The organism is Mesorhizobium sp. M0140 (genome assembly GCF_040322475.1).
GTDB lineage: Bacteria > Pseudomonadota > Alphaproteobacteria > Rhizobiales > Rhizobiaceae > Mesorhizobium.
Genome location: NZ_JAMYTM010000002.1, coordinates 170,389 through 225,073, shown reverse-complemented (window position 1 = coordinate 225,073; position 54,685 = coordinate 170,389). Strand labels below are relative to the sequence as shown.

58 protein-coding genes (2 of these 58 running past the window's edge) are annotated in these 54,685 nt (G+C 63.4%); 17 read left to right on the top strand and 41 right to left on the bottom strand.

Going from position 1 to position 54,685, the window contains the following annotated elements:
• From NKJ37_RS03070 to NKJ37_RS03045, 6 genes are all read right to left on the bottom strand, one after another.
• Positions 1-159, bottom strand: partial view of a YceH family protein gene (locus NKJ37_RS03070; RefSeq protein ID WP_352772625.1) — the beginning only. It extends 471 nt beyond the left edge of the window; 159 of the gene's 630 nt are visible here — the first part of the coding sequence; it begins with the start codon at positions 157-159; its stop codon lies off the left edge, out of view.
• A 33-nt stretch (positions 160-192) separates the two neighbouring features.
• Positions 193-972, bottom strand: coding sequence for a succinate dehydrogenase iron-sulfur subunit (locus NKJ37_RS03065; RefSeq protein ID WP_352772622.1), 780 nt, complete (start codon positions 970-972; stop codon positions 193-195).
• Positions 973-981: 9 nt separating this feature from the next.
• Entirely contained in the window at positions 982-2,817 is a 1,836-nt protein-coding gene (gene sdhA, locus NKJ37_RS03060; RefSeq protein ID WP_352772619.1) for a succinate dehydrogenase flavoprotein subunit, read from the bottom strand.
• Between the two features lies 1 nt (position 2,818).
• Entirely contained in the window at positions 2,819-3,214 is a 396-nt protein-coding gene (sdhD, locus tag NKJ37_RS03055) for a succinate dehydrogenase, hydrophobic membrane anchor protein (protein ID WP_352613007.1), read from the bottom strand.
• A 2-nt stretch (positions 3,215-3,216) separates the two neighbouring features.
• Positions 3,217-3,636 (bottom strand): succinate dehydrogenase, cytochrome b556 subunit, encoded by a 420-nt coding sequence (gene sdhC, locus NKJ37_RS03050; RefSeq protein WP_352772616.1) that lies wholly within the window; start codon positions 3,634-3,636, stop codon positions 3,217-3,219.
• A gap of 260 nt (positions 3,637-3,896) precedes the next feature.
• On the bottom strand, positions 3,897-4,325 hold the full coding sequence (locus NKJ37_RS03045; protein ID WP_352772613.1) for a hypothetical protein: 429 nt from the start codon (positions 4,323-4,325) through the stop codon (positions 3,897-3,899).
• 263 nt (positions 4,326-4,588) lie between these two features.
• Here NKJ37_RS03045 and NKJ37_RS03040 point away from each other — a divergent pair, with 263 nt between their 5' ends.
• A complete protein-coding gene (locus NKJ37_RS03040; RefSeq protein WP_127297677.1) occupies positions 4,589-4,951 on the top strand; it encodes a hypothetical protein in 363 nt (120 codons plus the stop codon).
• A 62-nt stretch (positions 4,952-5,013) separates the two neighbouring features.
• On the opposite strand, the gene NKJ37_RS03035 is transcribed toward NKJ37_RS03040, so the two are convergent.
• Positions 5,014-6,231, bottom strand: a complete 1,218-nt coding sequence (locus NKJ37_RS03035) for a GGDEF domain-containing protein (RefSeq protein ID WP_352772609.1) — start codon at positions 6,229-6,231, stop codon at positions 5,014-5,016.
• A gap of 75 nt (positions 6,232-6,306) precedes the next feature.
• Entirely contained in the window at positions 6,307-7,503 is a 1,197-nt protein-coding gene (locus NKJ37_RS03030; RefSeq protein WP_352772606.1) for a GGDEF domain-containing protein, read from the bottom strand.
• Positions 7,504-7,662: 159 nt separating this feature from the next.
• On the opposite strand from NKJ37_RS03030, the gene NKJ37_RS03025 reads away from it, so the two are divergent.
• The gene (locus tag NKJ37_RS03025) at positions 7,663-7,980 is read left to right on the top strand and encodes a hypothetical protein (protein WP_352442073.1); all 318 of its coding nucleotides are present in this window, start codon (positions 7,663-7,665) and stop codon (positions 7,978-7,980) included.
• Positions 7,981-8,019: 39 nt separating this feature from the next.
• Here the strand turns inward: NKJ37_RS03025 and leuC are convergent, their stop codons facing one another.
• The 7 genes from leuC to rplS form a co-directional block, all read right to left on the bottom strand.
• The gene (leuC, locus tag NKJ37_RS03020) at positions 8,020-9,429 is read right to left on the bottom strand and encodes a 3-isopropylmalate dehydratase large subunit (RefSeq protein ID WP_127297674.1); all 1,410 of its coding nucleotides are present in this window, start codon (positions 9,427-9,429) and stop codon (positions 8,020-8,022) included.
• A gap of 271 nt (positions 9,430-9,700) precedes the next feature.
• Positions 9,701-10,336, bottom strand: a complete 636-nt coding sequence (locus NKJ37_RS03015) for a class I SAM-dependent DNA methyltransferase (RefSeq protein WP_352442072.1) — start codon at positions 10,334-10,336, stop codon at positions 9,701-9,703.
• Between the two features lie 54 nt (positions 10,337-10,390).
• Entirely contained in the window at positions 10,391-11,203 is an 813-nt protein-coding gene (locus NKJ37_RS03010) for an amino acid ABC transporter permease (RefSeq protein WP_352772602.1), read from the bottom strand.
• Between the two features lie 210 nt (positions 11,204-11,413).
• Positions 11,414-12,211 (bottom strand): transporter substrate-binding domain-containing protein, encoded by a 798-nt coding sequence (locus NKJ37_RS03005; RefSeq protein ID WP_352442070.1) that lies wholly within the window; start codon positions 12,209-12,211, stop codon positions 11,414-11,416.
• 176 nt (positions 12,212-12,387) lie between these two features.
• On the bottom strand, positions 12,388-12,891 hold the full coding sequence (locus NKJ37_RS03000) for a MarR family winged helix-turn-helix transcriptional regulator (protein ID WP_352442069.1): 504 nt from the start codon (positions 12,889-12,891) through the stop codon (positions 12,388-12,390).
• Complete coding sequence (locus NKJ37_RS02995; RefSeq protein WP_023811268.1) at positions 12,888-13,322, bottom strand: organic hydroperoxide resistance protein; 435 nt, start codon at positions 13,320-13,322, stop codon at positions 12,888-12,890. Before NKJ37_RS02995 ends, NKJ37_RS03000 begins: the two co-directional genes overlap by 4 nt.
• 140 nt (positions 13,323-13,462) lie before the next feature.
• The gene (rplS, locus tag NKJ37_RS02990) at positions 13,463-14,011 is read right to left on the bottom strand and encodes a 50S ribosomal protein L19 (RefSeq protein WP_023811269.1); all 549 of its coding nucleotides are present in this window, start codon (positions 14,009-14,011) and stop codon (positions 13,463-13,465) included.
• Positions 14,012-14,339: 328 nt separating this feature from the next.
• On the opposite strand from rplS, the gene NKJ37_RS02985 reads away from it, so the two are divergent.
• The gene (locus tag NKJ37_RS02985; protein WP_128304257.1) at positions 14,340-15,092 is read left to right on the top strand and encodes a sulfite exporter TauE/SafE family protein; all 753 of its coding nucleotides are present in this window, start codon (positions 14,340-14,342) and stop codon (positions 15,090-15,092) included.
• On the opposite strand, the gene trmD is transcribed toward NKJ37_RS02985, so the two are convergent.
• Both trmD and rimM read right to left on the bottom strand, forming a co-directional pair.
• The gene (gene trmD / locus NKJ37_RS02980; RefSeq protein WP_128304258.1) at positions 15,074-15,778 is read right to left on the bottom strand and encodes a tRNA (guanosine(37)-N1)-methyltransferase TrmD; all 705 of its coding nucleotides are present in this window, start codon (positions 15,776-15,778) and stop codon (positions 15,074-15,076) included. The two genes, NKJ37_RS02985 and trmD, sit on opposite strands and share 19 nt — an antisense overlap.
• A complete protein-coding gene (gene rimM, locus NKJ37_RS02975; RefSeq protein ID WP_128304259.1) occupies positions 15,775-16,374 on the bottom strand; it encodes a ribosome maturation factor RimM in 600 nt (199 codons plus the stop codon). The genes trmD and rimM overlap by 4 nt, the downstream gene beginning before the upstream one ends.
• Positions 16,375-16,773: 399 nt before the next feature.
• Here rimM and NKJ37_RS02970 point away from each other — a divergent pair, with 399 nt between their 5' ends.
• Positions 16,774-17,712 carry a tyrosine recombinase XerC gene (locus tag NKJ37_RS02970; protein WP_128304260.1) on the top strand — a complete coding sequence of 313 codons (939 nt, stop codon included), beginning with the start codon at positions 16,774-16,776 and terminating at the stop codon, positions 17,710-17,712.
• Positions 17,713-17,834: 122 nt separating this feature from the next.
• Positions 17,835-18,905, top strand: a complete 1,071-nt coding sequence (locus NKJ37_RS02965; RefSeq protein ID WP_352772753.1) for a TraB/GumN family protein — start codon at positions 17,835-17,837, stop codon at positions 18,903-18,905.
• Between the two features lie 2 nt (positions 18,906-18,907).
• Here NKJ37_RS02965 and NKJ37_RS02960 read toward each other — a convergent pair whose 3' ends face one another.
• The 14 genes from NKJ37_RS02960 to NKJ37_RS02895 form a co-directional block, all read right to left on the bottom strand.
• Positions 18,908-19,630, bottom strand: a complete 723-nt coding sequence (locus NKJ37_RS02960) for a DUF2867 domain-containing protein (RefSeq protein ID WP_352759304.1) — start codon at positions 19,628-19,630, stop codon at positions 18,908-18,910.
• 400 nt (positions 19,631-20,030) lie between these two features.
• Positions 20,031-21,437: a dihydrolipoyl dehydrogenase gene (lpdA, locus tag NKJ37_RS02955; protein ID WP_352772598.1), complete on the bottom strand. Its 1,407-nt coding sequence runs from the start codon at positions 21,435-21,437 to the stop codon at positions 20,031-20,033.
• A gap of 23 nt (positions 21,438-21,460) precedes the next feature.
• Entirely contained in the window at positions 21,461-22,216 is a 756-nt protein-coding gene (locus tag NKJ37_RS02950; RefSeq protein ID WP_127296321.1) for an SDR family oxidoreductase, read from the bottom strand.
• Complete coding sequence (locus tag NKJ37_RS02945) at positions 22,213-22,731, bottom strand: hypothetical protein (RefSeq protein WP_023811279.1); 519 nt, start codon at positions 22,729-22,731, stop codon at positions 22,213-22,215. The genes NKJ37_RS02950 and NKJ37_RS02945 overlap by 4 nt, the downstream gene beginning before the upstream one ends.
• Positions 22,732-22,789: 58 nt before the next feature.
• Positions 22,790-24,070 (bottom strand): 2-oxoglutarate dehydrogenase complex dihydrolipoyllysine-residue succinyltransferase, encoded by a 1,281-nt coding sequence (gene odhB, locus NKJ37_RS02940; RefSeq protein WP_023811280.1) that lies wholly within the window; start codon positions 24,068-24,070, stop codon positions 22,790-22,792.
• A gap of 47 nt (positions 24,071-24,117) precedes the next feature.
• Entirely contained in the window at positions 24,118-27,105 is a 2,988-nt protein-coding gene (locus NKJ37_RS02935; protein ID WP_128304263.1) for a 2-oxoglutarate dehydrogenase E1 component, read from the bottom strand.
• A 149-nt stretch (positions 27,106-27,254) separates the two neighbouring features.
• Positions 27,255-28,157: a succinate--CoA ligase subunit alpha gene (sucD, locus tag NKJ37_RS02930; RefSeq protein WP_023811282.1), complete on the bottom strand. Its 903-nt coding sequence runs from the start codon at positions 28,155-28,157 to the stop codon at positions 27,255-27,257.
• Positions 28,158-28,171: 14 nt separating this feature from the next.
• The gene (locus tag NKJ37_RS02925; RefSeq protein ID WP_023811283.1) at positions 28,172-28,591 is read right to left on the bottom strand and encodes a PIN domain-containing protein; all 420 of its coding nucleotides are present in this window, start codon (positions 28,589-28,591) and stop codon (positions 28,172-28,174) included.
• Positions 28,581-28,811, bottom strand: a complete 231-nt coding sequence (locus tag NKJ37_RS02920; RefSeq protein WP_023811284.1) for a hypothetical protein — start codon at positions 28,809-28,811, stop codon at positions 28,581-28,583. Before NKJ37_RS02920 ends, NKJ37_RS02925 begins: the two co-directional genes overlap by 11 nt.
• Positions 28,812-28,875: 64 nt before the next feature.
• Positions 28,876-29,247: a cupin domain-containing protein gene (locus tag NKJ37_RS02915; protein WP_023811285.1), complete on the bottom strand. Its 372-nt coding sequence runs from the start codon at positions 29,245-29,247 to the stop codon at positions 28,876-28,878.
• Positions 29,248-29,251: 4 nt separating this feature from the next.
• A complete protein-coding gene (sucC, locus tag NKJ37_RS02910) occupies positions 29,252-30,445 on the bottom strand; it encodes an ADP-forming succinate--CoA ligase subunit beta (protein WP_023811286.1) in 1,194 nt (397 codons plus the stop codon).
• Between the two features lie 43 nt (positions 30,446-30,488).
• Positions 30,489-31,457 carry a malate dehydrogenase gene (mdh, locus tag NKJ37_RS02905; RefSeq protein WP_013528846.1) on the bottom strand — a complete coding sequence of 323 codons (969 nt, stop codon included), beginning with the start codon at positions 31,455-31,457 and terminating at the stop codon, positions 30,489-30,491.
• A 749-nt stretch (positions 31,458-32,206) separates the two neighbouring features.
• Positions 32,207-33,409, bottom strand: a complete 1,203-nt coding sequence (zapE, locus tag NKJ37_RS02900; RefSeq protein ID WP_023811287.1) for a cell division protein ZapE — start codon at positions 33,407-33,409, stop codon at positions 32,207-32,209.
• 53 nt (positions 33,410-33,462) lie between these two features.
• Positions 33,463-34,002, bottom strand: coding sequence for a protease inhibitor Inh/omp19 family protein (locus NKJ37_RS02895; RefSeq protein WP_023811288.1), 540 nt, complete (start codon positions 34,000-34,002; stop codon positions 33,463-33,465).
• A 261-nt stretch (positions 34,003-34,263) separates the two neighbouring features.
• Here NKJ37_RS02895 and NKJ37_RS02890 point away from each other — a divergent pair, with 261 nt between their 5' ends.
• The 8 genes from NKJ37_RS02890 to NKJ37_RS02855 all read left to right on the top strand — a co-directional run bounded on the left by NKJ37_RS02890 (position 34,264) and on the right by NKJ37_RS02855 (position 41,618).
• Entirely contained in the window at positions 34,264-35,283 is a 1,020-nt protein-coding gene (locus tag NKJ37_RS02890; RefSeq protein WP_023811289.1) for an MBL fold metallo-hydrolase, read from the top strand.
• Between the two features lie 77 nt (positions 35,284-35,360).
• Positions 35,361-35,522 carry a DUF1328 family protein gene (locus tag NKJ37_RS02885; RefSeq protein WP_023811290.1) on the top strand — a complete coding sequence of 54 codons (162 nt, stop codon included), beginning with the start codon at positions 35,361-35,363 and terminating at the stop codon, positions 35,520-35,522.
• Between the two features lie 96 nt (positions 35,523-35,618).
• Positions 35,619-36,503: a diaminopimelate epimerase gene (dapF, locus tag NKJ37_RS02880; RefSeq protein ID WP_023811291.1), complete on the top strand. Its 885-nt coding sequence runs from the start codon at positions 35,619-35,621 to the stop codon at positions 36,501-36,503.
• On the top strand, positions 36,503-37,816 hold the full coding sequence (gene mtaB, locus NKJ37_RS02875; RefSeq protein ID WP_031213274.1) for a tRNA (N(6)-L-threonylcarbamoyladenosine(37)-C(2))-methylthiotransferase MtaB: 1,314 nt from the start codon (positions 36,503-36,505) through the stop codon (positions 37,814-37,816). Before dapF ends, mtaB begins: the two co-directional genes overlap by 1 nt.
• 12 nt (positions 37,817-37,828) lie before the next feature.
• The gene (gene ftsY, locus NKJ37_RS02870) at positions 37,829-39,640 is read left to right on the top strand and encodes a signal recognition particle-docking protein FtsY (protein ID WP_023811293.1); all 1,812 of its coding nucleotides are present in this window, start codon (positions 37,829-37,831) and stop codon (positions 39,638-39,640) included.
• Positions 39,641-39,701: 61 nt separating this feature from the next.
• Entirely contained in the window at positions 39,702-40,376 is a 675-nt protein-coding gene (locus NKJ37_RS02865; protein ID WP_023811294.1) for a septation protein A, read from the top strand.
• A gap of 51 nt (positions 40,377-40,427) precedes the next feature.
• On the top strand, positions 40,428-41,048 hold the full coding sequence (locus tag NKJ37_RS02860; protein WP_352772593.1) for a pyridoxamine 5'-phosphate oxidase family protein: 621 nt from the start codon (positions 40,428-40,430) through the stop codon (positions 41,046-41,048).
• A gap of 39 nt (positions 41,049-41,087) precedes the next feature.
• Positions 41,088-41,618: an NADPH-dependent FMN reductase gene (locus tag NKJ37_RS02855; RefSeq protein WP_023811296.1), complete on the top strand. Its 531-nt coding sequence runs from the start codon at positions 41,088-41,090 to the stop codon at positions 41,616-41,618.
• 276 nt (positions 41,619-41,894) lie between these two features.
• Here NKJ37_RS02855 and NKJ37_RS02850 read toward each other — a convergent pair whose 3' ends face one another.
• The gene (locus tag NKJ37_RS02850; RefSeq protein ID WP_023811297.1) at positions 41,895-42,101 is read right to left on the bottom strand and encodes a tautomerase family protein; all 207 of its coding nucleotides are present in this window, start codon (positions 42,099-42,101) and stop codon (positions 41,895-41,897) included.
• A gap of 73 nt (positions 42,102-42,174) precedes the next feature.
• Complete coding sequence (locus tag NKJ37_RS02845) at positions 42,175-43,095, bottom strand: SMP-30/gluconolactonase/LRE family protein (RefSeq protein WP_023811298.1); 921 nt, start codon at positions 43,093-43,095, stop codon at positions 42,175-42,177.
• Between the two features lie 364 nt (positions 43,096-43,459).
• Between NKJ37_RS02845 and NKJ37_RS02840 the strand changes: the two genes are divergently transcribed.
• Entirely contained in the window at positions 43,460-43,627 is a 168-nt protein-coding gene (locus NKJ37_RS02840; protein WP_013528833.1) for a hypothetical protein, read from the top strand.
• A gap of 103 nt (positions 43,628-43,730) precedes the next feature.
• Here NKJ37_RS02840 and NKJ37_RS02835 read toward each other — a convergent pair whose 3' ends face one another.
• From NKJ37_RS02835 to ccmA, 4 genes are all read right to left on the bottom strand, one after another.
• A complete protein-coding gene (locus NKJ37_RS02835; RefSeq protein WP_023811300.1) occupies positions 43,731-44,312 on the bottom strand; it encodes a DsbE family thiol:disulfide interchange protein in 582 nt (193 codons plus the stop codon).
• Positions 44,309-44,476 carry a heme exporter protein CcmD gene (ccmD, locus tag NKJ37_RS02830; RefSeq protein WP_013528831.1) on the bottom strand — a complete coding sequence of 56 codons (168 nt, stop codon included), beginning with the start codon at positions 44,474-44,476 and terminating at the stop codon, positions 44,309-44,311. The genes NKJ37_RS02835 and ccmD overlap by 4 nt, the downstream gene beginning before the upstream one ends.
• Before the next feature lie 112 nt (positions 44,477-44,588).
• Positions 44,589-45,254 carry a heme exporter protein CcmB gene (gene ccmB, locus NKJ37_RS02825; RefSeq protein WP_023811301.1) on the bottom strand — a complete coding sequence of 222 codons (666 nt, stop codon included), beginning with the start codon at positions 45,252-45,254 and terminating at the stop codon, positions 44,589-44,591.
• A 25-nt stretch (positions 45,255-45,279) separates the two neighbouring features.
• Complete coding sequence (ccmA, locus tag NKJ37_RS02820; protein ID WP_352772588.1) at positions 45,280-45,903, bottom strand: heme ABC exporter ATP-binding protein CcmA; 624 nt, start codon at positions 45,901-45,903, stop codon at positions 45,280-45,282.
• Between the two features lie 280 nt (positions 45,904-46,183).
• Here ccmA and acnA point away from each other — a divergent pair, with 280 nt between their 5' ends.
• Positions 46,184-48,874 carry an aconitate hydratase AcnA gene (gene acnA, locus NKJ37_RS02815; RefSeq protein WP_127273510.1) on the top strand — a complete coding sequence of 897 codons (2,691 nt, stop codon included), beginning with the start codon at positions 46,184-46,186 and terminating at the stop codon, positions 48,872-48,874.
• A gap of 55 nt (positions 48,875-48,929) precedes the next feature.
• Here acnA and NKJ37_RS02810 read toward each other — a convergent pair whose 3' ends face one another.
• Positions 48,930-49,610: a ceramidase domain-containing protein gene (locus NKJ37_RS02810; protein WP_352772585.1), complete on the bottom strand. Its 681-nt coding sequence runs from the start codon at positions 49,608-49,610 to the stop codon at positions 48,930-48,932.
• Between the two features lie 172 nt (positions 49,611-49,782).
• Between NKJ37_RS02810 and NKJ37_RS02805 the strand changes: the two genes are divergently transcribed.
• Positions 49,783-50,583: a DUF1223 domain-containing protein gene (locus NKJ37_RS02805; protein WP_352442578.1), complete on the top strand. Its 801-nt coding sequence runs from the start codon at positions 49,783-49,785 to the stop codon at positions 50,581-50,583.
• Positions 50,584-51,188: 605 nt separating this feature from the next.
• Positions 51,189-51,575: a DUF2794 domain-containing protein gene (locus NKJ37_RS02800; protein ID WP_023811306.1), complete on the top strand. Its 387-nt coding sequence runs from the start codon at positions 51,189-51,191 to the stop codon at positions 51,573-51,575.
• A 131-nt stretch (positions 51,576-51,706) separates the two neighbouring features.
• Here the strand turns inward: NKJ37_RS02800 and NKJ37_RS02795 are convergent, their stop codons facing one another.
• From NKJ37_RS02795 to NKJ37_RS02785, 3 genes are all read right to left on the bottom strand, one after another.
• Complete coding sequence (locus NKJ37_RS02795) at positions 51,707-52,279, bottom strand: GNAT family N-acetyltransferase (RefSeq protein ID WP_023811307.1); 573 nt, start codon at positions 52,277-52,279, stop codon at positions 51,707-51,709.
• A gap of 110 nt (positions 52,280-52,389) precedes the next feature.
• A complete protein-coding gene (locus NKJ37_RS02790; RefSeq protein ID WP_023811308.1) occupies positions 52,390-53,169 on the bottom strand; it encodes a Bax inhibitor-1/YccA family protein in 780 nt (259 codons plus the stop codon).
• A 227-nt stretch (positions 53,170-53,396) separates the two neighbouring features.
• Positions 53,397-54,685: the 3' portion of an ABC transporter permease gene (locus NKJ37_RS02785; RefSeq protein WP_352772582.1), read on the bottom strand. The gene runs 1,261 nt beyond the window's last position; 1,289 of the gene's 2,550 nt are visible here — the last part of the coding sequence; the start codon falls outside the window, past its right edge; the stop codon is at positions 53,397-53,399.

Below are 54,685 nucleotides of genomic sequence, written 5' to 3'. Positions count from 1 at the left end.
CAGCGCCATCACCGGCTCGCGCGCCGTCTTCTGGTTGGCGGCGGCCAGTGCTGCGTTGAGCGTCAGCGGATAGACATCCGGCGTCAGCTCCTTCTTCTCGATCAGGCAGCCGAGTATGCGCGCTTCGACGGGGGAGAGAGTGGGAAGGTCATCGCTCATTGGATTTGCTTTCGCCGGCAACCGACCGCCAGCCTAAACCCTTCTCTCCACCATCATCTTCTTGATCTCGGCGATCGCCTTGGCCGGGTTGAGGCCCTTGGGGCAGGTCTGCGCGCAGTTCATGATGGTGTGGCAGCGATAGAGCCGGAACGGATCTTCGAGGTTGTCGAGCCGCTCGCCGGTGGCCTCGTCGCGGCTATCGATCAGCCAGCGATAGGCCTGCAAGAGCGTTGCCGGACCGAGATAGCGGTCGCCGTTCCACCAATAGCTCGGGCACGAGGTCGAGCAGCAGGCGCACAATATGCATTCGTAGAGCCCGTCGAGCTTCTCGCGGTCCTCATGGCTCTGCAGCCACTCCTTGGCCGGCTCCGGCGATACCGTCTTCAGCCAGGGCTGGATCGACGCGTGCTGGGCGTAGAAATTGGTGAGGTCCGGCACAAGGTCCTTGACCACCTGCATATGCGGCAGCGGGTAGACTGTTACCGCGCCGGAAATGTCGTCGCAGCCCTTGGTGCAGGCCAGCGTGTTGGAACCGTCGATGTTCATGGCGCAGGAGCCGCAAATGCCTTCGCGGCAGGAACGCCGCAAGGTCAGTGTCGGGTCGATCTTGTTCTTGATCCACAGCAGCGCGTCGAGCACCATCGGCCCGCAATCGTCCATGTCGACGAAATAGGTGTCGATGCGCGGGTTCTCGTCATCGTCCGGCGACCAGCGGTAGATGCGGTACTCCCGCAGATTGGTGGCGCCCTCGGGCTTGGGCCAGGTCTTGCCCGGCTTGATCTGCGAATTCTTCGGGAGCGTGAGTTCAACCATGTTCGATCCTCAATACACTCTGGCCTTGGGCGCGATCTTGGCGAGGCTGATGCCGCCGTCCTTTTCAGCCAGCTGCGGTTCGGTGTGCACCGGCCGGTAGGAGAGGGCCACCTTGCCGTCTTCGCTCAGCCTGGCCAGCGTATGCTTGCGCCAGACCGCGTCGTCGCGCGCCGAAAAGTCCTCGCGTGCGTGCGCGCCACGGCTCTCCTTGCGCGCCTCGGCGCTGTAGACCGTGGTGATGGCATTGGCCATCAGATTTTCCAGCTCCAGCGTCTCGACCAGATCGGAGTTCCAGATCATCGAGCGGTCGGACACTTTGATGTCTTTCAACTCGCCCCAGATCTGCGAAACCCGCTTGCAGCCGCTTTCGAGGGACTCCTGCGTGCGGAATACGGCCGCGTCTTCCTGCATCGCCTTCTGCATCTTTTCACGCAGCACCGCCGTCGGCGTCGAGCCGTTGGCGTGGCGCAGCCGGTCGAAGCGGTCCATGATCTTTTCGACCGAGGCTTCGTTGGGCGAAGGGATCGCCGACTTGCGGTCGATGACCTGGCCGGCGCGGATCGCGGCCGCCCGGCCGAACACCACAAGATCGATCAGCGAATTCGAACCGAGCCGATTGGCACCATGCACGGAGGCGCAGCCGGCTTCGCCGACAGCCATCAACCCGGGCGACACCTGGTCTGGATTGAGTGCCGTCGGATTGAGCACCTCGCCCCAGTAATTGGTCGGCACGCCGCCCATATTGTAGTGGACCGTGGGAAGCACCGGGATCGGCTCCTTGGTCAGATCGACACCGGCAAAGATCTTGGCCGATTCCGAAATGCCCGGCAGCCGCTCATGCAGGACGGCGGGATCGAGATGGTCGAGATGCAGGAAGATGTGGTCCTTGTTCTTGCCGACGCCGCGACCCTCGCGGATCTCCAGCGTCATGCAGCGCGAGACGACGTCGCGCGAGGCAAGGTCCTTGGCTGACGGCGCATAGCGCTCCATGAAGCGCTCGCCTTCGGAATTGACGAGATAGCCGCCCTCGCCGCGCGCACCCTCGGTGATCAGGCAGCCGGCGCCATAGATGCCGGTCGGGTGGAATTGCACGAACTCCATGTCCTGCAGCGGAAAGCCGGCACGCGCTGCCATGCCGCCGCCGTCGCCGGTGCAGGTGTGTGCCGAGGTGGCCGAGAAATAGGTGCGGCCATAGCCGCCGGTCGCCAGCACCACCATCTTGGCGGAGAAACGGTGGATGGTGCCGTCATCCAGGTTCCAGGCAAGAACGCCGGTGCAGGTGCCGTCCGGCTCCATGATCAGGTCGAGCGCGAAATACTCGATGAAGAACTGCGCATTGTGCTTCAGCGACTGGCCGTAAAGCGTGTGCAGGATGGCATGGCCGGTGCGGTCGGCGGCGGCACAGGTGCGCTGCACCGGGGGACCTTCGCCGTAATTCATCATGTGGCCGCCGAAGGGCCGCTGGTAGATCTTGCCCTCTTCGGTGCGCGAAAACGGCACGCCGTAATGTTCGAGCTCGTAGACCGCAGCCGGCGCTTCGCGCACCAGATATTCCATGGCGTCGACATCGCCCAACCAGTCCGAGCCCTTGACGGTGTCGTACATGTGCCACTGCCAGGAATCGGGCCCCATGTTGGACAGCGAGGCGGCAATGCCGCCTTGCGCCGCCACCGTGTGCGAGCGGGTCGGGAACACCTTGCTGATGCAGGCGGTGCGCAGGCCCTGTTCGGCCATGCCGAGCGTGGCGCGCAGGCCGGCGCCGCCGGCGCCAACGACCACCACGTCAAACTTGTGGTCGACATAAGTGTAGCCAGCGCTGTTGGCTTGTGTCGCGTCCTTGGCCAACTCAGCCTCCGAATGTCAGCTTGAGCAGGGCGAAGATCGAGGCGACGCCGACCGCTATGGGAAAAAATGTATTGAGCGCGATCAGCGCCAGCTTCATGCCTTCGCCATGCACGTAATCCTCGATGATCACCTGCATGCCGATCCGCATATGGATGAGCCCGGAGATGAGCACCAGGGCCATCACCAGCGCCACGAACGGGTTGGCAAGAGCTGCCCGCACATGTGCGTAGTCGGCGCCGTTGAGCGCGATCAGGAAGCCGACGAAGAACAGGATCAGCGGGATGTTGGCGATCGCGGTGAGGCGTTGGCGCCAGAAATGCCCGGTGCCTTCGCGGGCGGAGCCGAGGCCGCGGACCCTCGCCAGCGGCGTGCGCATGTCGGTGTTTTTGCCGCTCATGGTCAGGCTCCCCGCGCCATAATGCCGGCGATCCAGATCAGCAGCGTGAGCAGGATCGAGCCGGCCAGCGTCGCCCAGGCGATCTTCGAGGCGGTATGCTTCTCCAGACCCGCGCCGGTGTCCCAGACCAGATGGCGCACGCCACCCAGCATATGGTGCATCAGCGCCCAGGTGTAGCCGAACAGGATAAGCCGGCCGAGCCAGGTGCCGAAGGCCCAATTGGCCCAATCGAACGTCGTCTGCGAGCTTGCCGCCGCCATCAGCCACAGGGCGACCAGCAGCGTGCCGAAATACAGCGCGCCACCGGTGATGCGGTGAATGATCGACATCGTCATGGTGATCGGCGGCCGGTACACGGTGAGGTGCGGCGAAATCGGCCGTTCACGTCTGGCAAATTCGCGGGTGGCTGGTGATTTGCTCATGGCTCCCCCAGTTCGGCGTCTCTCTGGAGCCTCAGGTGGAAATGCGGCATTGCCGCTTCCGGTTGCGACTTCGGACAGCCGGTTTCTAATGCTCTTTTTGCACCGCGTCAAAGCCAGAAAACCGTTTCGAAAACGTAATTTAGTCTGACTAAAAGGCCTGCTGGAGCTTCAATCGATTAGGCCGGGAGGCCTGAAGCCGGCTCGATATCGCTGCAGTGCAACATGTCTGGCCCAAGGGCCCAGCGATGTTGAGATCGGCGCTAGCGTTTGCAGGTCTGCGGCGTCGACCCCTTCTTCATCACCAGTGCCTCGCGTCCGTCGATCACGATTGCGTCATGCGTGGCCGTCTGGTAGCGGCTGGTCTGGTTGGCGGGCGACGCCGCAAACTCCTCGGTCGCGCCGTCGGACCCGACCACACGCAACGATGTACCAAGATTTTGGATGGAAATCATACCGTTGTTGCCGCATCTGTAGGTGGCCGTGCCTATGCCGGATCGCGGCGCGGTAAGGTCGGTGATGATCTTGGTTGCATCTGCCGGAGGCGCCACGGCTGCGACGGACTGCTGAGCCGGTGCAGGTGAGACGACGACGGTATTGGCCGCCTTCGGCGCGCTGTCCTGCGGCACACAGGCAGCGACGACACCGAGCAACGGGAAAACGGACACCCAAATCGGCCGGCGTAGCGCCATATGCTGTCCTCCCGCGCGGCAAACCAGCCGCCATGCTTTGCCAAGATCAAGGTCATCCGACGCCGAGACGGACACCAGCCGCGATGGTGCGGCCGGGCATGGCCGAATGATGGCCGCCAGGTTTTCCATCCAGTCGGATATTAACGGATATTAACCATGTTTACCGAGACATTGCAGCTAAACGCGCCGGCCCTCTTAACAAAGGTTAAGAAAACGTTAATTTCTGATTCGAGGAGGCTTTCCCTCAAGACACGGAGGACGCCATGCGTTCGAATTCGGGCAGATCCCGCCTTGCTGCGCTCATCGTGACGGCGTCGGTCGTCGGCCTTGCAGCGCCAGCGCTTGCCGGCGCGCGGCATCAGGATCGCGTCTACGCCGATTCCTTCGGCAACCTCGTCGTCGACAGCGCCGCTGGCTACAAGCGCATCATCGTCGGCGAAGGCAGGCTGGCCAAGCAGCTTTCCGACTACACCAGCGCCGGCCAGCCCAAGGTGATCTACGAGAACGAAGCCGACGAAATCAGCGGTTACAGCGATTGCTACCGGCCGCCGGTGCTGGTGAAGGGCCGCTCCTATATGTACGGTCTCTCCGATGGCGAGATGCCCGAGCTCAGCCCCTGCCGCTAGACTCTTTGTTTGGACGCAATTTCCAAGGGAAAGCGCTATGCGCTTTTCCCGGGAAAACCGTTTCACACTTTTCCTGAAATTGCTCTGGCTTCCATTCCGGCTGACGACCAATTGCCGGCAGGCCCGGCGGAGACGCGCACGCAATCGCGCCCGGCATTCTTCGCCTGATAGAGCGCCTGGTCGGCGCGCCGCATCAGATCGGCAAAGTCTTCGCTCGGATGAAGTTCGGCGACGCCGAAGCTCGCGGTGCAGCGGTTGTCAGCCGGCAGCCCGTCGATGGGCAGCCCGCCAAAGGCGCTGCGCGTGCCCTCGGCGAACAGCCGCGCCGCGGCAAGGTTGGTTCCCGGCAGGATGATGGCGAACTCCTCGCCGCCGATGCGGCCGGCAACGTGATGCGCGGCGGCGGCTTCGCGCAGGAAGCCTGCAAAAATCTCGATCACCCGGTCGCCTGACGCATGGCCGAAACTGTCGTTGACGCTCTTGAAATGATCGAGGTCGGCAATGACCAGCGCGAACGGCACGCCTTGCCGCATCGCGCCAAGCACCGCCAGCTCGGCATGGCGGGTGAAGCCGCCGCGGTTGAGCAGGCGCGAAAGCGTGTCCGTCTCCGACTTCGACGTCACTTCGGCAAGCACGTCGCGAACCAGGATGGCCAGCATCAGCAGCGCCAGCGCCAGCGCAAAGACAGTGCCGAGCGATTGCGACACCAGCGCGTAGTTGCTTTGCAGATAGGCCTGCGGATTGGCGCCCCAGCCGCCGAGCGCATGCGCGATGAACGGCTTGGAGGCAAACTGCAGGCCGCTCGCCGCCAGCACGGCCATCAATATGCGATCGAGACGGTCAAGCTTTTGCCTCGATGACCAGACGATGGCCAGCCCGACGAACTGCATGACCGCATAGGGAAGCTGGTAAGCCATGATGCGGATGAGCGACTGGCGAGGCAGGTCCTGCACGAAATACACGGCTATGGTGGTGGCCAACAGGAAAAACAGCATCGGCTTCCAGGGCGGCGCCACGCCGTATTTGCGGGCAAGCCCGCCATTGAACGCAATGGTGGCGCCAAGGAAGACCGCGAAGGCGGCAACGACCGGGAGCCGCGCGTCGGCAAAAGCGGGAATGGAGAATTCGATGGCCGAATAGGCCATGCCCAGCAGATAGCCAAATGCCAGCCAGCGCGCCGGCGCCCGGCCGACATCGTGGAAGGCGACCGCCATGAAGGATGCCGCCAGCAGGCCGGCAACCGACAGATTGATCAACAGGATGAAGTTGGCGCCGCTCATGTTCTCCCGCACCCGCGCCGACAGCTAATCATCGACGGGCGAAGAAGACGTTAACGCCGTCCCGGCCGGACAGATTCAGCCGGTCTTGAGCGGCTCCGGCAGGAACGCCGTTTCCGGCCGCTCATAGGACAGGCGTACACTGTCGCGGCCGTTCTTCTTGGCTTTGTAGAGCGCATCGTCGGCACGGCGCATCAGCGGCTCCAGCGCCTCGCCACCGCTGCGGGCCGCCACGCCGAAGCTTGCCGTCACCTTCGTTCCCTGGGGAAGCCCGTCGACATGGCCGGCCGAATAGACGGTGCGCACCGCTTCGGCGAACAGCCGCGCCGCCGCAAGATCGCTGAGGGGCAGCAGCACCGCGAATTCCTCGCCGCCGATACGCCCGGCAACACCGCGCGCGCCGGCCGCCGACCGAAGCTTGGCGGCGAAGTCGGCGATCACCCGATCGCCCGCCCCATGCCCATGCACATCGTTGAGCGCCTTGAAGTGATCGAGGTCGGCCAGCACCAGCGCGACCGGGAACCGGGCCGAGGCGCAGTGCTGCAAGAGCCGCATGCCTCGCTCCGCGAAGCCACGCCGGTTGAGCAGGCCCGACAGGGGGTCGGTATAGGTCTCGGTCTTCAATGCCTTCAACACGTCGAGTGCCGCGGCGGAAAACAGGCACAGCGCGATGAGCAGCGAGAGCAGCGCGTGCGACAGCAGCGCCGTCGTCCAGTAGGACGAGCCATAGAACCCGTCATAGCTGGCGAAGGGCCCATGCGCGATGACGACGGCAAGGGTGCGCACGAAGAAATTGACGCCCGACAGCAGCGACAGCACGAACAGGATTTTTTCGGTCGGGCCGTTGTTGCGTACCGGGCGCAGTTCGGCGGCAACCAGAAGGCTGATGCCGCCGAATGCGAAATTCATCGCCAGGATGCGCCAGGTGAGATCCGGCGCGACGAACAGGAACCAGCATAACGACGCCAGGCCGCCGCCCGCCAACACGGCGATCCCCACAGAGGGCACCTTGCGGCCATAACGGTGAATGACGGCGCTGGACAGGCAGCAGGCAGCGATGGTGAAGCAGATGTTCGACGTAAGCTTGGTCAGCGGCATCCCGATGGGCAAGGTGAAATACTGGAGCAGGAAGCCAGCCGCCGAGAGACTGTAGCTGATCGCCAGAACGGCCAGATAGGGGCGGTGGCGCTGATAGGACCATAGCACAAGGAACGCCGCGCCGAGCGCCAGCGCGATCGTCGGGTTGAGCAGCGCAATGAGCAGACCCGTGTCCAACCGACTGTGACTTCCCCTAGCTTACGTCAGGGAAGAGCTTAGAGGGCAAGCCCAAACAAGCGGTTAAGCCATGCGGCAAGCAGGACCGCCGCCTCAAAATAATGTCAGGGAACCGCAGTCTCCGGTCAGCGTTCCTCCGTTCACAATCTGGAGCGACCCATGGCCGACACAATCACACTGACCAACCACGATGCGATCCGCTCATGGGCTGCCGGGCGCGCCGGCTTTCCCGCAATCGTCGACATATCGCCGGAGGCGGGGACGCAGCCCATGTTGAGGCTGGTCTTCGGCCAGCATGCCTATCAGGACCAGGACCAGCCTGAACGGCCGCTCAATGCGGGAGGTTATGAGCTCGTCGAATGGGACGAATGGTTCAAGCTCTTCGAGGAACAACAGCTTGCGCTTGTGGTCGCGGCCGAACAGCCGGGACGCCGCGAGGAGTTCCACGAACTCGTCCGCCGCGACGGAAAGAGCTGACCCGAGCCGGGCGCGGCTCGGGTTCTGTTCAAATCCGGGTTACTTCCACTCCCGGATGTCGACGAAGTGGCCGGCAATCGCCGCCGCGGCCGCCATCGCCGGCGACACCAGATGGGTGCGGCCCTTGAACCCTTGCCGGCCCTCGAAATTGCGGTTCGAGGTCGAGGCGCAGCGTTCATGCGGCTTCAGCCGGTCGTCGTTCATGGCAAGGCACATCGAACAGCCCGGCTCGCGCCAGTCGAAACCGGCGGCGACAAAAATCTTGTCGAGGCCTTCGGCTTCCGCCTGTTCCTTGACCAGTCCGGAGCCCGGCACGATCATCGCATCGACATGCGGGCTGACTGTCTTGCCTTCGACCACCTTGGCGACGGCGCGCAGATCCTCGATGCGGCCATTGGTGCAGGAACCGATGAAGACGCGATCGAGCGTGATGTCGGTGATCTTGGTGCCCGGCGTCAGCCCCATATAGTCGAGCGCGCGCTGCTTGGAGGTGCGCTTGTTTTCATCGGCGATGTCGTCCGGGTTCGGCACGATGCCTTGCACCGACACCACATCCTCGGGCGACGAGCCCCAGGAGACGATCGGCGGCAGCTTGGCCGCGTCGAGCACGATCACCTTGTCGAAATGCGCGCCCTCGTCGGACTGCAGCGTCTTCCAGTATTCGAGTGCCGCATCCCAGGACGCGCCCTTCGGCGCGCGAGGCTTGTCCTTGACATAGGCGAAGGTCGTCTCGTCGGCGGCGATAAGGCCGGCGCGCGCACCGCCTTCAATCGACATGTTGCAGATCGTCATGCGGCCTTCCATCGACAGCGCACGGATCGCCTCGCCGGCATATTCGATGACATAGCCGGTGCCGCCGGCGGTGCCGATCTCGCCGATGATGGCCAGGATGATGTCCTTGGCGGTGACGCCCTGCGGCAGCTGGCCGTCGACACGCACGAGCATGTTCTTGGCCTTGCGCTGGATCAGCGTCTGTGTCGCCAGAACATGCTCGACCTCGGACGTGCCGATGCCATGCGCCAGCGCGCCGAAAGCGCCATGCGTCGAGGTGTGGCTGTCGCCGCAGACGATGGTCATGCCGGGCAGAGTAAAGCCCTGCTCCGGACCGATGATGTGGACGATGCCCTGGCGAATATCGTTCTCGGAATAATATTCGACGCCGAAATCCCTGGCGTTCTTGGCCAGCGCCTCGACCTGGATACGGCTTTCCTCGTTCTTGATGCCGAACTTGCGCTCGGGTGAGGTCGAGACATTGTGATCGACCACGGCCAGCGTCTTTTCCGGATGTCGGACTTTACGGCCGGTCATGCGCAGGCCTTCGAAGGCCTGCGGGCTGGTCACTTCATGGACCAGGTGGCGGTCGATGTAGAGCAGGCAGGTGCCGTCGTCCTGGCGGTCGACGACATGGTCGTCGAAAATCTTGTCGTAGAGGGTGCGCGGTGCGCTCATGTGCGTAAATCCGTCGATATGAGAATGGGAAAGAGCAGACGCCTGACTTGCGGCCCGGCGAAAACGACCTGGACAGGTCGGCCTAGGGTAGTCGGCTGGTCAGCGCCCCGGACACGCGCGCGGAAAAGCGCGACGGCAGGCGTTTCCTGTCCTGCAGCACGAACCCCTTGTAGGCCGGATCGCCAAAAAGCTCTTCCATGGCGTGGTTCATACCAATGTTTTGGGTTTTCGGCAATTGCGGCGTGTCTTCGCAGAACCCAAACCTCTCCGCTCAGATCACTTCAAACACAAACGTCTTCACCAGCGCTTCGGGCTCGGCGATCGCATAGCAGCGGAACCACGGGCTTTCCTCGACCGGTCGCCATTTCCCAGCTTGCTCCAGCTCATCGAACACGGCTTGAAAGCCGCCACTTTCGAACACCTGGTCACGCACGGTGAAGATGGCATGGCCACCCTTGCGGGTGATGCGCACCAACTCGCGCAGGCTAGAGGCCGGCGCATGGCTGATGGTGAACACGCCGGTCGAGAAGAAGGCGCGGAAGTGGCCGTTAGGCCATGGCAACGTGTCGCCCAGCATTGCCTGCTTCAGTTCGCTGTAGGCATTGCGGCTGCCGGCGATCTTCAGCATATCGTGCGAGAGGTCGAGCCCCGCAATGTCGCGGTAACCGAGCGCCTTCAGCGACGGTCCCGACAGGCCAGTGCCGCAGCCGGCATCGAGCAAGGGGCCATCGCCCGCCGGCACATGGCGCGCCACCCAGGCGGTGATCAGGAAAGGCAGGAGGTAGCCGAGCGAGGCGGTCTCGCTGTCATAGGTCGCGGCCCATGCGGCATAGGCCTCTTCAAGCGCTTCCGGCGTGTCGGCCGTGTAGACGGAATCCAGCGCCGCATTGGCTTTGTCGACGATCATGGGACCTCCTCAACGGGAATGCTCGGGGATCGTAATGCTGTCTTCGCCGAAAAACTATTCCTCGTGCTGACGGCGCAGCCGCCGCTCCAGCGCCCTGAGCGCCAGCGACAGTCCGACGGTCAGGATGAGATAGATGTAGGCCGTTATCGAATAGGTCTCGAAGAAGCGAAAGGAGCCGGCGGCGTAAACCTTGCCCATCTGCGTGATGTCGGCAACGCCGAGCACCGAGACCAGCGAGGAATCTTTGACCAAAGCGACGAAATCATTGCCGAGCGGCGGCAGGATGGTGCGGATTGCCTGTGGGAACACGATCAGCCGGAAGCGCTGAGCGCGGGTCAGCCCAAGCGCCTTCGCCGCCTCGATCTGGCCCTTCTCCACCGACTGGATGCCGGCCCGGAAAACCTCCGAGATGAAAGCCGAATAGCCGATGGTCAGCGCCATGATGGCGCGCCAGAGCAGCGACACGTCGCGCACCAAAAGCTCGCCGAACAGGCCGGCACTTTGCAGCGGCGCGGTCAGCGCGTTCCAGGCCGCGACGAAAGCCGGTGCACCGGCAAAGGCGATCCAGAACAACAGCACCAGGATCGGCACGCCGCGGATGATCTCGACATAGAAGCGCGCGATCTGGCGCAGCCAGCGCGAGCCGGACATTCCCATCAGCCCGATGCCGAGACCCATGGCCGATGCCAGCACGAAGGCGATCACGGTGACGAAGATGGTGACGCCGATGCCCTTGGCGACCGTGGCGAACACCTGGGCATAGAGGTTGCTGGTGGCGACGAAGACGGCCACCGCGATGGCGAGGACTGCGGCAACGACGAGCCACCAGGGGAAGTCGGCTTTGGAGGAAGAGCAAGGGACCTGCATCAGAAGGATTGCGCCAAGGCACCCCCCTCTGGCCTGCCGGCCATCTCCCCCGCAAGGAGGGAGATTGGCAGCTTCAATGCCCGCGCCTTTTCTTCAATGCTGGAGGTACGCGAAGGCAGGGCGGACAGCTGATCTCCCCCCTTGCGGGGGAGATGCCCGGCAGGGCAGAGGGGGGTGTTCAAGCACCGTGTCTGCGTGAGGTTCAGCGAACTACTGCCCCATCTTGTAATCAAGAAACCATTTCTTGTTGAGCGCATCGAGGGTGCCGTCGGCCTTCAGCGCCGCGATGGCCGCGTTGACCGGCTTCACCAGGTCCGAACCCTTCGGGAAGATAAACCCAAAATCCTCGGTGCCGAGCGGTCCGCCGATCAACTTCAGCTTGCCTTCGGAGGCATCGACATAACCCTTGCCTGCGGTACCATCGGTCAAAACAACATCGACGTCGCCTGATTTCAGCGCCTGCACCGTCGCGCCGAACGTCTCGAACAGTTTGATGCGCGGGTTCTGCTCATTGCCGTCGAGCACGCTGTAGACGGCGGTGTAGAAGGGCGTGGTGCCGGCCTGCGCGCCGACCAGCCCGTCCTTGAAGGCGCCGAAGGTCTTGGCGTCGGTGAAGCGGCTCTCATCGCCGCGCACCAGCATGAACTGTTCCGAGCGCATATAGGGGTCGGAGAAATCGACCTTCTCCTTGCGGTCGTCCTTGATGGTGATGCCGGTCATGCCGATGTTGTACTGGTTGTCGGAAACCGCCTGGATCATCGCGTCCCAGGAAGTGTTCTGGTACTCGACCGTGAAATTCAGCCGCTTGGCGATCTCGTTCATCGCGTCATATTCCCAGCCGATCTGCTTGCCGGTCTTGGCATCGATGAACTGCAGCGGCGGATAGGCGTTTTCGGTCACAACCACCACCTTTTTGCCGCCGAGGTCGGGCAGCGCCTGCGCAAAGGCGGCAACGGGCACCAGGACGAGGGCAAGCAGGCCCGCCAGCAGCAGTTTCGATTTGGTCATGACACACTCCCCGGGAATTGATGACCCGGGCATGGCCGGGCTTGCAGGAAAATCCGGCGCCGACTTTAGCTTTCCGCAAGCGTCATGCAAGACGCTCTGCCGTGTCGCCTGGGGCGAAATCGGATTCCAATGCTCTCGATCGGAAGATTCCGGGAGATCCGTGCCTTGGCCGGCGGTCAGTCAGCCGCCGGTGCCTTGGCGTCCGTCTCGCGCAGCCCAGCAATGAGCTTGGCCAGGATGTGGTGCAGGCCATCCAGTTCGACCGCGCTGAGGCGGGGAAATTGGCAGAGTATCTGGACAGCAACGTCTTTGGCGGGCCCGCGTAGCGACTGTCCCTTGGCTGTCAGCTCCAGAAGCACCCGGCGCTCGTCGGCAGCGTCGCGCCGGCGGGTGATGAAGCCGCCCGCCTCCAGCCGTTTGAGCAGGGGTGTCAGCGTCGCCGAATCGAGACCCAGCACCTCGCCGAGCCCACCCACCGTGCGTGGCGCTCGCTCCCACAGCGCCATCATCGCCAGATATTGCGGATAGGTGAGGCCGAGCGGTTCGAGCAACGGCCGGTAGAGCCGTGTCATCAGCCCGCTAGCCGAATAGAGGGCGAAGCAGATCTGGTCGTCGAGTTTCGGCACCCCGGCGAAATCCGCCGAGGCCTGCGTGGTATCGTCCGTCTGTTTTGTGTTCATGCTGCCTTTGCCGGAAGCGCCTTAGCCGAAAGCGCCACCTCGATGTTGCCCTTGATGGCGTTGGAATAGGGGCAAACCTGGTGCGCCGCCGATACAAGCGCTTCCGCCGCCGCCTGATCAAGACCTTTTGTTTCCGCTGCCAGCGAAACGCCGAGCACAAATCCGCCCTGCGCATTGCTGTGCAGGCTGACATTTGCCGTCACCGAGGCATCCTGCAGCGGCAGTTTCTGCTTGCCGGCGATGAAGCGCATGGCGCTTTCGAAGCAGGCGGCATAGCCGGCGGCGAAAAGCTGTTCGGGATTGGTGGCGCCACCTTTGCCGCCAAGCTCCTTGGGCATGGCAAGATCGAGGCTGAGCAAGCCATCATCGCTCTGGACATGGCCGGCGCGGCCGCCGACGGCGCGGGCTTGGGTAGAATACAATGCAGGCATTTCATTTCTCCATTTAAATCGTGCACGATTGTTTAGTACACGATGTAAATCGAGTCAACCGCCGACTTTTCCGCCAGCCAGCCCCCGGAAACGAAAAAAGGCGGCCGAAGCCGCCTTTTCAAACTTGCTCGCCGAAAAACTTATTCGGCGGTGGCTGCTTCGGCTGCCTTTGCGGCTTCAGCTGCCTCGGCGGCGGCCTTCTTCTCGGCGGCGTCCTGAGCGGCCTTCTCGACGGCCAGGGCCTCGGCGGCTGCCACCTTCTCGGCCTCGATGCGGGCCTTCTCGGCGTTCAGAGCATCGCGCTCCTCGTCGTTCAGCTTGCGGGCGCGCACGCCGGTGTTTTCCGAAATACGGGCCGATTTGCCGCGACGATCGCGCAGGTAGTAGAGCTTGGCGCGACGCACCTTGCCGCGGCGAACGATTTCAACGCCTTCAACCATCGGCGAGTAGACCGGGAACACGCGCTCGACGCCTTCGCCGTAGGAAATCTTGCGAACCGTGAAGTTCTCCTGGAAGCCGGCGCCTGCGCGGGCGATGACGACGCCCTCATAGGCCTGGACGCGGGTGCGGGTGCCTTCGGTCACGCGGACCTGGACGCGCACGGTGTCGCCGGGCTGGAATTCGGGAAGCTTGCGCTTGGCTTCGATCTTGGCGGCCTGTTCGGCCTCGAGCTGACGGAGAATATCCATCTCAAAAGTCCACTTCTTGTTCTTCCGACAGTCAGAGCGTCCGACACTCGCCTTGCAGTTCCATTGACCGCTTGGCTATGCCCTTTGTCTCCAAGACATTTGTCTTTGAAACATCAGGCAGGGGCGACTACACCGTCATTGTTGACGGGTCCGGCAGATTCTTTCTGGCCGGTACGGGCGGGCACATACAGCTATTTCGCCGCTTTGTCACGCCTTGGCAGCGCATTTTCTGCTCGCATGGCACCATCGTAATCCTGCCGTGCCGGGTTGCGCCGGTCGTTCAGGCTTTCTAAGCCTGAAATAACACAGTTTTGAGCGGCCGCAATTCATGTCTGTCTTCGATGCCATCCTGCTCTTTCTGGCGGGCTTTCTGTCAGGCGCCGCCAATGCGGTCGCCGGTGGCGGCACCTTCATCACCTTCGGCGCCATGACGTTGGTCGGCCTGCCGCCGATCGTCGCCAACGCCACCTCCTCGGTGACGCAATTTCCAGGCTACATCACCTCGACCCTCGCCTACTCGGCCGATATCAGGCATTTCTGGCGCAGCGCACTGCTGCTGTGCCTGATCTCGGCCGTGGGCGCACTGGCCGGCGCTCTGATCCTTTTGGCGCTCGACAATCCGTCGTTTCGCGCTCTGGTGCCGTGGCTGCTCTTGGCCGCGACAGCGCTGTTCGCCGCCGGCCCCTGGCTGAAACCAGTGCCGAAGCTCGGCCATGAAGCGGCGGTGGGCTCGCTCGCCGGCTTCCTGGCGCAGTTTCTCACCGCCATCTATGGCGGCTTCTTCGGCGCCGGCATGGGCGTGATGATGCTGGCGACGCTCGGCCTCACCCAAGCCGGCGACTATCACCGGCTGAATGCGTTGAAGAACATGCTGGCCATGGTCATCGCCGCGGTCGCGATCGTCGTCTTCGTCTCGGGCGGCGTCGTCGCCTGGCCGCAGGCGATCATCATGATCCCGGGCGGCGCGCTCGGCGGCTATGCCGGCGTCTGGATCGCCAAGCGCGTGCCGCAAAACGCGGTGCGCGGCTTCGTCGTCGCCGTCGGCCTGTTTCTGGCTTTCTATTACTTTTGGAAAGGCTGAGCGGCGGCGCCCAACAAATCAGGACGCCGCTCTTTCGTCAGCGCTTCCGACTGCGCCCGCCGCCATGCGGCGATCTTCTTGTGATTGCCCGAGATCAGCACCTCGGGAATCTCGCGCCCTTCAAACTCCTGCGGCCGCGTATAGTGCGGATGTTCGAGCAGGTCGTTCTCAAAGCTTTCTTCCTCGCCCGACACCGCGTTACCCATCACGCCCGGCAACAACCGCACCACCGCATCGAGCAGAACGAGCGCTGCCGGCTCGCCGCCCGAGAGGATGTAGTCGCCGATCGAGACTTCCTCTAATCCCCGCGCGTCGATCACCCGCTGGTCGATGCCTTCGAAGCGGCCGCACAAGATGACCGCGCCCGGCCCGGCGGCCAGTTCGCGCACGCGAACCTGGGTCAGCGGCTTGCCGCGCGGGCTCATCAGCAGCCGAGGCCGCAGGTCGCCTTCCGGCGAAGTGTGGTCGATGGCTTTCGCCAGCACGTCGGCGCGCATCACCATGCCGGCGCCGCCGCCGGCTGGCGTGTCGTCGACGGTGCGATGACGGTCGGTGGCGAAGTCACGGATCTGGATCGCCTCCAGCGACCACGTGCCGGCCTCGAGCGCCCGGCCGGCCAGCGACAGGCCGAGCGCGCCGGGAAACATCTCGGGGTAAAGCGTCAGCACCGAAGCGGAAAAACTCACCGGTTGCCCCCGGCATCGCTCGGTCCGCGCGGCCTGCCCTTCGGATCGAAGTCTTCCTCTCGCGGGCCGTCGCCATCCTCGTCCTCGACAAGTCCGGCCGCCGCCGGGTCGACGCGGACGAAACCCTCGGCGATCGACACTTGTGGCACGGCAGCCTGTGTGAACGGGATCAGCACGCCCTTGCGCCCGCCCAGCGTCACGTCGAGAATGTCGCCGCCGCCGAAATTGTGCACCGCGACGATCTTGCCGAGTGCGGCACCCGTCTCGTCGCGGACTTCGAGGCCGACGAGGTCGGCATGGTAGAACTCGTCTTCCTCGCCGTCGTCCGGCAGCATCGAACGGTCGACGAACAGCTCCGTGCCGGCCAGCGCCTCGGCCGCGTTGCGGTCGGCAACGCCCTTGAAGCGGACCACGACGACGGTGTTGGCGGGCCTGATGTCGATGATCTGGAAGGCGCGGCCGTCACGGGCGTAGAGCGGGCCGTAGTCGGCCAGCGCCAGCGGTTCACCGGTGAAGGTCTTCACCCGCAATTCGCCCTTGATGCCATGGGCGGCGCCGATCACGGCCATCTGGACAGGGTTCTGGAGCTTGCTCATGGCGCTTCTACCTTCGTCATCCACGGGCGGAGCAGGCGCGAAGCGACTGCGCAGACCCGAGGATCCATTCCGTTACAGCGACCAAAAAGCACGGCAGTTCAGAAAGGGTCACGAGTCTCGTTCCTGCCAAATCTCCATCTGCGGACACGTCGCATTGTCCGCCGCGAATATTTGTAACTTCTGTACCGCAGCAACGCTCGCAGGTCACGGCATGGATCCTGGGGTCTCCGCGACGTCGCTTCGCTCCTGCTGCGCCCCAGGATGACGAAGGGGGCGGGCATTTCAGCCAATCACCAAGGTTGCGACCTGCCACCAATCGATGGTTTCCTAACCCCTGTCGGCGGTCATTTCAATGAGGGTCTTCACCGCTTCCTAACCCGAATACCCGAAAATGCCGCCATGCAGGAATTCCTGATCCCGGCCAAACCCGATCTCCAGGCGGCGCGCGAAAGCTGGCTGAAGATGCTCGCGCGAGAACGTCGGCTGTCGCCTAAGACGGTGGAAGCCTATGAGCGCGACACGCGCCAGTTCCTGCATTTCCTCACCGGCCATTGCGGCGGCTCGCCCGGCATTTCGGACATCGCCGATCTGCGCCCGGCCGATCTGCGCGGCTTCCTCGCTGCACGGCGCAATGCCGGCGCCGGTGCCCGCACGCTGGGCCGGGGTCTCGCGGGCATTCGCTCACTGCTGCGTTTCCTCGAGCGGCGCGGCCTCGCCAATGCGGCCGGTGCGGCAGCCCTGCGGGCGCCGCGCCAGCCCAAATCGCTGCCCAAGCCGCTGACGGCGAGCGACGCCAAGCATATCGTTTCCATCGAAGGCCAATTGGCGGAAGAACCCTGGATCGCGGCCCGCAACGCCGCTGTGCTGACACTGCTCTACGGCTCCGGCTTGCGCATTTCCGAGGCGCTCGGCTTGGCCGGCGCCGACCTGGCGTCGGCGACCGACACCGTGCTGCGCGTCACCGGCAAGGGCGGCAAGACGCGACTGGTGCCGGTGCTGCCGGTGGCGCTCAGGGCAATCGCCGAATATCGCCGGCTCTGCCCCTATCATCTCGACCCCAAGGGCCTGCTGTTTCGCGGCGCCCGTGGCGGTCCGCTCAACCCGGCCATCGTCCAGCGCGACATGGCCAAACTGCGCTCGGCGCTCAACCTGCCCGATACCGCGACGCCGCATGCGCTGCGCCATTCCTTCGCCACGCATCTGCTCGGCCGCGGCGGCGATTTGCGCACCATCCAGGAACTGCTCGGCCACGCCAGCCTGTCGACGACGCAAATCTACACCGGCGTCGACACCGCTAGGCTGCTCGAGATTTACGAATCAGCCCATCCACGGGCATGAACCCTTCAATTTCGCAGTACCAATTAACCGTTTTGCCGCTTTTCGGTTCTAGACTGACCATGATCCCGAAAAGTGGGACCCGGTTTTCGGAAAAGATCATGGTCAAACATGAAGACAAAACCATGAAACGCGTCATCGCCATCGCCGACCGTGCAGCTTCCGTGTCGCTGAAGCTGCTCGTCGCGCTCAATGTTTTGTTCTTCCTGTCGTTCCTCGCCGTGCTGCTGTTCGCGGCCGGCAAGGCGCATGCCGGAATCCCGACCTGCACCGGCGCCGACATGCTGTCGGCCTTGCAGAAGAACGATCCGGCGACCTACCGCAAGATCGAAGCGGAAGCCGCAGCGACACCGAACGGCAAGGGCCTGTTGTGGAAGCTGGAGAAGCCCGGCGAGAAGCCGTCCTTCCTGTTCGGCACCATGCATATGACCGACCCGCGCGTCACCACGCTGCCTCCCGACGCGCAGAAAGCCTATGACGCCGCCGGCACCATCGTCATCGAAACCACCGACGTGCTCGACAAGCAGAAGATGATGGTCGCGATGCTCCAGGAGCCGGACCTGATGATGTTCACTGATTCGACGACGCTGGCGTCGCTGCTGTCGCCCGACGATGCGGCGGCCATGAACGCCGCGCTCGACGCACGCGGCATTCCTCCGGCAACGGTTGCCAAGATGAAGCCGTGGATGCTCTCGGCCATGATGGCACTGCCGGCCTGCGAGCTGGCCCGCCAGTCAGGCGGCGCCCCGGTGCTCGATGTCAGGCTGGCGCAAGGTGCGAAGGCTTCCGGCAAGCCGGTGGAAGGATTGGAGACGGCTGAAAGCCAGCTGCGGGCCATGGCCTCGCTGCCGCTGGCGTTTCACATGAAGGGTCTCGTCGACACGCTGAAGCTCGGCGATAAGATCAACGACATCAACGAAACCATGATCGTGCTCTACCAGCGCGGCGACACCGGCATGTTCTGGCCGCTGTTTCGCGTGGCCATGCCGGATGGCACGGACGACCCCGCGGGCTATGCGGTGTTCGAGGAAACCATGATCACCAGCCGCAACAAGGTGATGGTCGAGCATGCCGAACCGATCCTTGCCAGGGGCAACGTCTTCATGGCGGTCGGCGCCCTCCACCTTCCCGGTCCCGAAGGCCTCGTCGAGGATTTCCGCAAGGCCGGTTACACCGTCACGCCTGTAGGCCTGTGACCTTATCTGATCTGGGCCAGCATCGCCGGAACGACGATCCGGTGGAACGGCATGATGATCGCGAGATAGGCGCGCCCGAGCCAATTGTGCGTCTTGACGATCGTCGTCGCGGCCACCTCTTGCCGGCCCACGCCAAGATCCCTGACTTCGACCAGGACACGGAAATCGAGATGCCGGTCGTCGAGGCCAAGCACGACCTTGCCGGGAGACTGGCTGATAAGCGGAAAGATCCCGATCTTGCCGCCCGGCAACACGGCAGGTTCCAGGCCCGTCTTCAGCCGGAATGGCCTGACGGCAAGATTGCGCAGCGCTATGAGCCTTCCAACCCAGCGCGGCGTTTGCCCCAAAGCCCGTTCGGCGGCGCCGAGAGCGGTCAATGAAAGACCTTCGGTGACCAGCACATAGCGGTCGGCGAACTGGGCGCCGGCAAGAGCGTCGTGGGGGTTCGGGACAATCAGCGCTGTGGAATTCATCGCGGCAAAATCCTCTGAATCGACCATAGCAGGCACGGACTTGGCGCGCTGCGTGGCGAAACGACGCCATTCCGGCTCCGGAACGGCGGATTGTCCTTGTTTTTGGCGTTTTCCAACCCTAGCGTGAAACCAGTTCAATGATTGCGCGTTGTATGGTGTTGATTGATATTTTTCATCCACGGAGGACACTTTTATGGCGAACGCACCGAATCCAAACGACCCGTTCAATCCCAACACCACCAACACCACCATCAAGCAGAGTGGTGGCGGCGGTAGTGGCTGGCTGATTGCGCTGGTCGTCGTTATTCTGGCGGTTGTCGCGTATTATGTTTTTGGAAGAAGCGGTGAGCACCCGGCACCCGCCGAGCCGCCGGCGGCCAGCACACCGGCCCCCGCGCCCGCACCGGCAGAACCGATGAAGCCAGCCGAACCGGCGCCTGCACCTGCACCTGCACCTGCTCCGGCCCCTGCAGAACCGGCCCCGGCCCCAGCGCCCGCACCGGCTCCAGCGCCGGCTCCTGCCGCACCGGCCAACTGATCGGTTCGATATCAAATACGAACGGCCCGCTGAAAGCGGGCCGTTTTGGTTAGTGGTGTCACCGTGCCTTCGTCATCCTCGGGCTTAACCCGAGGATGACGAAGCATTGGCCTTTTAGATGTGGATGGGCTTGAAGAACGTGGCCAGCGCCGCCTCCTTGATCGCCTCCGACATCGTCGGATGCGCATGGCAGGTGCGGGCGAGATCCTCCGACGAGCCGCCGAACTCCATCAGCACCGCCGCCTCGTGGATCATCTCGCCTGCGCCGAAGCCGACAATATGCACGCCGAGCACGCGGTCGCTTTGCTTGTCGGCGAGGATCTTCACAAAACCGACGGTGTGCAGCATGGCGCGCGCCCGGCCATTGGCGCTGAACGGGAACTTTCCGACCTTGTAGTCGATGCCGGCCTTCTTCAACTCTTCCTCGGTCTTGCCGACCGAGGCGATTTCCGGGCTGGTGTAGACGACGCTCGGAATGACGTCATAGTTCACGTGGCCGGCCTGGCCGGCAATGGTTTCCGCCACCGCCACGCCCTCGTCCTCGGCCTTGTGTGCCAGCATCGGCCCGGCGATGACATCGCCGATGGCATAGATGCCCGGGACATTGGTCTTGAGATGGCCATCGGTCTTGACCCGGCCGCGCTCGTCGACCTCGACGCCGGCTTCCTTCAGCCCGAGACTGTCGGCATAGGCCCGGCGCCCGGTGGCGATCAGCACGGCATCGGCCTCGATCGTCTCGGCGGCGCCGCCCTTGACCGGCTCGAAGGTGACCGCGGCACCCTTCTTGGCCTTGGCGACGCCGGTGACCTTGGCGCCGAGCTTGAACTCGAAGCCCTGCTTTGAAAGCAAGCGCTGGAACTGCTTGGAGACCTCGCCGTCCATGCCGCCCAGGATGGTGTCGAGGAATTCGACCACGGTGACTTTGGCGCCGAGCCGCGCCCACACCGAGCCGAGCTCGAGGCCGATGACACCGCCGCCGACCACCACCAGATGGCCGGGCACCTTGTCCAGCGACAAAGCGCCGGTCGACGACACGATCACCTTCTCGTCGATGTCGACCTTGACGCCGGGAATGCCGGCGACATCAGAGCCGGTGGCGATGACGATGTTCTTTGTCTCGATCTCCTCGACTCTATCGTCCTCGCCGGTCACCGAGACCTTGCCGGCCGCGACCACCTTGCCGGTGCCGCGAAAGCTGTCGATCTTGTTCTTCTTGAACAGGAAGGCGACGCCGTTGACGTTCGACGACACCGTCGCATCCTTGTGCGCCATCATCTTCGTCAGGTTCAATTTCGGCGCTGGTATCTCGATACCGAGCGCGTCGAAGGAATGGCCGGCTTCGGCGAACATCTCGGAGGCATGGAGCAGCGCCTTCGACGGAATACAGCCGATGTTGAGGCAGGTGCCGCCGAAGGTCGCGTTCTTCTCGACCACCGCAACGCTGAGCCCGAGCTGCGCCGCCTTGATGGCGCAGACATAGCCGCCCGGTCCCGATCCGATGATAACGACGTCATAAGCCATGTTTGTTTCCCTTTGCTTGGCGCTCAGCGGCCGCCGCTTACATTCAGGATCGCGCCCGTCGTATAGGACGCGGCGTCGGATAGAAGATAGAGAACCGCGCCCGCGACTTCATCAGCCGTGCCGGCTCTTTTCATCGGCAGCAGGTCGCGGAACCGCTCTATCCTGTCCGGCTGCCCGCCGGAGGCATGGATCTCGGTATCGATGAGGCCGGGCCGCACCGCATTGACGCGAATGCCTTCCAGTGCGACCTCACGGGCGAGCCCGACGGTGAACGTGTCGATGGCACCCTTGGAGGCGGCATAGTCGACAAATTCGCCCGGCGAGCCCAATGTCGCTGCCGCCGACGAGATGTTGACGATCGATCCGCCCGCCCCCCCATGACGGGTCGACATGCGCTTCACCGCTTCGCGGGCACACAGGAACGAGCCGACGACATTGATGCGCATCATGCGCTCCAGCCGCGCGACGTCCATCTCGTCGACACGCGCCTTGACGTCGACGATGCCGGCATTGTTGACGAAGGCGTCGAGCCGGCCATAGGCGCGGTCGACGGCCTCGAACATGGCCACGATATCGGCCTCGCTGCCGACATCGCCCTTGACGGCTAAGGCCTCGCCGCCGCCGGCCTTGATCTCGGCGACCACTGCGTCAGCGGCAGCCTGGTTCGAGGCATAGTTGACCGCCACGCGGTAGCCGGCTTTCGATCCTAGCCGGCAGACCGCGGCGCCAATGCCGCGGCTGCCGCCGGTGACCAGCAGCACCTTTTTCGCCTCGCTCATTCCTGGCATCCCTTCAAGACAAACACATCCCACGGCACTTTCGAAAACCCGCTGCCGCCATAGGCCGAGGATTGGCGCAACGCCGGCCCGAGGTCCGGCAGGATCAGCGTCTTCGGCGCTTCGACCCCTTCGGCCGGCAGCAGTCCGATGTTGCCCTTGTCATCCGACGTGTAGATGACGCCATGCCAGGGCGTGCAGGCAGCAAGCTCCTCGCCGGTGACGTCGCCTTCGGGGCATTTGTACATCAGCGCGCCGTTCGGCCGCGACACGCCTTCGTTCCACATAACGATACCGTTGAGCACCACATTGTTGTCGAGGATCATGCGGAAGCTGTTGGTGACGGTCGCCGAGGTGCCGGTCGGCGTGAAATCGATTTCGCTGCCGCTCTGGGCGTCGCCATAGACGGCGAGCTCGATCGGACAGGCTGCATGGGCGCCGGCGGTGGCCAGCACCATGCCGGCCGCGATCGATGCGATCGAAAGCACCTTGGAAAGGCTAAGGGAACGGGTCGTCATTCTGCCGCGCAGATCCTTCCTCCGGCACGCATTCCAACAGCCGGATCAGCACCAGACCTCAGAGATCGAGTACCAGCCGTTCCGGATCCTCCAGGCTTTCCTTGACGCGGACCAGGAAGGTCACCGCTTCCTTACCGTCGACGATGCGGTGATCGTAGCTGAGTGCCAGGTACATCATCGGCCGGATCACGATCTGGCCGCCGACCACGACAGGCCGCTCCTGGATCTTGTGCATGCCCAGAATGCCCGACTGCGGCGCGTTGAGGATAGGCGTCGACATCAGCGACCCGTAAACGCCACCGTTGGAAATCGTAAACGTCCCGCCTTGCATGTCGGCGACCGACAGCTTGCCGTCGCGGGCGGCGATGCCCAGCCGGCCGATGTCCTTCTCGATCTCGGCGATCGACATCTGGTCGGCATTGCGCACGACCGGGACGACGAGGCCCTTTTCGGTGCCGACGGCGACGCCGATATGGGCATAGTTCTTGAAGATGATGTCGGTGCCGTCGATCTCGGCATTGACCGAAGGGATTTCCTTCAGCGCGTGGGTGACGGCCTTGGTGAAGAAGCCCATGAAGCCGAGCTTCACGCCGTGCTTCTTCTCGAACACGTCTTTGTATTTGGTGCGCAGCGCCATCACCGCAGACATGTCGACCTCGTTGAAGGTGGTCAGCATGGCGGCGGTCGACTGCGCTTCCTTGAGGCGGCGCGCGATGGTCTGGCGCAGCTTGGTCATGCGCACGCGCTCCTCGCGCGAGGCGTCGTCGCCGGAGGATGGCGCGCGCACGGCAACCGGTGCAGGTGCCGCCTTGGGCGTCTCTGCCGGCTGTGACGGCGCGCCTTTGGAGATGGCGTCGAGCACGTCGCCTTTCAGCACCTGGCCACGCTTTCCCGAACCGGAGATCTGGTCGACCGAGAGATTGCTTTCGGCGATCAGCTTGGCCGCGGCCGGTGCCGGCGGCATGGTGCGCGGTTCGACCGGGCCGGCGTCGCCGGCAATCTTGGCGGTCTCGGCCGCGGCCTGCTTGCCGGTCGATGCGGCATCCGGCGACGAGGCCTGCGACACCGCCTGCGGCTTGGTAGCCGGAGCGGCGGCCGCGCCACCTGCCGAAATCGAACCGAGCAGCGCGCCGACACCGACCGTCTCACCTTCCTTGACGGTGATCTCACCCAGCGTGCCGGCGGCGGCGGCAGGCACCTCCACCGTCACCTTGTCGGTCTCGAGCTCGACCAGCGGTTCATCGGCGGCGATTGTATCGCCAACCTTCTTGAACCATTTGCCGACGGTCGCTTCAGTGACGGATTCGCCGAGAGTGGGAACGCGGATTTCGGTAGCCATTGTGCCTGTCCGTTTTCTTTCGGTTCTGTTGTTCGCCCAGATATTCTCTATTCACCAAGCGCGTCTTCGAGCAAGGCGGCGAGCTGGGCGAGATGCTTCGACATCAGTCCGGTCGCCGGCGAGGCGGCGGCCGGACGGCCGGTGTAGCGCACCCGCTGATGCTTGGCGTCGATATGCGCCAGCACCCATTCCAGATACGGGTCGATGAACGACCAGGCGCCCATGTTCTTGGGCTCCTCCTGGCACCACACCATCTCGGCATTTCGGAACCGCGACAGTTCGGTGATCAGCGCCTTGGCCGGGAACGGATAAAGCTGCTCGACGCGCAGCAGATAGATGTCGTTGATGCCGCGCTTCTCGCGCTCCTCATAGAGGTCGTAATAGACCTTGCCCGAACACAGCACGACGCGGCGGATCTTTGAATCCTTGACCAGCTTGATCGCCTGGCCGGAAAGCAGCTGCGCATCGTCCCACAAAAGCCGGTGGAACGAGCTTTCGCCCGAAATTTCCGGCAGCGTCGACACTGCCCGCTTATGGCGCAGCAGCGACTTCGGCGTCATCAGGATCAGCGGCTTGCGGAAGTCGCGCTTCAGCTGCCGGCGCAATATGTGGAAGTAGTTGGCCGGCGTCGTGCAGTTGGCCACTTGCATGTTGTCTTCGGCGCAAAGCTGCAGGAAGCGTTCGAGCCGGGCCGAAGAGTGTTCCGGACCCTGGCCTTCATAGCCATGCGGCAACAGGCAGACGAGGCCCGACATTCTGAGCCACTTGCGCTCTCCGCTGGAGATGAACTGGTCGAACACCACCTGGGCACCGTTGGCGAAGTCGCCGAACTGCGCTTCCCACAAGGTCAGCGCCTTCGGCTCGGCCAGGCTGTAGCCATATTCGAAGCCCAGCACCGCCTCTTCCGACAGCATCGAGTTGATGACTTCGTAGCCGGCTTGAGCCGCCGACAGATTGTTGAGCGGGATGTAGCGGGTCTCGTCGCGCTGGTCGTAGAGCACGGAATGGCGCTGCGAGAAGGTGCCGCGTTCGGAATCCTGCCCCGACAGGCGGATTGGATTGCCGTCGAGCAGGATGGCGCCGAAGGCCAGCGCCTCGGCCGTCGACCAGTCGATGCCTTCGCCCGACTCGATCGCCTGACGTCGGTTTTCGAGGAAGCGGATGATCGTCTTGTGCGCCTCGAAATCCTTCGGCACCTCGGTCAGCTTCTTGCCGATTTCCTTCAGCGTCTTCACCGGCACGGCGGTCTTGCCGCGCCGCTGTTCGTCCTGGTTGTCGGCGGTGCGCAGGCCCGACCAGGCGCCGTCCAGCCAATCGGCCTTGTTGGGCTTGTAGTGCTGGCCGACTTCCCATTCCGATTCCAGATGCGCCCGCCAGTCGGCCTTGAGCTGGTCGAGCTCGGCCTGGCTAATATGGCCCTCGGCGATCAGCCGGTCGCCATAGATCTGGACCGTCGTCTTGTGGGTGCGGATGTTACGATACATGATCGGCTGGGTGAAGGCCGGCTCGTCGCCCTCATTGTGGCCGAAGCGGCGATAGCAGAACATATCGACCACAACAGGCTTGAAGAACTTCATGCGGAATTCGATCGCCACCTTGGTGGCGTGCACCACGGCTTCCGGGTCGTCGCCATTGACGTGGAAGATCGGCGCCTCGATCATCTTGGCCACGTCTGATGGATAGGGCGACGAGCGCGAGAAGCGCGGGTTGGTGGTGAAACCGATCTGGTTGTTGATGATGAAGTGCAGCGTGCCGGCGACGCGGTGGCCGCGCAGGCCGGACAGGCCGAGGATCTCGGCGATCACGCCCTGACCGGCGAAGGCGGCATCGCCATGCAGCAAGAGCGGCAGCACCTTGGCGCGCTCTTCCAGCGGCACGATCTCCTCGCGGCTGCGGCCGAACAGGTAATCCTGCTTGGCGCGCGCCTTGCCCATCACCACCGGATCGACGATTTCCAGATGCGAGGGATTGGCAGTCAGGGACAGATGCACCTTGTTGCCGTCGAACTCGCGGTCCGACGAGGCGCCGAGATGGTACTTGACGTCGCCCGAGCCCTCGACCTCGTCGGGTGCGGCCGAGCCGCCCTTGAACTCGTGGAAGATGGCGCGGTGCGGCTTGGCCATCACCTGGGAGAGCACGTTCAGCCGGCCGCGATGCGCCATGCCGAGCACGATCTCCTTCATGCCGAGCTGGCCGCCGCGCTTGACGATCTGCTCCAGCGCCGGGATCAGCGCTTCACTGCCATCGAGGCCGAAGCGCTTGGTGCCCTTGTACTTGACGTCGATGAACTGCTCGAAGCCTTCGGCCTCGACCAGCTTCTGCAGGATCGCCTTCTTGCCGGTGGCGGTGAAGGTGATCTCCTTGTCGGCGCCCTCGATGCGGGCCTGGATCCAGGCCTTTTCCTCGGGGTCCGAAATATGCATGAACTCGACGCCGAGCGTCGAGCAATAGGTTCGGGTCAGGATTTCCAGCATCTGCCGGATGGTGCCGAATTCAAGCCCGAGCACATTGTCGAGGAAGATCGGCCGGTCATAGTCGGCTTCGGTGAAGCCATAGTTCTCCGGCGACAGCTCGTTGTAATCCTCGAGCGGCTTGGCGATGCCGAGCGGATCGAGATTGGCGTGCAGATGGCCGCGCATGCGGTAGGCGCGGATCATCATGATGGCGCGCACCGAATCGCGCGTCGCCTGGTGCACGTCGGCATCGGACAGGACGACGCCGTTGGTGACCGCCTTGTCCTTGACCTTCTTTTCGATCGTCTTCTCGACGATGCCCCAATTGCCGTCGAGCGCCGACACCAGTTCGCCATTCGCCTGCAGCGGCCAGGAGGGCTTGGCCCATGAGGCGCCCTTGGCGTTCCTGCGCACATCGCCGGAATCGTCCTTCAGCCCGGCGAAGAACTCCTGCCATTCGGGATTGACCGAAGCTGGATCGTCCTCATAGGCGGCGTAGAGCGCGTCGATGTAATCGGCGTTGCCGCCATAGAGGAATGAGGTGAGCGAAAATTGGTCGTTGGCCTGATCTTGTCTTGCCATTTTTGTCCGCGGAGCCTGGCTCCGTCTCCTGTTTTTGGAGGGGAGTAGGGCAGTAGGGGAGTAAGGCAGTAGGGAAAGCAGGCGGTTGCCGCCGCTCGTCCCGTTCTTCCTATTCCCCTACTGCCATACTGCCCTACTCCCTTACTGCCTTAACCCTTGATCGCCTCGACCAGCGTCGTGCCTAGCCGCGCCGGCGAGGGCGATACTTTTATCCCAGCCGATTCCATCGCCGCGATCTTGTCTTCCGCCCCGCCCTTGCCGCCGGAGATGACCGCGCCCGCATGGCCCATGGTGCGGCCGGCCGGCGCCGTGCGCCCGGCGATGAAACCGGCCATCGGCTTGCTTCGGCCACGCTTGGCTTCGTCCTTGAGGAACTGCGCGGCGTCTTCCTCGGCGGAACCGCCGATCTCGCCGATCATGATGATCGACTTGGTCTCGTCATCGGCGAGGAACATTTCGAGCACGTCGATGAATTCGGTGCCCTTGACCGGGTCGCCGCCAATGCCAACGGCGGTGGTCTGGCCGAGGCCGACATTGGTGGTCTGGAACACTGCCTCATAGGTAAGCGTTCCCGACCGCGAAACAACGCCGACCGAGCCCTTGCGGAAGATGTTTCCGGGCATGATGCCGATCTTGCATTCGTTGGGCGTCAGCACGCCCGGGCAGTTCGGCCCGATCAGCCGCGACGTCGAGCGGTCGAGCCGCGCCTTGACCTTGATCATGTCCATCACCGGGATACCTTCGGTGATGCAGATGATCAGCGGGATCTCGGCCTCAATCGCTTCCAGGATGGCCTCGGCGGCACCCGCCGGCGGCACATAGACGACCGAGGCGTTGGCGCCGGTCTTTTCCTTGCCCTCGGCGACGGTGGCGAAGATCGGCAGGCTCTCGCCCTTCGCGCCGGTCCACGTCTCGCCACCCTTCTTCGGGTGGATGCCGCCGACCATTTTCGTGCCGTGATAAGCCAGCGCCTGTTCGGTGTGGAACGTGCCGGTCTTGCCGGTCAGGCCCTGCACCAGCACCTTGGTGTTCTTGTCGACGAGAATGGACATTTTTTGCGACCTGATCAGTGATTGCGGAAGGGGTTCATGGCGACCACGGAGCCATAAGACTGCCCGTGGTTGAGGTCTTCGGTGTAGAGTATCTTGACGCCAAGGCGCTCGGCGGCGGCGATGATGGCGCCATCCCAATATGAAATCTGGTAGCGTTGCGCGTTCGCGATGCCCTGCATTACAACGGCGCTATCCAGATCCTGGCAGGGCTTCATGGAGATCGCGGCGACCCATTCGGCCGCCTTCGCCGGCGCCAGTGTGACCTCAGCCCGCTTGGTCACGTTGACATAGAACTCCTGCAGCACCTGTGCGGAGGTCGAATAGTCTTCCTTGGCGATCAACTCCACGGCGCGCTCATACTTCGCGCGCTCGGCCTTGTGTCCGATGGCGGCATAGACGAGGATGTTCGTGTCGAGGAAGCAGTCAGCGATCATAGAGAGCTTCCCGGTTCCATTTCTTGCCACCCATGTCGCCTGCCGCCTCGCGGGCGAGCCGCAGAAGGGCCTGCCGTGCCTCGTCCTTGGCGTACCGCTTGGCGGCCACTGCCGAGAAAAACTCCCGCACCATGGCGTTGACGGTCGTTCGCTGTTCGGCGGCCGTCAGCTTGACCTGCTCCAAGACCTCGTCTTCGACTGCCAGAGTGATGTTCTTCATTTCTCTTTTCTCCTGCGCCTACTTCACACAGTATATGTGTAACTGTGTGGCAGTCGCAAGTTCGTTACAGCCGCTTCAGGTCGGCGACGGTGAGGTCGCTTTTGGCATTGCCGGTGTTGAGCGTCGTTGCCGGCTCGAACATCAGCACGACGGGTTCCGCAGTCAGCGAGCGCGGCCGGTGTTCGACGCCGCGCGGCACGACGATGAAATCGCCCTCGCCGAGCTCGACGGGACCGTCACGGAAATCGATGGCGATACGCCCGCGCAGCACGAGGAAGGCTTCGTCCTCATTGTCATGCGCATGCCAGTCGAACATCTCGCCGAACTTGGCGACCTTCGCCTGGCTGTCGTTGACATCGCCGGCGATATGCGGATCGAAAACCTTGGTGATGGTCCGATCCGCCGCCTCGACGAGGTTTATCTTGCGCGGAGGCATCCGCTCAGCCCTTCACCGCCGCCACGATCTTCTTGGCTGCGTCGTCGAGATCATCGGCCGACACCACGTTGAGGCCGCTGTCGTTGATGATCTTCTTGCCAAGCTCGGCATTGGTGCCTTCCAGGCGCACCACCAGCGGCACTTCCAGCCCGACTTCCTTGACCGCGGCAATGACGCCCTCGGCAATGATGTCGCACTTCATGATGCCGCCGAAGATGTTGATCAGGATACCCTTGACTGCCGGATCCCTGGTGATGATCTTGAACGCCGCCGTGACTTTTTCCTTGGATGCGCCGCCACCGACATCGAGGAAGTTGGCCGGCTCGGCGCCATAGAGCTTGATGATGTCCATCGTCGCCATGGCAAGGCCGGCGCCATTGACCATGCAGCCGATATTGCCGTCGAGCGCGACATAGGCGAGGTCGTATTTCGACGCCTCGATTTCCTTCTCGTCCTCTTCCGTGGTGTCGCGCAGTTCGAGCACGTCGGGGTGGCGGAACAGCGCGTTGTTGTCGAACGACACTTTCGCGTCGAGCACGCGCAGCCGGCCGTTCTTCATGACGATCAGCGGGTTGACCTCGAGCAGGCTCATGTCCTTCTCGACGAAGGCCTTGTAGAGGATCGGGAACAGCGTATCGCCGTCCTTGGCCGCATCGCCGTCGAGCTTGAGCGCGCCGTTGAGCGCCTTCAGGTCGGCTGCTGTGACGCCTTTTTCCGGATCGATGGCGACGGTGATGATCTTTTCGGGCGTGTCATGGGCGACCGCTTCGATGTCCATGCCGCCTTCGGTCGAGACGACGAAGGCGATGCGGCCGACCGAACGGTCGACCAGGATCGACAGATAGAGCTCGCGTTCGATGTCGGCACCGTCCTCGATGTAGAGGCGGTTGACCTGCTTGCCGGCCGGACCGGTCTGCTTGGTCACCAGCGTGTTGCCCAGCATCTCGTTGGCGTTGGCGACGACGTCGGCCACCGATTTCGCCAGCCGCACGCCGCCCTTGGCGTCCGGGCCGAGCTCGGTGAATTTGCCCTTGCCGCGGCCGCCGGCATGGATCTGGCTCTTCACCACATAGAGCGGGCCCGGCAGCGCCTTGGCGGCGGCTTCCGCTTCGCTCGCCTTGAACACCGGCACACCTTCGGCCACCGGCGCGCCAAAGCTCTTCAGCAGCGCCTTGCCCTGATACTCATGGATGTTCATCTGGGTGGTCTCCGGATCGACTGGGGGTTCACTTACTGGAGATTCATTTGGAGGCGAGTTGCGGCGCGATCTTGACGCAGGCCTCGGTCAGGCCCTGCACCGTCGCCACAGAGGAGTCGAACATCTTCTGCTCGCTCTTGTTGAGTTCGATCTCGATGATGCGCTCGACGCCGCCGGCGCCGATCACCACGGGAACGCCGACATAGGTGTTCTTGACGCCATACTGGCCGGAGAGATACGCCGCGCAGGGCAGCACGCGCTTCTTGTCCTTGAGATAGGCTTCGGCCATCGAGATCGCCGAAGCGGCCGGCGCGTAATAGGCCGAACCGGTCTTGAGCAGGCCGACGATCTCGGCGCCGCCGTCGCGGGTGCGCTGCACGATCTGGTCGAGCTTCTCCTTCGAGGTCCAGCCCATCTTGATGAGGTCGGGCAGCGGAATGCCCGATACCGTCGAATAGCGGATCATCGGCACCATGGAATCGCCGTGGCCGCCGAGCACGAAGGCGGTGACGTCCTCGACCGAGACCTTGAATTCCTCTGCCAGGAAATAGCGGAAGCGCGCGCTGTCAAGCACGCCGGCCATGCCGACGACATGGCTGTTGGGCAGGCCTGAGAACTTCTGCAGCGCCCAGACCATGGCGTCGAGCGGGTTTGTGATGCAGATGACGAAGGCCTTCGGCGCGTACTTCTTCAGCCCGGCGCCGACCTGTTCCATGACCTTGAGGTTGATGCCCAAAAGGTCGTCGCGGCTCATGCCGGGCTTGCGCGGCACGCCGGCGGTGACGATGCAGACGTCGGCCCCTTCGATGCCGGCATAGTCGTTGATGCCGGTGAGCCTGGAGTCGAAGCCATCGACAGGCGACGACTGCGCGATATCGAGCCCCTTGCCCTGCGGGATACCTTCGGCAATATCGAACAGCACCACGTCGCCGAGGTCCTTGAGGCCGATCATGTGAGCGAGCGTGCCGCCGATCATGCCAGAGCCGATAAGCGCTATCTTGTTGCGTGCCATGTGAGGATGTTTTCCCTTTGTCGGTGACGACGTCTCAAATCTCTGGTGATTTGATGGCGGCGTCGAAGAAGAGGCCGGAATGCTGCGGGGAACCGCGAATTTTCGCCGCACCCAATAGCCCCGGCACGCAAAAAATTCAAACGATTATTTTGGTGTCAGTATTTTCAATCGGTTAGATCAGTTGGGATTTACGTAAACGTCAAAGTTTGTAAGCCGACTTGGGAAGAAATAGCCGACGAAGATGGAAATCGTAAGGCTGGATGCAGGCGATGACGCCCTTGTGATGGCGGTCGCCAAATCTCCCCCTTGAGGGCAGGGCTATCGCATATGGAATTCCTGAGATGTCTGCCCGGCACGGACCCCCACGCCTAACCCCTCCCCACAAGGGAGAGGGAGACTTCCGTTGGCGCTGGCCCAGGAGCATCGCCTGTCTTTTCGGCGCCAAGAAGAATTAAAGGCACGCGGCAGCGTTCCCTCCCCCTTGTGGGGAGGGTTAGGGTGGGGGTTCTTCTTCGCAAGAATCCATGTGCGATAGCCCTGCCCGCAAGGGGGGAGATGTCACCGAAGGCGACAGAGGGGGTCGCCGCGCGTGAAGCGCTGGCGCCATCTGTGCCGCGCCCGGTCGAACCAACCCCCTCTGGCCTGCCGGCCATCTCCCCCCTCAAGGGGGGAGATCGATTGCCACGCGATTTCGCCAATCTTCAACGAAGCAGGAATGAGCGGGGCGCCTAAGCTGCCAATTGCTTTCTTTAGGCCTGCGCCTGCGACGCTTCCGACACCGCCGGCTTTCCTTTCTGCCGCTCCGCCCAATCCTCCAGCCAGTCGCGGCTTTGCATCTCGATCAGCCGCGATGCCGTGCGCTCGAACTCGAAGGCTTCGACGCCGCGCTTGGCTGCATAAAGTGCTTGCGGCGGCGCTTCGGCGCTCGCCACCAGCCGCATACGATGGTCGTAGAGCGTGTCGATCAGCAGGATGAAGCGCTTGGCCTCGTTGCGCTTGCCTTCGCCGAGCACCGGGACGTGGTCGATGAAAATGGTTGAGAAGCGCCCGGCGATCGCCAGGAAATCACGCGCGCCAAGCGGCTTCTCGCAGAGATCGGCGAAGGAGAACCGCGCCGCATCGCCCGCCGCACGCGGCACGATCACCTGCCGCCCTTTGAGGGCCAGCGACGTCTCGGCGGTCGGCGCGCCCCGCGTCATGGCTTGCCAGGCCTCGTCGAGTAGCTGGTCCGCCGCCGCGTCGGCCGGCGTCACATAGACCGGTGTCCGGGCGAGCTTTTCCAGCCGGTAGTCCTTGTCGGCATCGAGCGCCAGCACCTGTGTGTGCCGCTCCAATATGCCGATGAAGGGCAGGAAAAGCTGGCGGTTCAGCCCGTCGCTGTAGAGGTTTTCCGGCGCCACATTCGAGGTGGCGACCAGCACCACGCCGCTGGCAAACAGCGCCGAAAACAACCTGGACAGGATCATCGCGTCGGCAATGTCGGTGACCGAGAACTCGTCGAAGCACAGCACCCAGGCTTGCTCGGCAAGGGCCTTGGCCACCGGCGGGATCGGATCGTCTTCCCTGACGTCGCCATTCTTGCGCGCCTGCCGGTGCTTCTGGATACGGTCCTGCACGTCGGCCATGAAGTCGTTGAAGTGGACGCGGCGCTTGCGCCGCACCGGCAGCAAGTCGAAGAACATGTCCATCAGCATGGTCTTGCCGCGGCCGACGCCGCCATGGATGTAGAGGCCTTTGACGGCCTCATGCGTCTCGCGCTTGCGGGCGAACAGCCAGCCCAGCGCGCTCGACTTATGCGCCAGCCGCTTGGCCGAGATCTCATCGGTCAGCCGGTCGAGCGCCGCAACGATCCGTTCCTGCGCCGGATCGCGGTCGATCGTACCGGTTTCCACCAGATGGTCGTAGCGCTGCCTAACGGTCGCATGGGTCTGGAGGCCGTCACGCAGATGCATCGGTCACGTCGTTCTGGAGCGATTCCGGGAACCGGAATTGCGTAAAACAAAAACTATCTCGTAAGCGAAATCGGCTGGCCGTTGGAAGTCTGGCCGTCGAATTTCGAGCCGCCCGAGGAATAGAGCCGCGCCAGCGCACCGCCGCTCTCGTCATAGAGCGTCAGCTGCTTGCCGGCGACGTTCCACGACTTGATGCCGTCCATCGGCGCCGGGCAATGCAGCGGACCGGCGCGGAAGCCGGCGCCGAATTTGGTCTGCGGTGTCGCCACCTTGCAGCTCTGGCCCGCAACGCTGGCGTTCCAGACACCGGCGACGCTGGCGGCGGTCACGTCCGAAGCGCCGGCCGGCGCCGAACCATCCGAAGGCAGCGCGGCGACCTGCGTGTTCGCCGGAGCGGTCGGGAATTGCGAAGGGTCGGTGGTGCCGGGCGATGCCGGCGGCGGCAGTTGGTTCGCCGTCACCTTGCCGGCGGGCGCGGCCTCCAGCGGTGCCGGCTGCTGGTCATCCATCGAGGAAAAACGTGAGGTCGAACAGCCGCTCGCAACGAGCGCCGCCAGCGATACGGCCACCAGACCGGTTTTCGAAAAAGTCATTCCAACCTCCGTCGGATCCGGCTGGGGGGAAGCCGTCCGCACAATCTCACCCCCACCAAGATGGAGAAGGTGGCGAAATTTCAACCCGATATGGTTAAAATACAGTTTGCAGCCAGAAGTGTTGCAATTTTATCGCAATGGGGACGGCTGACCGCTTGTCGCCCGTCGCTTGGGAATTCCGGTCAACACTTCGTCGGTGGACGCTTGCGCGAACCGCCTTAGCGCCTATGTCTGGAAACGAAACCCTGCTGGAGCCGCAAATTGGCCGCGAGAAAGACTGCCGCCAATCGCTATTACAGCGGCCCGCCCAGCGACCATTTCGACGGCGCATTGTTCTTCAATCCCGACGGCCAGCCACCCGGCCGTTTCGCCGACCTGCTGAAATGGCAGTTGAATGGCCAGCGCTCGAAATGGCCGGCGAGCGATGCAAGCCCCTTTCCGCAGGCGAAACCGACGGCTCGGGTCGAGGGCGCTGCGCTGGAAGTGACCATGGTTGGTCATTCCACCTTGCTGGTCCAGACGGCCGGTCTGAACATTCTTACCGATCCGGTGTGGTCGCTGCGCGCGTCGCCGCTTTCCTTCGCCGGACCAAAACGCATCAATGCGCCAGGCATCGCCTTTGCCGACCTGCCGTCGATCGACCTCGTTCTGGTCAGCCACAACCACTATGACCATCTCGACCTCGCCACGTTGAAGCGGCTGAAGGCCGGCCACGACCCGCTGGTGCTCACTCCGCTCGGCAACGACGCCATCATCGAAGCCGCCGTGCCCGGCATGCGACTGTCGGCGCATGACTGGGGCGACAGGGTCGAGATCGGCAATGGCGCCGCCGTCCATGTCGAGCCGGTGCATCACTGGTCGGCGCGTGGCGCCCGCGACCGGCGCATGGCGCTGTGGGCCGGCTTCGTCGTCGAAACGCCTGACAGCAAGCTCTATTTCGCCGGCGACACCGGCTTCCACGATGGCATCAACTACCGGCTGATGGCTGAGAAACATGGCGGTTTCCGCTTCGCCATCCTGCCGATCGGCGCCTATGAGCCGCGCTGGTTCATGGCGCCGCAGCACCAGAACCCCTGGGAGGCGGTGCAAGGCATGGCGCTGTGCAATGCCGCCCATGCCGCCGGCTGCCACTGGGGCACTTTCCAGCTCACCGACGAGCCGATCGACGAGCCGGCGCGCAAATTGACCGAGGCGCTTGACGATCAAGGCATCCCCCGCGAGCGCTTTCGCGCCTTGCGGCCGGGTGAGGTATGGGATGTGCCGGAGCACATAGCGCCCTGATCGGTTTCGACGGAACCCCAGCGCGGCAACCGCGTTTTCATGTGGTTGAAAAATCTGCCGGTTTGCGAGGCATTGCCATGCTCAAATGGATCGTCGTTCTCCTGATCGTCGCCGCGGCGGCGAGTCTGCTCGGCATGCCGGCGCTGGCAGGTGCCGCCGCCACCGGTGCGCGCATCCTTATCGGCATCGTTCTGATCATTTTCCTGCTGATGGTGCTGGGCATTTTCGCCGTCACGTAAGTCCGGCGCTTTCGCCGTGACCAAGCGGCTGCGCACTGGTAATTCCTGCCCGTTTCCGCCATATAGCGCCAAACGGATACGGAATTTTTCGGAGCAATGGCCAGCACCGCCCCTTTCGCCAAGATGAACGGCATCGGCAACGAGATCATCGTTGCCGATATGCGTGGCCGTGCCGATCGGGTGACGGCGGCGGCGGCGATTGCGCTGAATGCCGATGCCGCGACCAGCTTCGACCAGATCATGGCGATCCATGACGCCAGGACGCCGGGCACCGCCTTTTTCATCGACATCTTGAATTCCGATGGAACCAGCGCCCAGGCCTGCGGCAATGGCATGCGCTGCGTCGTCCAGGCGCTCGCCGCCGAGACCGGCCAGAAGATCTTCACCTTCGAAACCGTGGCAGGCATCCTCAATGCGCGCGAACATGCCGACGGTTCGATCTCGGTCGACATGGGCACGCCGCGCTTCGGCTGGCAGGATATCCCGCTGGCCGAGGAGTTCCGCGACACCCGGATGATCGAGCTGCAGATCGGCCCGATCGACGCGCCGGTGCTGCATTCACCCTCGGTCGTCTCGATGGGCAATCCGCACGCCATCTTCTGGGTCGACAATGACGTCTGGTCCTATGAGCTCGACCGCTTCGGCCCGCTGCTCGAGAACCACCCGATGTTCCCCGAGCGCGCCAACATCACCATCGCTCAGGTTACTTCGCCCGAAACGATGATCATCCGCACCTGGGAGCGCGGCGCCGGACTGACCAAGGCCTGCGGCTCGGCCGCCTGCGCCGCCGTCGTGGCCGCTGCCCGCACCAACCGGACCGGCCGCAGCGTCAGTCTGTTGACCCCCGGCGGCGGCATGCTGCATGTCGAATGGCGCGACGATGACCACGTGGTCCTGACGGGCGCCGCCGAATGGGAATTTTCCGGCAGCTTCGACCCGTCGAACGGGACATGGGCCCGCGACACCGAAAGCGCGGCCTGATGTCCGCTCTGCCCAAGAGCCCGATGTCCCAGGGCATCGATGTCGTCACCTTCGGCTGTCGGCTCAACACCTATGAATCGCAGGTGATGCGGCGCGAGGCTGAAAGTGCCGGTCTGGGCGCGCTGGAAGGTGGCGCCATGATCTTCAACACCTGCGCCGTGACAGGCGAAGCAGTGCGCCAGGCCAAGCAGGCGATCCGCAAGGCGCGCCGCGACAACCCGCAGGCGCGCATCATCGTCACCGGCTGCGCCGCGCAGACCGAGCCTGAAAAATTCGCCGCCATGGACGAGGTCGATCTCGTGCTCGGCAATGAAGAGAAGCTGAAGGCCAACTCCTATCGCGCACTGCCGGATTTCGGCGTCAACGACACCGAAAAGGCACGCGTCAACGATATCTTTTCGGTGCGTGAGACCGCAGGCCACATGGTCGACGCCATCGAGGGCCGGGCACGCGCCTTCGTCCAGGTGCAGAATGGCTGCGACCACCGCTGCACCTTCTGCATCATTCCCTACGGCCGCGGCAATTCGCGCTCGGTGCCGATGGGCGCCGTGGTCGAGCAGGTCAAGCGGCTCGCCGGCAACGGCTATGCCGAGATCGTTCTGACCGGCGTCGACATGACATCATTCGGCGCCGATCTGCCGGGCGCGCCGAAGCTCGGCAGGCTGGTGAAAACAATCCTGAAACAGGTGCCGGACGTGAAGCGCCTGCGGCTGTCCTCCATCGATTCGATCGAGGCCGACGACGATCTGCTCAACGCCATCGCCACCGAGCCGCGGCTGATGCCGCATCTGCATCTGTCGCTGCAGTCGGGCGACGACATGATCCTGAAGCGGATGAAGCGCCGGCATCTGCGCGACCAGTCGATCCGCTTCTGCGAGGATGTGCGCAAGCTGCGCCCCGGTATCGTCTTCGGCGCCGACATCATCGCCGGCTTCCCGACCGAGACCGACGAAATGTTCGAGAACTCGGAAAAAATCGTCGAGGAGTGTGGCCTGACCCATCTCCACGTCTTCCCGTTCAGCCCACGCGAAGGCACGCCTGCCGCGCGCATGCCCCAGCTCCGCCGCGAATTGGTCAAGCAGCGCGCCGCCCGGCTGCGCGCCGCCGGTGAAGTTGCGTATATCAGGCATCTGTCGTCGCTCACCGGTACGCGTCAGTCGATCCTGATCGAGCGCGACGGCCTTGGCCGCACCGAGGGTTTTACGCTTGCCGCACTCGGCACGGGCGCACCGGGTGAGATCGTCGAGGCCGATATATCAGGCCACGATGGTAGCAGGCTGATCGCGGCGCCCCTCGCCGCCCGCGCGGCCTGAGAAACGCAAAGCATGGCTGGTTTTTTCAAGAAGATATTTTCGTTCGGCAAGAAAGAGGTGGTCGAGGAGCGGGTCGACGAGACCGCCCCGCTGCCGCCGATCAAATGGGAAGCGCTCGAGGCGCTGAAGCCGGCGGCCGAGCAGGTCGTTCCGGAGTTCTTGAAGCGTGACGAGCTGGAGCGCGAGGCGGAAACTGCGCCGACGCCGACGACGGTCGAGCCGGAAGTGATCCCCGCGCCGGAATCGGCGCCTGTCGAGAAGCCGGTGCCCGAGCCGGCACCGGCCATTCCGCCAGCACCGGAGCCGACTATTCCCTCCGAGCCGGAACCCCTGCCGGAGCCCGAGCCGGAAGAAGAACCCGCGCCCGAGACGCCTGCCGAGCCGCCGGCGCCCGAGGAGATACCAACACCTCCCGCCGTTCCGGAGCCTGCTCCCGAACCGCAGCCGCAGGAGGTCCCGCCACCCGCGCCGGCCGAGCCGGAGATCGTCCCGTCACGCCCGGAACAGCAGCCGGAACCGGAACCGGTCGAAGTGCCGACGCCTGCCGAGGTTCCGGCCGAGACACCAGCCCCGATCGAGGTGCCGACACCGGGGCCGGCCCCTGCTCAGCCATTATCAGAGGTCAGCGCCGCCCCTCATCCGCCTGCTGGCACCTTCTCTCCGTCTGAAGACGGGGAGAAGGAAGAAGTTTCAGCACCGACGCCCGAAGCCCCGCCTGCCGAAATCGCACCTCCCATTCGCCAGCCGGCGCCGATCGAATCGCAGCCGGTCATTGCGGAAATTGCGCCCGAGCCGCAGTCTCTTCCACAACCCGCGCCGGAGCCAAAAGCCGCACCCGGCAAGGTGACCGTCACCAAGAAGGTCGAGCAGAAGGCCGAGCCACAGAAGGCGCCGGAGCCGGCACCGAGGCGCTCATGGTTCCAGCGCATGAAGGACGGGCTTGCCCGCTCCTCCAAGGAGCTCACCGGCAACATTGCCGGCGTCTTCACCAAGCGCAAGCTGGACGAAGAGACTTTGCAGGACCTTGAGGATGTGCTGATCCGTGCCGATCTCGGCATGGAGACGGCCTTGCGCGTTACCGACGCGCTGGCCGCCAGCCGCTACGGCAAGGACGTCTCCGACACCGAGGTCCGCGCCATCATGGCGGCCGAGGTGGAAAAAGTGCTGGCCCATGTCGCCATGCCGCTGGAGCTCGACCTTTCACACAAGCCGCATGTCATCCTGGTGGTCGGTGTCAACGGCACCGGCAAGACCACAACTATCGGCAAGCTGGCCGCCAAGCTCACCGATGGTGGCCTGTCGGTGATGCTCGCCGCCGGCGACACCTTTCGCGCCGCCGCGATCGAGCAACTGAAGATCTGGGGCGAGCGGACGAAATCGCCTGTGATCGCCTCAAAGATCGGCGCCGATGCCGCGGGACTGGCCTATGACGCCTTCGAGAAGGCCAAGGAGGCCGGTTCCGACGTGCTGATCATCGACACCGCCGGCCGCCTGCAGAACAAGACTGAACTGATGGCGGAGCTCGAAAAGATCGTCCGCGTGCTTGGCAAACTCGACCCGGAAGCACCGCACACCGTGCTGCAGACGGTCGACGCCACCACCGGCCAGAACGCGCTCAACCAAGTCGAGATCTTCCGCAATATCGCCGGCGTCAACGGCCTGGTGATGACCAAGCTGGACGGCACGGCGCGCGGCGGTATTCTGGTGGCGATCGCGGCAAAGCACAAATTGCCGGTCTATTTCATCGGCGTCGGCGAACAGGTCGACGACCTCGAACCTTTCTCGGCAAGCGAATTCGCCAGGGCGATCGCTGGAGTAGCTTAACAAGCATGTCCCAAAAAGTTGCAGACTTTTTGGATCAGATCATGCGCAAGAAAGAGATTCCATGAACCCACCCATTCTCGAACGCGATCCGTCGGACCCGCAGAAGCAGAAGAAGGAAGGCGTCAATCCGCTGCTCAAGCTAGTGCTGGAGCTGGGTCCGTTGATGGTGTTCTTCTTCGCCAATGCGCGCGGCGGATGGCTGGTGCAGAAATTCCCTGTTCTGGCCGAGTTCGGCGGGCCGATTTTCGTCGCCACCGGGCTGTTCATGGCCGCCACGGCAATCGCCCTGATCGCCTCGTGGCTGCTCACCCGCACCTTGCCGATCATGCCGATGGTGTCGGGCGTCGTCGTCTTCATCTTCGGCGCGCTGACGCTCTATCTGCAGGACGACATCTTCATCAAGATGAAGCCGACCATCGTCAACACGCTGTTCGGCGGCGTGCTGCTCGGCGGGCTCTACTTCGGCAAGTCGCTGCTTGGCTATGTCTTCGATTCGGCCTTCAGCCTCGACGCCGAAGGCTGGCGGAAACTGACCTTCCGCTGGGGCCTGTTCTTCCTGTTCCTGGCCATCGTCAATGAGGTGGTGTGGCGCAATTTTTCCACCGACGCCTGGGTTACTTTCAAGGTCTGGGGCATCATGCCGATCACGCTTCTGTTCACCTTCAGCCAGATGCCGCTGATCCTGCGTCATTCACTCGAGGACAAGGCCGGCAAAGAAGAGAGAACCGGAAAGTAGAAAAAGCGGTTCTGCGTTCGTGAAACAATGAACCGTTCTGGGGAGAGGGACATGGAATTCATCACCACGCGCGACCAGTTGAGGACGATCTACAAGACGCCACGGCCGACCGACGGTTCTATCCGCAAGGAGCTGAAAAAACTTGACGGCCATTGCCGCTCCTTCATCGGCAAGAGCCCGTTCGTGCTGATCGGCTCGTCCGACGGTGCCGGCAATGCCGACGTGACGCCGAAGGGCGACAAGCCGGGCTTTGCCACCGTTCTCGACGACACCACCATCGCCATTCCCGATCGGCCCGGCAACAACCGGCTCGACACGTTGGAAAACATTCTTCTCAATCCCTCTGTCGGGCTGCTCTTCCTCATTCCCGGCATGAACGAGACGCTGCGCGTCAACGGCGATGCCCGCATCACCGTCAACGCAAATTTGCGCGAACGCCTCGCCGTCGACGGCAGGGAGCCGCAAAGCGTCGTCGTGGTCAGCGTCAAGGCCGCCTACATGCACTGCGCAAAAGCCTTCATGCGCTCGGACCTGTGGAAGCCGGAAACCTGGTACGACCGTGCGACGCTGCCGACGCTCGGCCAGATCATGCGCGATCAGCTGGCGGTTGCCGATTCCGCCGAGGCGACCGACCGCTGGCTCGACGAGGAATACAAGAAGACGATGTGGTAGGTTTCCGGACGCGATTCGCGTCTGGACCGATTCCATACCTTGCTGAACATCCTTGCCATTTCCGGCAGCCTGCGCGCGGCTTCCACCAATTCGGCGCTGATCGCCGCACTGGCCCGCGAAGCGCCGTCCGGCTGCCGCGTCACCGTCCATGACGGGCTTGGCCGTCTGCCCATCTTCAATCCCGATGATGAGGGCGAGCGGACGCCGCTCGAAGCCTCCAAGCTGATCGATGCCGTCACCCGAGCCGACGGCGTGATCGTCTCCTGTCCGGAATATGCCCATGGCGTGCCGGGCGGGCTGAAGAACGCCCTCGACTGGCTGGTCTCGCGCGACGCCGCCGTCGCCAAGCCCGCCATGCTGGTGCACGCCTCGCCGCGCTCGCTGTTCGCTCGCGCCGCACTGGCCGAGATCATGCGCACTATGTCATTCGCGTTGTGCGAGGATATGCTGGAGATTGTGCTGTTGGGGAAGAAGCAGCCGGAGGTCGAGAGCATCCTGGCGGAGCCGGCGAACCGGCTGGCGATGCGCGATGCGCTGAATGCTTTCGCGGACTTTATCCGCGCCCGTTGAGTGCCGACCCACCACGCATTCGTCATCCTAGGGCGAAGCAAGGAGCGAAGCGACGCGGCGCAGACCCTAGGATCCATGCCGCGACCTTTGCCGAGAATGCATCGGTCCAAGAAGGGCAGCCTAACGTTGGATACTACACGGACCGCCAAAGACAGTATTGCACCGTTGTGCCCTGCTCGAAAGTCGCGGCATGGATCCTAGGGTCTCCGCGACGTCGCTTCGCGACTGCTTCGCCCTAGGATGACGAAGGAAAGGGGCTTCGCCATGCCTTCGAAATCAACCCTTTCGCAGCGTCTCCACATCCGTCTTCCCAACATACCAATCACGCGCATTGACCTCCTCGAAAACCACCCAGACATCGTCGTTGCTCAGCCCGGTGGCGTCCATGATGGCCGCCGTGACCTTTTTGGCGATGTCCGCCTTCTTGCCCGCCGGATCGGCTGATATCACTTCCTTGACGATGCGGATGTTGACGAATGGCATTTTTTCCTCCCGGGATGTTCGTGCTCGCGACCCGCTTCGATGAAACCGTCGAACGGCCGCCAGTGCTCCAGTCTCAGTATGTCTTGGCGCCGTTGACCATGAGCCGCACCATGTAGAGCGACGTGGTGCCGGCGATGTAGAGGCAATTCAGCTTGTTGCCGCCGAACACGCAGTTGGCGGTGACTTCCGGTACCTTGACCTTGCCGATCAGCGTGCCGTCCGGATCGTAGCAATGGATGCCGTCGGCGGCACTGGTCCAGATGCGGCCGTCCTCGTCGAGCCTGAAGCCGTCGAACAGGCCGGCCGTGCAGTCGGCGAAGACTTTCTCGCCCGAAACCTTCTTGCCGCCCTTGCCGACATTGAACACCCGCATATGCGCCGGATTCTGCGCGCCATGCGTGCGGCCGGTGTCGACGACATAAAGCTGGCTCTCGTCTAGCGAGAAGGCCAGGCCGTTGGGCCGGACCATGTCGGTGATGACGGCTTCGACCTCGCCGGTGCCGGGATCGACCCGGTAGACATGGCAGGCGCCGATTTCGCTCTCGGCCCTGTCGCCCTCATAATCCGTATCGATGCCGTAGCTCGGATCGGTGAACCAGATAGAACCGTCGGATTTCACCACCGCGTCGTTGGGCGAATTCAGCCGCTTGCCCTTCCATTTGGCCGCGATCGTGGTGACCGAGCCGTCGAACTCGGTGCGGCTGACGCGGCGGCCCGAATGCTCGCAGGTGATCAGCCGGCCCTGCCGGTCGACGCTGTTGCCGTTCGAATTGCCGGACGGCTGCCGGAAGACGCTGACATTGCCGTCGGTCTCGTCATAGCGCAGCATGCGGTTGTTGGGGATGTCGGACCAGACGACATAGCGGCCGGCGGCGAACCAGGCCGGCCCCTCCGCCCACTGGCATCCGGTGAACAGCTTCTCGACCTGCGCGTTGCCGTTGAACAGGCGCGCGAAGCGCGGATCGAGAATTTCATAATAGTCCGCAGCCGCCATGCTTTTCCTCCCGGCATCAATGACACCGGATCAAGACAGCCGGAGGGACAGAAGGCAATGTGGGTACGCACAGTGTGATGCAAAAGATCGCTTGCCGGCTCTGCGCATGACGTTAATGCATGTCGCCCAAAAGTGGCCCCGGTTTTGGGAGAACGACATGCATAAAAACAAAGACCTGAAGCGCGTCGCCTGAATCCGTTCAAACGCGACGCGCTTTAGCGCCGCATTAACCGGCTATGCGTTCAGCGCAATGGTGCATTGCAACATCTTCTTTTTGCAATGCACCATTACTATGTCATGCTTCGTATCGATCAAGGGAGGAAGAAACCGCCGCCGAAACGCGGCGCCAAAAAGGAACCTTGCTATGATCCTCGACAGTCTCATGACCCGCGCTCGCAACAGCATTGCCAAGCGCAAGCACTACAACCGCCTTGTCGCCGAAATCGACAGCTTTTCCAGCCGCGATCTGGCCGACATGCGCGCCGACCGCTCGGAAATGCTCTACCAGATCCACAAGCAGATCTACGGCTGAGTATTCGATCGCCTCATCACGTTCGCCATCCTTGGGCGTAGCGACGCGTGGCGTTGCGAAGACCCAAGGATGATGCAGCTACGCGTATAGGTGCGTCGCGACGTCAGTTCGACGCCGCCAGCGCCTTGTCGATCTGTGGCAGCAAGAGATCCCTCGCCGTCTCGGGCGTCAGCGGGCCGACATGCTTGTAGGCGATCTTGCCGTCCTTGCCGATGACGAAGGTTTCCGGCACGCCATAGACGCCCCAGTCGATCGCCGCGCGGCCCGCTTCGTCGACCCCTATCGCCTGGAACGGATTGCCGAGATCGCCGAGGAACCGGCGTGCGTTTTCCGGCCGGTCCTTGTAGTTCAGCGCCGCCATGCTGAAACGCTTGTCCTGCGACAGCGCCAGAAGCACCGGGTGCTCTTCGCGGCATGGCGCGCACCACGACGCGAAGACGTTGACCAATGTGACCTTGCCGGCGAAGGTTTTCGAATCGAGCCCCGGCAGGTTTGAGCCCTCCAGCGCCGGCAGGCTGGTTTGCGGCGCAGGCAGGCCGATCAGGGCCGACGGCACTTCCGAAACATCGCGCCCCGACAGCAGCTGCGACAGGAACAGTCCGGCCAGGCCGAGGAAGATCAGCAGCGGCAACAGCACGAACAGGCGACGAGTGCGCGGGGGCGGCGTTTCTGTTTCGATGCTCATGGCTTTGCGACCTTGTCGGAGCGACGCCTCACGCCGGACGCCTCCAGTTCGGCAAGCTCACGCTTGCGCGCCCGCTGGTCGAGCAGGATCCAGCCGATCAATCCGGCCAGCACCACGGCAGTGATGCCATAGGCAGCGGTCACATAGAGTGCATGCGCGCTCATGCGGCAGGCCCCGCTGAAGTGCGGCCTTCCAAGCCAATCATGTCGCCCAGTCTAGACATGCTTTCCCTTAGCCTCGCTCCGTCGGCTTCGCAATCCGCAGTCATACGCCGCGTCAATCCGTGCCATGGCGCAGCGCCAGCGCCGCCGAGACCGGACCCAGCACGCCAAGAAACAGGGTCAGCGCGGCAAGAATGAGGAAGGGCTGCAGAAACGGATCGGGATTGGCGGTCGCTCCATAGCTTGCCGAAACGCCGAAGATCAGCACCGGAATGGTCAGCGGCAGCACCAGCACCGAGATCAGCAGCCCGCCACGCGGCAGCGCCACCGCCACCGCCGCACCGGCGGCGCCGATGAAGGTGATAGCAGGCGTGCCGACCAGCAGCGTCAGCGCCGTGGCGCCGATGCCGAGCGGCTCCATGTTCATGAACAGCCCGAGCACGGGCGCGGCGACCACCAGCGGCAGCACGCTGCCCGCCCAATGCGCCAGGCATTTCACCAGCACCGTCAAGGCCAGCATGTGGCGATCATTGCCGAGCACCAGCAGATCGAGCGAGCCGTCCTCGCGGTCGGCCTGGAACAGCCGATCGAGACCGAGCAGGCAGGACAGCAGCGCGCCAATCCACAGGATCGCCGGCCCGATGCGGGCCAGCAGCTTCAGGTCCGGCCCGACTCCGAACGGGATGGTGGCGATGACGGCGAGGAAGAAGATGACCCCGGTCAGCGCCCCGCCGCCCGCACGGATGTTGAGGCGGATGTCGCGCAGGAAGAGGGCTAGCATGGTATGAGATGCTCGGGCGCCATCATCAACCCGTTTCCCCCATCCTCAACTCCATCCCCTCGATCCCCAGCGGCAGGTGCGTCGCCGCGACAATCATCCCGCCATCCGTGCAATGCTTCGCCATCAACCCCGCGAACCGCGCCTCCGAAGCCTTGTCCAGCCCCGCCGTCGGCTCGTCCAGCAGCCACAATGGCCGGTGGCTGACCAGCAGTTTCGCGATCGCCGCCCGGCGCCGTTGCCCGGTCGATAGATAGCCGAACGGCAGGTGGCCGATGCCACCGAGCCCGACCGTTTCCAGCGCCTCTTCGACGCCGAGCTGTCCGTCGCCGTTGAAGTCGCGCCAGAAGCGCAAATTCTCCGCCACGCTGAGCGCCGGCTTCATTGCGTTCTGGTGGCCAAGGTAGTGACAGGCCGAGGCAACAGACGGGAACGCTTCGCCCCCGTCTTCAATCTTCATGGCACCCTCGATCCTCACGCTGCCTTGCGCCACCGGCAGCAGCGCGGCGATGACCCGCAGCAAGGTCGACTTGCCCGATCCGTTCGGCCCGGTAACGATGAGCGCCTGACCCTCCTCCAGGGCAAAGCCGATGCCGGAAAACACCGCGTCGCCGCCTCGCTCGCCGCACAGATTTTCGGCGATCAGCCGCATTCCTCGCCTGCCCTGAAACCATGTGTCGCGGCCGCTGCCGCATCGCACAAAATTGCTTTCCAACTGTCTAGAACTATTCCAGAAAATTCTCTATATGCGGTGCATCCGTGCCAGCGGTCGGCACGGGAACAGAATTAGCGCCGAACCAGCGCACGCGCCGCCTTGAACGGCTCGGGTTGCTTGGGAACGGACAGCGGAAATGGCCGTACCCGCACCTTTGCGCGTGATTGCATGCCATCGGCGTCCGTTCCCTTTCAGGCTGAACAGACAAGGATCGCACGTGTCAAAATCCCTCGACAGTTTCAATTGCCGCCGCACGCTGACCGCAGGCGGCGCGGAGTATGCCTATTTCGACCTCATCGAGGCCGAGAAGAACGGCCTCACCGGCATCTCGCAGCTGCCCTATTCGATGAAGGTGCTGCTGGAAAACCTGCTGCGCAACGAAGACGGCCGCTCCGTCACCAAGGAATCGATCCAGGCGGTGGCCGGCTGGCTGACCGACAAGGGCACCGCCGGTGTCGAGATCGCCTATCGCCCGGCCCGCGTGCTGATGCAGGATTTCACCGGCGTTCCGGCCGTGGTCGACCTTGCCGCGATGCGCGACGCCATGGCTTCGCTCGGCGGCGATCCGCAGAAGATCAACCCGCTGGTGCCGGTCGACCTCGTCATCGACCATTCCGTCATCGTCGACGAATTCGGCACGCCGATGGCCTTCGCCCGCAATGTCGAGCTGGAATATGAGCGCAATGAGGAGCGCTACAAATTCCTCAAATGGGGCCAACAGGCGTTCCGCAACTTCCGCGTCGTGCCGCCCGGCACCGGTATCTGCCATCAGGTCAACCTCGAATATCTCGGCCAGGTGGTGTGGACCAACACCGAGGACGGCGAAACGACAGCCTATCCCGACACCTGCGTCGGCACCGATTCGCACACCACCATGATCAACGGCCTTGGCGTGCTCGGCTGGGGCGTCGGCGGCATCGAGGCCGAGGCGGCCATGCTCGGCCAACCTGTCTCCATGCTTTTGCCTGAGGTGATCGGCTTCCGCCTCACCGGCAAGCTCAAAGAAGGCGTCACCGCCACCGACCTCGTGCTCACCGTCACCCAGATGCTGCGTAAGAAGGGCGTCGTCGGCAAGTTCGTCGAGTTCTTCGGGCCGGGCCTCTCCAACATGACGCTGGCCGACCGCGCCACCATCGGCAACATGGCGCCCGAATATGGCGCCACCTGCGGCTTCTTCCCGGTCGACTCGGAAACCATCCGCTACCTCACAATGTCCGGCCGCAGCGAGGACCGCATCGCGCTGGTCGAGGCTTATGCCAAGGCTCAAGGAATGTGGCGTGAGACCGGCTCGACCGATCCGGTGTTCACCGATCTGCTCGAGCTGGAACTTGGCTCCGTCGTGCCGTCGATGGCCGGACCCAAGCGGCCCGAGGGCCGCGTCGCCCTGGAAGGCATTCCGGAAGGTTTCGCCAAGGCGATGGAGACCGAATACAAGAAGGCCGCCGAAATCTCCAAACGCTACGCAGTCGAAGGCACCGACCATGATCTCGGTCATGGCGACGTCGTCATCGCCGCCATCACTTCGTGCACCAACACCTCGAACCCGAGTGTGCTGATCGGCGCCGGCCTCCTGGCCCGCAACGCCAACCGCCTCGGTTTGAAGCAGAAGCCATGGGTGAAGACCTCGCTGGCGCCGGGCAGCCAGGTGGTCGCCGAGTATCTGGAGAAATCCGGCCTGCAGAAGGAACTCGATCAGATCGGCTTCAACCTGGTCGGCTTCGGCTGCACCACCTGCATCGGCAATTCCGGCCCGCTGCCGGCGCCGATCTCGAAGACCATCAACGACAAGGGCCTGATCGCTGCCGCGGTCTTGTCCGGCAACCGCAACTTCGAAGGCCGCGTCTCGCCCGACGTGCAGGCGAACTATCTGGCCTCGCCGCCGCTGGTCGTCGCGCACGCGCTGGCCGGCACCGTCACAAAGGACCTGACCACCGAGCCGCTCGGCGAGGACAAGAACGGCGAGCCGGTCTACCTCAAGGATATCTGGCCGAGCTCGGCCGAGATCCAGGAGTTCATCGAGAAGAACGTCACCCGCGAGCTGTTCGCCCGCAAATATGCCGACGTCTTCAAGGGCGACGAGTACTGGCAGAACGTCAAGGCGCCGGAAGGCCAGACCTATGCCTGGGACGACAACTCGACCTATGTGCAGAACCCGCCCTATTTCGCTGGCATGACATCAGGTTTCGGCAAGATCGGCGACATCAAGGGCGCCCGCGTGCTCGGCCTGTTCGGCGACAAGATCACCACCGACCACATTTCGCCGGCCGGATCGATCAAGGCGGCCTCGCCGGCCGGCAAATACCTCACCGACCACGGCGTCGGCGTCGCCGACTTCAACCAGTACGGCACGCGGCGCGGCAATCACGAGGTGATGATGCGCGGCACCTTCGCCAACATCCGCATCCGCAACCACATGCTGGGCGAGAACGGGCGCGAGGGCGGCTACACCATCCACTACCCGTCGAAGGAAGAGGAATCGATCTACGACGCGGCGATGGAGTACAAAAGGGAAGGCGTGCCGCTGGTTGTCTTCGCCGGCGTCGAATACGGCAACGGCTCGTCGCGCGACTGGGCTGCCAAGGGTACCAATCTCCTTGGTGTCCGCGCGGTCATCGCCCAGTCCTTCGAGCGCATCCATCGCTCGAACCTGGTCGGCATGGGCGTTATCCCCTTTGTCTTCGAGGAAGGCACCTCATGGGCATCGCTCAACCTCAAGGGAGACGAGCTGGTCGAGATCGACGGCTTGAGCACCATCAAGCCGCGCCAGACGATGATCGCCAAGGTCACCTATGGCGACGGCACGGTGAAGAATGTGCCGATCATTTGCCGCATCGATACGCTGGATGAGCTCGATTACTTCAAGAACGGCGGCATCCTGCAATACGTGCTGCGCGATCTTGCTGCTTAGTACGGGAGTAAGGGAGTAGGGCAGTAAGGGAGTAGGGAAGGGAATCCCTATTCCCCTATTCCCCTATTCCCCTATTCTTCGGCTTCCCAAACCGCGCCGCTGCCGCCAAAAGCACGCTGAGCATCACGCCGTTGAGGATGTGCCAGAGGAAGTGCGTTCCGAGCGGAAAGCTGCCGCAGACCACCGGGTCGATCATCCGGCAGATGACGGACACGACGAAGATCGCCGAGCCCGCCAGATTATACCAGCCGGCGCGATTGCCGCTCACCGTCACCCAGACACCGAAGAAGGCGAGCGCCAGGAACGGCGGCAGATAGCCCGTCGTACCGTTCGACGCCTGGCGCAGCCAGTCCGGCACGGCAAGGGTTATCGCCCCGGCAAGCACATAGAAGGCAATGAAGATGGCGATGGCCTTGCCCCATCGCATGCCGAGGAAGCGGCGTAAATTGAACAGCGTGTAGGCCAGCGTGAAGCCGGCGATCGGCAGCACGTCGGCCCAGACCGTGCCCTTGGTGGCAAAGGTGTGGAAGATCGTCGAACCGATGCCGATCGCCACCACCCACCAAGCCAGCACCTCGGCGAAGGCGCCGGTGTCCAGCCTTCGCACCTCGCGCACGCCCCACAGGCCGGCGGCGATGAAGGCGAGATTGGTCAGGGCGTTGACGGGTTCGGACCAGAATTCCGGGCCGGTCCGCTCGCAATAGAGGTCGACCGGCGCCAAAAACGTTTGCCACATCGTGATTGCCGCCCGAATCGGTTTCTATCCTGAAGCGCAGATCCTTCCTATTGCGGGGTTGCGGTCGGCTGCAATGGCAAAATTTCACCGCAACGTGACTTCCCGTTGACTTCCGGTTCTGCCACATATTTTAGCAATCAAGATAAAGCCGGCACCACCGGCGGGAATCGGAATGGCCATGGCCTCGCGAAAATCATTGTGGCTGGCAGCTCTTGCGCTGGCCTTCTCGGCGTCTGCCGGCGCCGGGCATGCCGGCGAATCCGATCGCGCCCATGCCGACCGGGTCCAGATCGACAGGCCCCAGATCGAAAGGCCATTGGGCGTGGTCGAACTGTTCACCAGCCAGGGCTGCAGTTCCTGCCCGCCGGCCGATACGCTGTTCTCCGAACTTGCCGCCAAGGAAGATATCGTCGCGCTCGCCTATCACGTCGACTATTGGGACTATCTCGGCTGGCAGGACACGCTGGGCCGCAAGGAGAACACCGAGCGGCAATACGACTACATGCGCGCCTTCGGCAGCCGCTCCGTCTATACGCCGCAGGCCGTCATCAACGGCCGTGTCCACGTCAACGGCGCCAGCCGCGGCGAGGTCGATGGCGCGCTCGCCCGCATGGCCAAGAACGGCGAAGGCATGCGCGTCGCCGTCAAGGTCAGCCGCACCAGCGACCGTGTGACGATCGACGCCGGTGATGCCGGCAACGGCCCCAGCGACGCCCATGTCGTCATCGTCTATTTCGACCCGCCGCAGACGGTCAAGGTCGGCGAGGGCGAGAATACCGGCCGCAAGATGACCTACTGGAACGCCGTCACCGGGATTCAGACCGCTGGCATGTGGCATGGCAAGGCACAGCGCTACGAGCTGCCGATGAGCGAGATTGCCAAAAAGGGCGGCTGCGCCGTGCTGCTGCAGTCGGTCGGCAAGGACGGCATGCCCGGTCCTATTCTCGGCGCCGCGTTCATCCACAAGCCGTAACGGACGCCGGCGCCCCCCATCTTCGCTAGGACTGTGGATGGGAGGCCCCTCATCCGGCCGCTTCGCGGCCACCTTCTCCCCGAGGGGAGAAGAGGTAAAGCGCCGCCGCGATCTCCTCTCCCCTCGGGGAGAGGTCGGATTGTCCCGAATTGCCCCTTCGCAATTCGGTTGGCAATCCGGGTGAGGGGGACGCGACGCTCGGTGAAACCGCACTCGACTCACCACCCAATAAAAAACCGACGTCAGCTTGCTTCTGACGTCGGTCATTTAGGTTTTGGGATCGTCGCACCCGGTTCTTCCGAGGAAGAGCCGAGGTTGGTTCGATCCGACGCAGACCCGTGGGCGGGGGGCTTGGGGTTTACGAGCCGGTGCCGGACCGAACCGTCTCAGGCAACACCGGTAAATTCGTCGGACATTGGGGCATGAGCGCGGATAAAAAAAGGCAGAAATGTGGCGGAACATCACCAATTCCAACACGGCGTTTCATAAAAGTGACTGGACGTGACGAAAACGGCGCGGCGCGGGGCTCGGTTCGCTAGGCCTTGCAATTCAGTCGCGAACACGCCAACTTTGGTTGGCAAAGATTCATTTTGAAGGATCGAGGCATGACGGATGACAGCGGCGGGACGGGGGATGGGGACGCATCCGCGATATTGATCCCGCTGCACGAGGCACGACGCGAACGTCTCGATCAGCCGGTACGGTTTGACCGCCGCGAGTTGGACCAGATCCTCAGGCTCTACGGACGCATGGTCGCTGCCAATGAATGGCGCGACTACGCCATCGATCATCTTGCGGACCGCGCCGTGTTTTCCGTATTCCGCCGCACCAGTGAAGTGCCGCTGTTCCAGATCGTCAAGGATCCGAAACTGGCCCGCAAGCAGGGCGCTTTTGCCGTCATCGCCGCCGGCGGCCGCATCCTGAAACGCGGTCAGGAACTTGGCCGCGTGCTTGGTGTGTTCGACAGCAAGCTCAAGGTTGTAGAGGCTTGAGCTACGGAATTGAAGAAACTGGAGAATTGAAGAATTGAAGAATTGGGCACTCGACGCCTGATGTAACCGCCTTCTTCTTCAGTTCTTCAGTTCTTCAGTTCTTCAGTTGTTCAGTTCCCCAATTCCTCGCTTCAGTCCCCTTTAAGACGAAACTTCCGCTCCGGCAGCGAGCTCGGATCGGGCGGCGCCGAGGCACCGCCATTCAGCGACAGCTGCATGAACACCGTGTCCAGCCAGCGCCCATGCTTGTAGCCGGAACCTTCGAGGCGTCCCGAATAGCGAAAGCCGAGCTTTTCGTGCAGCCGCACCGAGGCACTGTCGGGACGGCCATCGCCGATCACCGCGATGATCTGGCGAAAGCCCGCCGTCGTCACTGCCTCGATCAGGCTTTGCATCAGCTTGAGCCCGACGCCCTGGCCCTTGGCCTCGGGCGCGACATAGACCGAATCCTCGACGATGAAGCGATAGGCCGGGCGCGGCCGGAAGGCGCCGGCATAGGCGTAGCCGAGAACAGTGCCGTCCTTCTCCGCCACCAGGTAAGGAAAGCCGCCGGCCATCAGGCTGTCGAATCGAACACCCATCTCCGCGCGGCTCGGCGGCTCCAGCTCATAGCTCGCCGTGCCTTGGGTCACCGCGTCGGCATAGATGGCCGTGACGCTGTCGAGGTCGGCCACCGTGACAGGCCGGATCGTAATATTGCTCATTGTTTATGCATGTCGTTTCTCTGCTCGCAATAACAGCAAAGGCCAAGACAAAAGAAAAGGGCGGCCGTTGGGCCGCCCTTCTGGAACTCGATGGTCCAAGCGCTGCTGTACTAGCGGCGGTCGCCCATGAACTGCAGCAGGAACATGAACAGGTTGATGAAGTCGAGATAGAGCCTCAGCGCGCCCATGATCGCCTTGCGGCCGGCGACATCGGTAGCATCGCCCTCGAAATACATCTCCTTGATCTTCTGCGTGTCATAGGCGGTGAGGCCGGCGAAGACCAGCACGCCGATCGCCGACACGGCGAAAGACAGCGCCGACGACTGCAGGAAGATGTTGATCACCGACGCGATGATGATGCCGAACACGCCCATGATCAGGAACGAGCCCATTGCCGTCAAGTCGCGCTTGGTGGTGTAGCCGAACAGCGACAGCGCGCCGAAAGCGGCGGCGGTGGCGAAGAAGGTCTGCGAGATGCTTGCCGTGGTGTAGACCAGGAAGATCGACGACAGCGACAGGCCGACGAGACCGGCATAGACCCAGAACGTGGTCTGCGCGGCAGCGACGCTCATCGACTGAATCCTGAACGACAGGAAGAACACGGCGGCCAGCGGCGCCAGCATCACCACCCAGCGCAGCGGCGAACCGAAGATCGCGTAGCCGAACGAGGTCAGCATCTCGCCGCTTGGCAGCGTCGCGACAGCCGAAGCCGGATCGGTGGTGGTGGCCAGCATGATCGTGCCGACAGCGGCAAGACCAGTGATGAGGAGGCCAAGCCCCATCAGATTGTAAACCTTGATCATGTAGGCGCGCAGGCCCTGATCGATGTCGGCACCGACGCTGACGCCGGGCACGGCGCGCGTCTGGTAGTTGCGAATGGGATCAGCCATTGTAGTCCTCTATTGCTTCTGCCCCGTCCGGTGTCAGGTCCTTCCGGACCCAGGCGCCGCTGGCAGGGCTCCAGCATGCCTGTGGCGAAATATGATGGTTATTCGCGTCAAGAACAAGACCGTAACCGGATGTAACGGTTCGTGAGGCAACCAAGTGCCGATTCCTTGGCTTTCCGGACGGCTTTCTTACCAAGATTTAATCCAGGATGCCTTTTCCGGGCCTGTCGTCACAGGTTGCGCAGCACCGGTGCTGCCTTGTGGCCGAGCACCCGCCAGGTGCCGGCGAGACCAATGCCGACCGTGACCACCAGCGAAAACAGAATGGTTGCCACCGCCACCTCCGGCATGAAATGCGACGGCAATGTCATGATGCGCGCGACGACGAACCAGGCGGCAGCACTGCCCGCTGCCAGCGCGAAGATGGCGGTGGCCAGCCCGATCAGCATATATTCGAGCGAGAAGGCCGATATCAGCGTCGTGCGTGTCGCACCCAGCGTCTTCAACACCACCGCATCATGGATGCGCGCCCGGTTGCCGGCTGCAAGCGCGCCGGCCAGCACCAGCACCGAGGCGATCAGCGCCACGCCAGCGGCGGCCCGGATCGCCGTGCCGAGTTGCCCGACCAACCGGTTGACGACATCGAGCGCGTCCTTGACCCGCACCGTCGTCACCGCGGGGAAGGCGCGGGTGACGGCGTTGAGGATGCGGGCGTCGTCGGCCGTCGAGGCACTCTTTTCGGTCAGCGTCGCCATCCAGCCATGCGGGGCGCCTGCGAATGTGTTGGGCGAGAAGACCATGACGAAATTGATGCCCATCGTCTCCCATTCGACCTGGCGGAAATTGGCGATCCTGGCGGTGACATTGCGGCCCAGCACATTGACGGTGATGGTGTCGCCGAGCTTCAGCCCGATCTCCTTGCCTTCTTGCGCCGAAAACGAAACCAGCGGTTCGCCGCTGTAATTTTCGGGCCACCAACTGCCCTCGGTCAACGTCGCGTTCTCCGGTTGCCTGGTGTCATAGGTCAGGCCGCGGTCCCCCCTCAGCACCCAGGCGCCTTCCGCCGGCACTTTCACCTTGTCGACATCGACACCGTTCAGCGCCATCACCCGGCCGCGCAGCATCGGCACCTTGGCCAGCACGCCCTGCGGGGCCTCCTTGCCGATCAGCGCCGAGAAAGACGCGACATCGGCGCTCTGGATGTCGACGAAGAAGAAGTTCGGCGCCCGTTCCGGCAGGCTGCCGGAGATCTGCCGCCTGAGATTGCCATCGATCAGCGCCAGCGTCACCAGCAGCGTCAGGCCAAGCCCCAGGGACAGCACCACCGATGGCGTCAGGGCGCCTGGCCGATGAATGTTGCCGATGGCGAGCCTGAGCGCCACGAAGCGCACGCGCGGGCTTTTCCTGGCCGCCCATTGCACCAGTGCGCCGACCACGCGCAGCACCAGGAAGGCGAAGACGGTAGCGCCGACAAAAATCGAGGCTATGCGCTGGTCGCCCGAGAACAGAATGGCCAGCG

Excerpts from the sequence above, each read along its gene's own strand:
- NKJ37_RS02800 (WP_023811306.1), top strand. The coding sequence starts at position 51,189 with ATGACGGATGACAGCGGCGGGACGGGGGATGGGGACGCATCCGCGATA.
- NKJ37_RS02965 (WP_352772753.1), top strand. The coding sequence starts at position 17,835 with ATGAAACGCGTCATCGCCATCGCCGACCGTGCAGCTTCCGTGTCGCTG.
- NKJ37_RS02860 (WP_352772593.1), top strand. The coding sequence starts at position 40,428 with ATGGAATTCATCACCACGCGCGACCAGTTGAGGACGATCTACAAGACG.
- NKJ37_RS02945 (WP_023811279.1), bottom strand. The coding sequence starts at position 22,731 with ATGACGACCCGTTCCCTTAGCCTTTCCAAGGTGCTTTCGATCGCATCG.
- NKJ37_RS02920 (WP_023811284.1), bottom strand. The coding sequence starts at position 28,811 with ATGAAGAACATCACTCTGGCAGTCGAAGACGAGGTCTTGGAGCAGGTC.
- NKJ37_RS02925 (WP_023811283.1), bottom strand. The coding sequence starts at position 28,591 with ATGATCGCTGACTGCTTCCTCGACACGAACATCCTCGTCTATGCCGCC.
- NKJ37_RS02865 (WP_023811294.1), top strand. The coding sequence starts at position 39,702 with ATGAACCCACCCATTCTCGAACGCGATCCGTCGGACCCGCAGAAGCAG.
- NKJ37_RS02935 (WP_128304263.1), bottom strand. The coding sequence starts at position 27,105 with ATGGCAAGACAAGATCAGGCCAACGACCAATTTTCGCTCACCTCATTC.
- NKJ37_RS02810 (WP_352772585.1), bottom strand. The coding sequence starts at position 49,610 with ATGTGGCAAACGTTTTTGGCGCCGGTCGACCTCTATTGCGAGCGGACC.
- sdhC (WP_352772616.1), bottom strand. The coding sequence starts at position 3,636 with ATGAGCAAATCACCAGCCACCCGCGAATTTGCCAGACGTGAACGGCCG.
- NKJ37_RS02950 (WP_127296321.1), bottom strand. The coding sequence starts at position 22,216 with ATGAGCGAGGCGAAAAAGGTGCTGCTGGTCACCGGCGGCAGCCGCGGC.
- NKJ37_RS02850 (WP_023811297.1), bottom strand. The coding sequence starts at position 42,101 with ATGCCATTCGTCAACATCCGCATCGTCAAGGAAGTGATATCAGCCGAT.
- ftsY (WP_023811293.1), top strand. The coding sequence starts at position 37,829 with ATGGCTGGTTTTTTCAAGAAGATATTTTCGTTCGGCAAGAAAGAGGTG.
- mtaB (WP_031213274.1), top strand. The coding sequence starts at position 36,503 with ATGTCCGCTCTGCCCAAGAGCCCGATGTCCCAGGGCATCGATGTCGTC.
- NKJ37_RS03025 (WP_352442073.1), top strand. The coding sequence starts at position 7,663 with ATGGCCGACACAATCACACTGACCAACCACGATGCGATCCGCTCATGG.
- NKJ37_RS02995 (WP_023811268.1), bottom strand. The coding sequence starts at position 13,322 with ATGCCTGCATTGTATTCTACCCAAGCCCGCGCCGTCGGCGGCCGCGCC.
- NKJ37_RS02790 (WP_023811308.1), bottom strand. The coding sequence starts at position 53,169 with ATGGCTGATCCCATTCGCAACTACCAGACGCGCGCCGTGCCCGGCGTC.
- NKJ37_RS02795 (WP_023811307.1), bottom strand. The coding sequence starts at position 52,279 with ATGAGCAATATTACGATCCGGCCTGTCACGGTGGCCGACCTCGACAGC.
- rimM (WP_128304259.1), bottom strand. The coding sequence starts at position 16,374 with ATGAGCAAGCTCCAGAACCCTGTCCAGATGGCCGTGATCGGCGCCGCC.
- NKJ37_RS03045 (WP_352772613.1), bottom strand. The coding sequence starts at position 4,325 with ATGGCGCTACGCCGGCCGATTTGGGTGTCCGTTTTCCCGTTGCTCGGT.
- NKJ37_RS03005 (WP_352442070.1), bottom strand. The coding sequence starts at position 12,211 with ATGACCAAATCGAAACTGCTGCTGGCGGGCCTGCTTGCCCTCGTCCTG.
- NKJ37_RS02985 (WP_128304257.1), top strand. The coding sequence starts at position 14,340 with ATGTCTGTCTTCGATGCCATCCTGCTCTTTCTGGCGGGCTTTCTGTCA.
- NKJ37_RS02805 (WP_352442578.1), top strand. The coding sequence starts at position 49,783 with ATGGCCATGGCCTCGCGAAAATCATTGTGGCTGGCAGCTCTTGCGCTG.
- sdhD (WP_352613007.1), bottom strand. The coding sequence starts at position 3,214 with ATGAGCGGCAAAAACACCGACATGCGCACGCCGCTGGCGAGGGTCCGC.
- zapE (WP_023811287.1), bottom strand. The coding sequence starts at position 33,409 with ATGCATCTGCGTGACGGCCTCCAGACCCATGCGACCGTTAGGCAGCGC.
- sucD (WP_023811282.1), bottom strand. The coding sequence starts at position 28,157 with ATGTCCATTCTCGTCGACAAGAACACCAAGGTGCTGGTGCAGGGCCTG.
- ccmA (WP_352772588.1), bottom strand. The coding sequence starts at position 45,903 with ATGCGGCTGATCGCCGAAAATCTGTGCGGCGAGCGAGGCGGCGACGCG.
- NKJ37_RS03010 (WP_352772602.1), bottom strand. The coding sequence starts at position 11,203 with ATGCAGGTCCCTTGCTCTTCCTCCAAAGCCGACTTCCCCTGGTGGCTC.
- NKJ37_RS03040 (WP_127297677.1), top strand. The coding sequence starts at position 4,589 with ATGCGTTCGAATTCGGGCAGATCCCGCCTTGCTGCGCTCATCGTGACG.
- sucC (WP_023811286.1), bottom strand. The coding sequence starts at position 30,445 with ATGAACATCCATGAGTATCAGGGCAAGGCGCTGCTGAAGAGCTTTGGC.
- NKJ37_RS02885 (WP_023811290.1), top strand. The coding sequence starts at position 35,361 with ATGCTCAAATGGATCGTCGTTCTCCTGATCGTCGCCGCGGCGGCGAGT.
- NKJ37_RS03000 (WP_352442069.1), bottom strand. The coding sequence starts at position 12,891 with ATGAACACAAAACAGACGGACGATACCACGCAGGCCTCGGCGGATTTC.
- NKJ37_RS02970 (WP_128304260.1), top strand. The coding sequence starts at position 16,774 with ATGCAGGAATTCCTGATCCCGGCCAAACCCGATCTCCAGGCGGCGCGC.
- lpdA (WP_352772598.1), bottom strand. The coding sequence starts at position 21,437 with ATGGCTTATGACGTCGTTATCATCGGATCGGGACCGGGCGGCTATGTC.
- leuC (WP_127297674.1), bottom strand. The coding sequence starts at position 9,429 with ATGAGCGCACCGCGCACCCTCTACGACAAGATTTTCGACGACCATGTC.
- rplS (WP_023811269.1), bottom strand. The coding sequence starts at position 14,011 with ATGGATATTCTCCGTCAGCTCGAGGCCGAACAGGCCGCCAAGATCGAA.
- ccmD (WP_013528831.1), bottom strand. The coding sequence starts at position 44,476 with ATGAGCGCGCATGCACTCTATGTGACCGCTGCCTATGGCATCACTGCC.
- NKJ37_RS02835 (WP_023811300.1), bottom strand. The coding sequence starts at position 44,312 with ATGAGCATCGAAACAGAAACGCCGCCCCCGCGCACTCGTCGCCTGTTC.
- NKJ37_RS02960 (WP_352759304.1), bottom strand. The coding sequence starts at position 19,630 with ATGGTGGTGTTGGTGGTGTTGGGATTGAACGGGTCGTTTGGATTCGGT.
- odhB (WP_023811280.1), bottom strand. The coding sequence starts at position 24,070 with ATGGCTACCGAAATCCGCGTTCCCACTCTCGGCGAATCCGTCACTGAA.
- NKJ37_RS02895 (WP_023811288.1), bottom strand. The coding sequence starts at position 34,002 with ATGACTTTTTCGAAAACCGGTCTGGTGGCCGTATCGCTGGCGGCGCTC.
- NKJ37_RS02845 (WP_023811298.1), bottom strand. The coding sequence starts at position 43,095 with ATGGCGGCTGCGGACTATTATGAAATTCTCGATCCGCGCTTCGCGCGC.
- mdh (WP_013528846.1), bottom strand. The coding sequence starts at position 31,457 with ATGGCACGCAACAAGATAGCGCTTATCGGCTCTGGCATGATCGGCGGC.
- NKJ37_RS03035 (WP_352772609.1), bottom strand. The coding sequence starts at position 6,231 with ATGAGCGGCGCCAACTTCATCCTGTTGATCAATCTGTCGGTTGCCGGC.
- NKJ37_RS02915 (WP_023811285.1), bottom strand. The coding sequence starts at position 29,247 with ATGCCTCCGCGCAAGATAAACCTCGTCGAGGCGGCGGATCGGACCATC.
- dapF (WP_023811291.1), top strand. The coding sequence starts at position 35,619 with ATGGCCAGCACCGCCCCTTTCGCCAAGATGAACGGCATCGGCAACGAG.
- ccmB (WP_023811301.1), bottom strand. The coding sequence starts at position 45,254 with ATGCTAGCCCTCTTCCTGCGCGACATCCGCCTCAACATCCGTGCGGGC.
- NKJ37_RS03065 (WP_352772622.1), bottom strand. The coding sequence starts at position 972 with ATGGTTGAACTCACGCTCCCGAAGAATTCGCAGATCAAGCCGGGCAAG.
- NKJ37_RS02840 (WP_013528833.1), top strand. The coding sequence starts at position 43,460 with ATGATCCTCGACAGTCTCATGACCCGCGCTCGCAACAGCATTGCCAAG.
- NKJ37_RS03015 (WP_352442072.1), bottom strand. The coding sequence starts at position 10,336 with ATGATCGTCGACAAAGCCAATGCGGCGCTGGATTCCGTCTACACGGCC.